Genomic DNA, 55,192 nt, shown 5'->3' with positions numbered 1-55,192 from the left:
TTTCGCACCGCCGTTCTCGCCGCTGCCGTGGCCATCCCCGCAGGCGCGGCTGTTGCCGCCATGCCGATGGGCGACATGCCCATGACCGCCGAGCAGCAGTGGGCGCAGACCGAGGAAGGTCGCATCATGACCCGGCCTATCGCGGGAATCGCGAATTCCCAGTGGTTCGATTATCAGGGGAACGTCCTTGAATCGAAGAAGGAGCTTTCAAGTGACCTCAAGCGCGCGACCGATTTGGAAGACGCCCGCGATGCCTACGGTGAGTATGCGCACGAACTGAAGGACAATCGTCTCGACTACGCCAAATACATGTCGGAAAAGGGCCACACGGTGCCCCGCGTCTATCTCGAAAACTGAACCGACCTCTTTCCCCTCAAGAGATCTGGATAAAAGCGTCGTTGGTCTTTGGCCAGCGGCGCTTTTGCCTAGAGAGGCAAGCGTTCTTCGGCATGTCTTGAAAAGGTCATGGCGCTTTGGGAGAAAGCGCCATGCTGACCTCCTCGCGCCGCCGCTTCCTGTTCCTGTCCACGAGCGGCCTTGTTGCTGGTGGAGCCGCCCATGCGCAGGCCTCCTCGCCAGCCGCGCTGCTGGAGCCCTACTACCGCGACCTTGAACACGAGGTTGCGCTCCCCCGCGCGCCCGAGGGACCGCAGCTTGCCCCGGAGACCGAGATCACGCGCTTTGCGGTCGGCAGCTGCAACAACCAGGAAGGCGACCAGTCCTTCTGGCAGGGCATCGCCAGCCGCGACCCGCAGCTCTTCCTCTACATCGGCGACAACGTCTACGGCGATCCGGGCTGGGATGGGGGCGCGGATCTGGGATCGCTGCGCCGGGCCTACGAACGCCTGAATGGTCACCTGGAGTTTCAGGAATTCCGCAAGACCGTCCCCATGCATACGGTGTGGGACGATCACGACTACGGCTTCAACGATGGCGGCACCGTGTTCCCGTTCAAGCGCTGGTCCGAGCACATATACGAGACGTTCTGGAACGCGCCCGGAGACGTGCGTGGGCGTGAGGGCGTGTATCATGCGCGCACCTATGGGCCAGAAGGGCGCCGCGTGCAGATCATCCTTCTCGACACCCGCTTCCAGCGCTCCCCGCTCGTGCCGCCCCCGCCGGGCCAGACCCTGCCGGTAAATGGGCGCTATGTGCCGGATAGCAGCGCGGACGCACAGATGCTGGGCGCGGCGCAATGGGCCTGGCTCGTCGAGGAACTCGCAAAGCCTGCGGACCTGCGCGTGGTCGTCTCCTCAATCCAGGTGCTGTCCGATGCACATTTGTGGGAGGGCTGGGAGCTCATGCCGCGTGAGCGGGAACGTCTTTACGCCGCGTTGGCTGCGCGCAAGGGCGGCTGGCTCGTCCTCCTTTCGGGTGATCGGCATGTTGGCGGGATCTATCGCAAGGATGTGCCCGGTGCCGCCAAGGGCATTTGGGAGATGACCGCCTCCTCGCTCAACCGCCCCAACGCCAGCAATGCCGAAGCGACCGCGCGCGAGCCTGATGCGGATCGGCAGGGGATGTGTGTGGGCGATGCGAATTTCGGCGAAGTCGCCGTGGACTGGGATGCGCGCGAAGTGACGCTGACGGTCTGTCGCACGGACGGGCAGCCGCTCGTCACGCGCAGCTTCGGGTTCGCGGCCTAAGCGGCGTTGTCGATGCCGAGATCAGCCAGCTTGCGGTAGAGGGTCGACCGGCCGATGCCCAGACGCCGGGCCACTTCGGTCATCCGGCCCCGGTAGAGCCCGATGGCAAGACGGATGACGTCGGCCTCGATGTCCTCAAGGCGGCGCAGGTTGCCATCGGGCGTGTAAAGCATCACGCCCGCACTCTCCTGCAGCGGATTGCCCGCCACGTTGGAGGGGCCGGGGCCGAGGATGGCGAGAAGCTGCGGGAAGTCCGCGGAGGTAAGTGCATCGCCGTCACAAAAAACCGACGCGCGGAACAGCGCGGCCTGAAGCTGGCGCACGTTCTCAGGCCAATCGTAGGCGGCCAGAAGCGAGAGCGCGCCATCGGTGATACCCAGTTCGCGCAGGCCCGGCTGTTCGCCGATACGCGCGAGGAAATAGCGGGTGAGGGCCGGGATGTCACCGGAACGCTCGCGCAAGGGCGGCAGCGTGACTTTGGTGTGGCCCAGCGCTTCGGCAAGCTCGGGAAGGAAATTCCCGGTCGCGGCAAGGTCGGCCAGGGGCAGGTTGCTCGACGAGATCAGGCGCACGTCGACGCGGAAGGAATGGCGCGCGCCGATGGGGCGCACGTCCCCCCTGCGGATCGATTCCAGCAGGCGTTCCTGCACCGACATTGGCAGGCAATCGACTTCGTCGAGGGCAAGGGTCGCGCCGTCGGCGTGCTGGAGCGCTCCGACCTGGCGCTCGAAGGCACCGGGAAAGGCGCCTTTTTCGTGACCGAACAGGACGGATTCGATGGAGTTGGCCGGAATGCCGCTGATGTTGATGAGGCGCAGCGGCATCTTCGCGCGCGATGAAGCCGCGTGCATGGCGCGTACCAGCATTTCCTTGCCAGTGCCGCTCTCCCCCTCGATCAGCACGGGATGCTGGCCGCGCGCCGCCTTGGCGGCAACGGCCAGCGCCTTGCGGAAATTGGGCGCGGCCCCGATCATCGATTCGAAGTCGGGCCGCGAGGGCATCTTCTCGGTGAGCGGAGCGAGCTCGTCGCGCGCAGCCTCGCGCGTGGTGGCCGAGCGCAGTGCGTGCATCAGCCGCTCGGGCGCGACCGGCTTTACCAGATAATCGCTGGCGCCCGCCCGCATAGCCTCGACCGCGAGCAGCGGCGAGGTGCTGGCGGTGATCATCAGGATCGGCAGGGCCGGGCGGCGCGACTTGAGTTCGCTGATGAGCGCGCAGGCATCATCGCCAGGCACCCACTGGTCCAGGATGATCGCGGAGAGCTGCATGCCCTGGCGCGTCCCAAGCATGGCGATGGCGGTTTCGGCGTCCTGCGCGGTGACGGTGCGCCATCCTTCACGCGCCGCCAGCGCTGAAATGAGACGGCTCTGGGCCGGCTCGTCGTCGATCAGCATCAGCAGGCGTTGCTCGTATTCGGCCATGGTGCGCGTCAGGGTCCTCACATGTACCGGTTTGATACAGCACCTTATGTGCGGGAGGTAAAGGCGGGATTAAGCCTGTGCTTCGCGACAAGTAGCGTTGCGTTCGTCTTTAGGCTAATAGACCCGGCGTGCGGTGGACCCGATAACACTCGGGCGCCGCGCAACGGGAACACTTCGACTGCCCCCGCGATATTGTACCTGGCGCAGGGCGGGGAAGGTTGAGGGAACAGGACCGGCGCCCTAGGCTGGCGGTGGTCCGAATGAACAGGGGAAGGACGCAAGACATGGCTTCGGGGCACGATATCAAGACTTCGCAGGCAACCTACAACGGGTTCATCAAGGCCGCGACCTGGGGCACGGGGTTCTGTATCCTGGTGACTGCGTTCGTGGTGGGGCTTATCGCCTCCTGACCTGACACCAGGTCCACACCATTCGATAGAACAGGGGCTCGAACATGGGTACGGGCAGGAAGATCGCCGTTCTACGCGAACGCGCGAGCGGGGAGGCGCGCGTCTCGGCGACGCCCGAGACGGTGAAGAAACTGATCGCGCTGGGCGCCGCGCTCCATGTCGAGAGCAGGGCGGGCCTGTCGGCTTCGATCCTGGATGAGGCTTACCGCGAGGCGGGGGCCAATGTGGGCCAAGCGGCGGCGGTCGTGGCCGGGGCGGACATCGTGTTGGGTGTGCAGGGGCCCGATATCGCGCTCCTGTCCGGCGTGGCGCCGGGCGCCTGGGTGGTCGCCGGGCTCGATCCCTTTGGCCAGCGTGCCAGAGTCGATGCTTATGCCAGTGCCGGGCTTGAAGCGCTGGCGATGGAATTCATGCCGCGCATAACCCGTGCCCAGTCGATGGATATTCTCTCCAGTCAGTCCAACCTCGCCGGATACAAGGCGGTGATCCTGGCGGCCGATACCTATGGCCGCGCCTTTCCGATGATGATGACGGCGGCGGGTACGATCAGTGCAGTCAAGTGCTTCGTGATGGGCGTGGGCGTGGCGGGCCTTCAGGCAATTGCCACCGCGCGACGTCTGGGCGCACAGGTCTCGGCGACTGACGTGCGCTCAGCGACCAAGGAGCAGATCCTCTCGCTCGGCGCCAAGCCTATCTTCGTGGAGAATGTCGCCGGGATCGATGGCGAAGGCGCGGGCGGCTACGCCACCGAGATGGGCGAGGAATACCAGAAGGCGCAAGGCGAACTGGTGTCGAACCATATCGCCAAGCAGGACATCGTCATCACCACCGCGCTTATTCCGGGTCGCCCCGCGCCGCGGCTCATCACCGATGCACAGATTGCCTCGATGAAGCCGGGCAGCGTGATCTTCGACCTGGCCGCCCCGCAAGGCGGCAATGTGGAAGGAACCGTCGCTGATGAGGTGGTGGAGAAGCACGGGGTGAAGATCATCGGCCTGTCGAATACGCCGGCGCACCTGCCTGCCGACGCCTCGGCGCTGTTTGCGCGCAATCTGTTCAATTTCCTCTCCGCCTTCTGGGACAAGGAGGCAGGCGGGCCCGTGCTCGACGCGGAGATCGGCGACGCCATTCGCCTGACGCAGGGTGGCAGGATCGTTCACGAACGGCTGCTCGGCTGACAGGGAGGAGGAGAAGACCCATGGATTTCATCAGTATCCTCTCGATCTTCGTGCTGGCCTGCTTCGTGGGCTATTACGTTGTCTGGTCGGTGACGCCGGCGCTGCACACTCCGCTGATGGCGGTGACCAACGCGATTTCCTCGGTCATCATCGTGGGCGCACTCGTCGCCAGTGCTGCAGCTGGGGTACCGGGTGCAAAGTACCTTGGCCTCGCCGCCGTGGTGCTCGCCAGCATTAACATTTTCGGTGGCTTCGCCGTCACGGCGCGCATGCTCGCGATGTACAAGAAGAGGGAGAAGAAGTGATGCGACTTCCTCTTCTCTCAGCCGTGGCAACCATGCCGGTGAACGAGACCGTGCAGGAGATCGAGATTGTTGAGGGCCACGCGGTGAACCCCTGGGTGGCACTTGCCTATCTCATTGCGGGCGTGTGCTTCATTCTTGCGCTGCGGGGCCTTTCGCATCCCACCACCAGCCGCCAGGGCAACCGCTACGGCATGGTCGGCATGGGCATCGCGGTCGTGACCACACTGGTCACGCACGAGATCGCCAGCCTGCCCGAGATCGGCGCCGCCATTGCTCTTGGCGGGATCATCGGCTTCGTGATCGCGCGACGCATTGCTATGACCGCGATGCCCCAGCTTGTGGCGGCCTTTCACAGCCTGGTCGGGCTCGCTGCCGTGCTGGTGGGCTTGGCGGCCTGGCTCAATCCCGGCGCCTTTGAAATCCTCGATGCGACGGGCCAGATCATGGTCGCCAGCCGTATCGAGATGGGCCTTGGCATTGCCATCGGTGCGATCACCTTTTCGGGTTCGATCATCGCCTTCCTGAAGCTCAACGGGAACATGTCGGGTTCGCCGATCCTGCTGCCTGGACGCCATCTCCTCAACCTGGCCGTGCTTGTCGCGATCCTGGGCCTCGTGGCAACCTACGCGCTGAGCGGGGCAGGCGGTCCGGGCGAGGGGCTGCTGATCGTGTGGATCACGCTGCTCGCCTTCGTGATCGGCTTCCTGCTCATCATCCCGATCGGCGGGGCGGACATGCCGGTGGTCGTCTCGATGCTCAATTCCTATTCGGGTTGGGCCGCTGCGGCGATGGGCTTTACGCTCCACAATACCGCGATGATCATCACCGGCGCGCTGGTCGGCTCCTCGGGCGCGATCCTTTCCTATATCATGTGCAAGGCGATGAACCGCTCGTTCGTTTCGGTCATCGCAGGCGGCTTCGGGGCGGATGCAACAGGTTCGGCAGGCGAGGGTGGAATCGGCGAACCGCGTCCCTGGAAACGCGGTTCCGCCGAAGATGCGGCCTTCCTGATGAAGGAGGCGGAGAACGTCATCATCATTCCGGGCTATGGCATGGCGGTCGCGCAGGCGCAGCACGCGCTGCGAGAGATGACCGATATGCTGAAGGACCACGGCGTCTCGGTGAAGTTCGCGATCCACCCCGTGGCGGGACGCATGCCCGGGCACATGAACGTGCTCCTCGCCGAAGCCAACGTGCCCTACGACGATGTCTTCGAACTGGAGGACATCAATTCCGAATTCGCGCAGGCTGACGTCGCCTTCATCATCGGTGCGAATGACGTCGTGAACCCGGCCGCGCGAACCGACAAGTCTTCGCCCATCTACGGCATGCCCGTGTTCGACGTGGAGAAGGCCAAGACGATCTTCTTCATCAAGCGCTCGATGGGCGGGCAGGGCTATGCAGGCGTCGACAACGAGGTGTTCTATATGGACCAGACCATGATGCTCCTGGCCGACGCGAAGAAGATGGTCGAGGAAATCGTCAAGACTCTCGATTAACCCCTTGGAAAAATGGGTGACACCCCCGACCTTGCGGGCATGACTTCCTTGATCCGACTGGCCGTGCTGGCCGCTGTCCTGTTTGCTGCCTGGACCTTTGGTGTCCCCGCCTATGCCCAGTGGCGTATCGACGGCGCTCTGCGCGATGCCGGTGTGCGCGATACGGTCGCCACGTGCATCGCAGGCCGCATGGCCACGGACCTCTCGCCCATGCAGCTTTGGTCGCTGCGCAGCCTGGAAGGCGAGAAGACGACGATGCGCGATTGGCTGGACGCGGTCGGCCGGATCGAGGATTCCCAGGTGCTGCGCGTCGCGGGCCAAAGCGCGGCCTTGTGTTCGAGTGGGCTCGCCCGCTAGGATCTTGGAAGGATCGCTCAACGCCGAATGCGGGAAAGAATTTCAGCCTGATGCTTGCACCTTACGCTTCCGATCCGGCCCGTTCGCGTGGCCGGGAATTCCCCATGGAAAACGGCCTCGCACGGGGCGAGCGCAGCCCCTACCAGCGCGACCGCGACCGTATCATCCACTCAATCGCGTTCCGCCGCCTGCGTTATAAGACGCAGGTTTTCGTTGCGCCCGATGGCGACCATTACCGCGTGCGCCTGACCCACAGCCTCGAAGTCGCACAGATTGCCCGCGTGATCGCGCGTATTCTGGGCCTAGATGAGGACCTCACCGAGGGACTCGCGCTGGCCCACGACATCGGCCATCCGCCGTTCGGCCATGCTGGGGAAGAAGCGCTCGACGCTGCGCTTCACAAGGCGGGCGGCTTCGATCACAACGCCAACACGCTGCGAACGCTGATGCGGATCGACAGCCCCTATCCGCACCACGACGGGCTCAACCTGACCTGGGAGACGCTGGAGGGCCTGGCCAAACACAACGGGCCCGTCGCCAGCCCGACCTGGGCGTTGCGAGAGCTTAACGCGGCCTACGACCTGGAGCTGAGCACCCACGCTTCGCTCGAAGCGCAGGTGGCCGCGCTTTCGGACGATATCGCCTACGATAACCATGATATCGACGATGGCTTGCGGGCGGGCTTCCTCGACCTCGACGAATTGCTCGCACATCCCTTCATCGCGGCCAACTGGGCCGAGGTGGAGCGGCGTTATCCCGATATTCCGCGTGAGCGCCAGCTGGCTGAACTGCTGCGTAGTCAGATCGGCACGATGGTCAACGACCTTGTCGCGGAATCGCAAAAGCGTCTTGTCGGTGTCGAAAGCGTTGAGGAAGTTCGCGCCGCAGGGCGTCCCCTGATCGCGTTTTCCGCCGAGATGGAAGAGGGCGAGCGCGCCTTCAAGCGCTTTATGTACGAGAAGCTCTATTACCATCCCGAGCAGCTCGAGACGGCGAAGCGCGCCCGGGCGGTCCTTGCCGAACTTTATGCTGCCTATTCGCAGGAACCCGTGCTCATGGACGAGAGCTGGATCGACACGCTCCCGCGCACGGAGCCCGAACGCAGCCGGCATATCGCGGATTACATCGCAGGCATGACCGACCGCTTCGCGATCACCTGCCATGAGAACATCTATGGCCGTACGCCGGCAGGCCTGCGCAATGTCTGACAAGGGTCGCGCGGCGGGCCCGGTCCGCCGCATCTGCCTGGTCGGGGCAAGCGGTCTTGTCGGGCAGGCCGTGCTGGCCGCGTCCGTGGGGCGCGAGGACGTGCGGATCATCGCCGTGGCCCGCAGCGAGATACCCACGCCGGAGGGCGCGCGCATGGACGTCCTGACCGGATCTGTGGAAAGCTGGCCCGAGCTGATTGCCGCCGCGCGCGCCGACGTGCTCGTCTGCGCGCTGGGAACGACCATCGCCAAGGCCGGATCGAAGGAGGCATTCCGTGCGGTCGACCGGGATCTCGTGGTCGATTGCGCGGAGGCCGCACGCAGCGCCGGGATCGCGCACATGATTGTCGTCTCTTCGGCGGGCGCGGAGTGTGGAAGCCACAACTTCTACCTCTCGGTCAAGGGCGAGATGGAAGAAGCATTGGGCAAGATGGGCTTGCGCCGTCTCGATATTCTGCGCCCCGGATTGCTGCGCGGACATCGTGCAGAACGGCGGCGGCTGGAGGGGTTTGTGCAGGTGCTCGCCCCGCTCGCCGACAGCCTCGCCCTCCATGGGCGGTGGCGCCGGTTTCGCTCGATCCGCGCGCACGAACTGGCACGGGTGATCGTCGGTGTAGCGATGGAAAAGGCGCAGGGGCGCTTTGTTGCCGAGCACGACAATTTCCGTAGGGTATTACAAAAAATACCTGTTTAATTGGGCAAGGCGGTCATGCCCGATTGACTTGGGCCCTCGTCTGAACCAATCGTGAGGCGATCGCTGGCAGCGCGGGAGAGACCTGCGTGATTCGCAATTGCTTATAGCCATTGCGGATTACGAATAGGCGCCGAAGGAGCAACCGCCCCGGAAACTCTCAGGCAAAAGGACCGCGCCTGCTGATAGCGATACTCTGGAAAGTGTCGGGCCCGAAAGGGTCGGGCCGCCGACGGTGTAACCTTGACGATTGGTCCTTTTACGGGCCGCTTCGAAGAGGGAAAACTCTCAGGTTTCCGTGACAGAGGGGGCACCGAACTGGTGTGACCTGACTGTTGCGGAGCTATGTCTTGAGCGAAATTTCCGATTTTGAAAATGACCCCGACCTGGAGCCCATCGAGCCGGCCATCCTGCCGCTTGATGCCTGGCACCGGGACAAGGGCGCGCGGATGGTCGAATTTGCCGGCTACCCCATGCCCATCCAATACGAGGGTATCCTGGCCGAGCACCTGTGGACGCGCGAAAGCGCGGGGCTGTTCGATGTCAGCCATATGGGCCAGCTGTACATCGCACCGGCCGAAGGTGCCGAGATCGACGTGGAGGCCGCGCTGGAAGGCGCGCTTCCCATCGATCTGGCGACGCTGAAGACTGGCTCTGTCCGCTATTCGCTGCTGCTCGACGAAGAGGGCGGCATCCTTGATGACCTCATGGTGACGCGCTGGAACAGCGGGTTCTACCTCGTCGTCAACGGGGCGACTAAGTGGGACGACATCGGTACCTTGCGCGAATACCTGTCCGACGAGGTGAACATCAACCACCTCGACGAGAATGCCCTTCTGGCGCTGCAGGGCCCCAAGGCGGTCGATGCGCTGGCGCGCCACGCCAAGGGCGAGACGCCGCTCACCGAGCTGAAGTTCATGAAGGGCGCTGCCTACACGCTGGATGGCGTTGATGCCTGGATCAGCCGTTCGGGCTACACTGGCGAGGACGGCTTCGAGATCGCGATCCCGGGCGAAGAAGCGGCCAAGGTCGCCGACCTTCTCTGCGGGGAACCTGAGGTCAAGCCGATCGGCCTTGGCGCACGCGACTCCCTGCGTCTTGAAGCGGGTCTTCCGCTTTACGGCCACGACATGACGCCCGAGCACGGCGCAGTGGAGGCCGGTCTCATCTTTGGCGTCAACAAGCGCCGCCGCAGCGAAGGGGGCTTCCCCGGTGCCGCGCGCGTCCAGAAAGACCTGGCCGAAGGCACGGACCGCCGCCGCATCGGGCTCAAGCTCGATGGCCGCATGGCCGCGCGCGAGGGTGCCAAGGTGATGTCGGGCGACTGCGAAGTCGGGTTCGTTACGTCGGGCGGGTTCGCCCCGACCCTCCAGCACCCCATTGCGATGGCCTATGTCGACACCGCCCTCGCGGCAAACGGCACGGCCCTGCAGATCGAAATGCGTGGCAAGCGGCTCGATGCCACTGTCGTCGCGATGCCGTTTGTCCCCAACCGTTACGTCCGCTGAGGAGCTTGCACCCATGTCTGTTTACTATTCCGAAGATCACGAGTGGATCGAAGTCGAGGGCGACCTTGGCACCGTTGGCATCACCGACTACGCGCAGGGTCAGCTGGGAGACATCACCTTTGTCGACCTGCCCGAAGAAGGCGCGACGGTGGCCAAGGGCGATTCGATTGCTGTCGTCGATTCCGTGAAGGCGGCAAGCGATGTCTACACCCCGGTTTCGGGTGAGATCGCCGAGACCAACGACGCGCTCGCCGACGAGCCCGAACTCGTCAACTCCGATCCCGAAGTCGGCGGCTGGCTGTTCCGCGTCAAGCTGGCCGACGCCAGTGAGCTCGAAGAGCTCATGGACGAGGCCGCGTACAAGAAGTTCGTCGCGGGTCTCTGATGCCGGTGGCCTCCCGCTCGCCCGAGGGGGAGGCCCCGGGACCGCAGCTTTCGGACGGGGCTGCGGCCCCTTTCTGTGCGCCTCCGGCATGGTCCGGGCGTGCGCCTCCCTCTCATTCAGGAATGCAAGCCTGATGCGCTATCTCCCCCTTACGCCTGCCGACAGGTCCAGCATGCTGGAGACCGTCGGGGCCTCGTCGGTTGACGAGCTTTTCCGTGACGTGCCCGAAGCGGCGCGCCTCTCCGGCCCGATCGAGGGCCTGCCCATGCACGCCAGCGAAATGGCTGTCGAACGCCACCTCGGCAAACTTGCCGCGAAGAACCTCGATGCGGGCTCGGCCCCGTTCTTCCTGGGGGCGGGCGCCTATCGCCACCACGTGCCGGCCTCGGTTGACCACCTCATCCAGCGCGGCGAATTCCTCACCGCCTACACCCCCTACCAGCCCGAAATCGCGCAAGGCACGCTGCAGGTTCTCTTCGAGTTCCAGACGCAGGTCGCGCGCATGTTCGGCACCGACGTCGCCAACGCCTCGATGTACGACGGCTCGACCGCGTGCTGGGAAGCGATCCTCATGGCCGCGCGCGTCACCCGCAAGGGCAAGGCCGTGCTTTCGGGCGGTCTGCATCCGCACTACGGCGAAGTCGTGCGCACGATGGCCAAGTTCACCAAGGACGAGATCGTCAGCCTCGCGCCCGAACTGACCGCCGAAACCGACGACGCCGCGGTGATCGCGGCCATCGACGAGACCACCTCCAGTGTCGTCGTCCAGTACCCGGACATCATGGGCCGTATCCCCGATCTGGAAGCCATCGCCGAGGCCGCGCACGCCGCCAAGGCGCTGCTGATCGTGGTCGTGACCGAGCCGGTGGCGCTTGGCCTTCTCGAAGCGCCGGGCAATCTCGGCGCGGATGTCGTCGTGGGCGAAGGCCAGTCGCTGGGCGTTGGCCTTCAGTTCGGCGGCCCCTACCTCGGTCTTTTCGGTTGCCGCGAGAAGTTCGTGCGCCAGATGCCCGGTCGCCTGTGCGGCGAGACGGTCGATGCCGAGGGCAAGCGCGGCTTCGTGCTCACCCTGTCGACCCGCGAGCAGCACATTCGCCGTGAGAAGGCTACAAGCAATATCTGCACAAATTCCGGGCTTTGTGCGCTGGCCTTCAGCATTCACATGAGCCTCTTGGGCGGGGAAGGCCTGGAGCAGCTGGCCGCGATCAACCACGATCGCACGCAGGCCCTGGTCGAGCGGCTCACCCAGATCCCAGGCGTGTCGCTGCTGAGCGATGCCTACTTCAACGAAGTCACGCTGGTCCTGCCGCGTGATGCCCGCGACGTGGTACGCGAGCTGGCCGACAAGGGCATTCTGGGCGGTGTTTCGCTGGGCCGTCTGTTCCCCGAACAGGCCGAGCTGCACAAGGGTCTGCTGGTCACCGCGACCGAGACGGTCACCCTGGACGATATCGAGGAATTTGCCACCGGCCTTGCGGCGGTGCTGGAAGGAGTTGCGGCATGAGCGGTGTGAACACGGCTGGCTGGCGTCCCAGCATGAACGAAGTTGCCCTTGGCGACATGGCGCCCGCGACGCAGAGCGGCGACCGCGCGCTCATGCTGGAAGAAGCGCTGATCTTCGAACTGGGCTGCGAAGGGCAGACCGGCGTCGACATCGAGGCCCCGAGCAAGGCGGTGTCGCCTGCGCTTTCGAAGTTCCGCCGCAAGGCTGCGCCCGCGCTGCCCGGCCTGTCCGAGCCCGAGACGGTGCGCCACTACACGCGCCTCTCGCGCCAGAACTACGGCATCGACCTTGGCCCGTTCCCGCTCGGCTCGTGCACGATGAAGCACAACCCGCGCCTGAACGAGAAGATGGCGCGTCTGCCTGGCTTCGCCGATGTCCATCCGCTCCAGCCGCAAAAGACGGTCGAGGGCGCGCTTGAGGTCATCGAGCAGCTGGCCGACTGGCTGATGAAGCTGACCGGCATGGCGTCGGTCGCGATGAGCCCCAAGGCTGGCGCACACGGCGAACTTTGCGGCCTCTTGTGCATCCGCGCCGCGCTCGATGCGCGTGGGGAGAGCCGTGAGATCGTTCTTGTTCCCGAAAGCGCGCACGGCACCAACCCGGCGACGGCCGCGTTTGCCGGCTTCAAGGTTCAGGCCATTCCGGCAACGCCCGAGGGCCGCGTCGATCTGGAAGCGCTCAAGGAAAAGCTGGGCCCAGACGTTGCGGGCGTCATGATCACCAACCCCAACACCTGCGGCCTGTTCGAGCCCGACCTCAAGGAAATTGCGGACGCGGTCCACGCTGTGGGCGGCTACGTCTACTGTGACGGCGCAAACTTCAACGCCATCGTCGGGCGCGTGCGTCCGGGCGATCTTGGTGTCGATGCCATGCACATCAACCTGCACAAGACCTTCTCCACGCCGCACGGCGGCGGCGGTCCGGGTGCCGGTCCGGTGGTGCTGTCCGAAGCGCTCGCCCCTTATGCGCCGCTTCCCTTCGTGACGCGCGGCGAAGAGGGCGAGGTCCACCTTGTCGAGGAAGAGAACCGCGGGGAAGGGCACGAACGCGCCTTTGGCCGCATGGTTGCCTTCCACGGCCAGATGGGCATGTTCACCCGCGCTTTGGCCTATATCCTTAGCCACGGCGCGGATGGTCTGAAGCAGGTTTCGGAAGATGCCGTGCTGAACGCCAACTACATCCTGCGCAGCCTCGAGGACGTGCTGGAGGCGCCGTTCGGCAAGAGCGGCCCGTGCATGCACGAAGCGCTCTTCAGTGATGCGGGCCTGCCCGATGGCATCTCCACGCTCGACATCGCGAAGGGCCTGATCGACGAGGGCTTCCACCCGATGACGGTCTACTTCCCGCTGGTGGTGAAGGGCGCAATGCTGATCGAGCCGACCGAGACCGAGAGCAAGCAAGGCCTCGACCGCTTCATCGCCTCAATGCGCAACCTTGCCCAGCGCGCGCAGGAGCAGGACGAGAGCCTGCACACCGCGCCGCACTTCGCGCCGCGCCGCCGTCTCGACGAGACTCGCGCTGCGCGCAAGCCCGTGCTCGTCTGGAAGGGCGACGAAGAGGCCTGATCCACCAGTTTCAGCGCACGCGAATGCGGCCGCAGTCCTTTCCCGGATTGCGGCCGTTCTCGTTTGTAGCGCTGGTGAAACGCGGCGGTGCGATCAATTGATGGCGCGCTCGCCCGCCTGCCCTACCGATTCCACGTCGCGGCCAAGGCCTTTGACGGTGTTGCAGGCGCCAAGGCTGGCCAGAAGGCCGAGGGTGGCAAGAAGAGTAAGCGGTTTGCCGATCATTGCGGTTGATCTTTTCGTGGTGGATGGAGCGATGTTCTTAGGCGAAGCATCGCTATCCTGCCAAGATCAACCTTCCCCGTCCGGCTGGGGCACGGCACCGGACCGCGCAGGCGCTTCTGTTGGAGGAGAGGGGCGCCAGCACGGTCCGGATCGTGTCGTGGGGCTCAGTTGATGGCGTCGTCGCCTGCCTGGCCGACCGATTCAATGTCTTCGCCCGCGCCCTTGACGGTGTTGCACGCGCTCGCACCCAGGACGAGGCCGCTGGCAAGGAGGGCAAAAGTGAACTTCTTGATCATGGTGTCTTTTCCTTTTCGTGCCGCGAGGCCGCAAGCGGCCGGGTCGCAGGGAAAAACACGCAAACCATGATCAGGTTCCGCTGCGTGGGACAGCTTCGCCCTCGGCGGCTTCTTCAAGAGCGCTGGCGTCGATCGCGGAGGCCGTGGAAACGCGGCGGAACAAGTAGTGTTCGCGCCAGGTGATGATGAGGCCTGCCGCTATGATGAGCGGGGCTCCCAGCCAGGTCGTATGCGGTGGCCAGCTGCCAAAGATGACGAGGCCATAGGTTGTCGCCCAGATGAGCGAGACATAATCGATGACAACCACGGTCGCGACCGAGGCGTAGCGCAGCGAGGCGGCGATGAAGAACTGGCCGAGGGTACCTGCCAACCCCAGCGCGATCAGGATGAGGTAGACCTGCGGTTCGTGCCAACGTCCGTAGAAGGGAAGGAACAGGCTGGCCCCCAACATCCCGAAAAGCGCAAACCAGAACACCATCGAGATCGGCGTGTCGGTGCGCGCAAGGTCGCGGATCTGGAAGCTGACGGTGGCAACTATAATCCCGGCGCCCAGTCCGGCTGCGACGCCCAGCACTGGCACATTGGCGATCTCACCCGGGCCCGCGATGACGAGGACGCCCGCAAACCCGGCGATCACCGCGGTCCAGCGCCAGCGTCCGACATGCTCGCGCAGGACAATCGCCGTGATGAGAACGGCGAAGAGCGGGGCGGTAAAGCCCAGCGTCGTGGCTACGGGCAGGGGGAGCAGGGTGGAGGCCGCGATGTTGCAGAACAGGCCCGCCGTCCCCACCGCCGCGCGACCCGCATGGGCCAGCGGACGGCGCGTGCCGAGTTTGCCGAACTGACCCGTGAAATAGAGCGCCCCTGCAATGAGTGGGACGCTGATCGCTTGACGCCAGAACATCAGCTCGGGCATCGAGACTCCGTAGGTCCCGGCAAGCTTGATCAGCATAAACATCGTTGCCAGCGCCAGCGTGGCGCCCAGACGCAGCGAGATCGCCAGCAGCGGATTGTGTGGGCGCTCGGCCGGAACGGGGCGTGTCTTGGCGCTGGGGGCGGGCATGTCTGGGGAAGAGGTCACGAAGGCGCTTTAACTCCTGCGCGCTTCGGGGCAAGAGCAGGGGCATGGAACCGACCGATCAGATCATGGTGACGTGCGGCGCCGTGCTCGCCATACTGGCACTGGTGGCAACATCGGCCGAGCGGCGACGCCTGCGGCGAACCGATCTCGACCGGGTCGGGTTCATGCCATGGAACGCGATCTTCCTTTTTGCGTTTCTGGGAGCTGTGCTGCTGATCGGTGTCGGCGGTCGTCACTGGCTGGGCATCTGACCTGGTGACGCCGCGATACAGGTCCAGACAGGGAGAAAGCTCCTTCGCCGGGGCGCTAACGGGGGACACGATCAAGATGACTATTGCACGAAGCCGGGCCGGGTGGCTCCGGACAGGCGCCGTCCTGCCGATGGGCGGTCTCGTTCTTGCTCTTTCGCAGGCCCCGGCCTGGGCCCAAGTTCAGGTTCAGGCGCCGAAAGAGCCGCGCTTGCTCGTTGCGCAGATGGCGCCCACCGCGGACGAGTCCACCGTCGAAATCGAGGTTGTCGCGCTCCCTGCCGCAGGTGTCCCCGTAGCCGTCCCCGATAATCTGGATGCGATACTGACGGTGGGTATGCAGCGCGTTCCCGCAACGATCAGGTGCGCTCCTGCGGCACGCGGCGAAGTGGCCCCGGCCAATCCCGCCACGCGCCAGTGCCAACTGCGCCTGCCCAACGCAGTCACGGCGAGCGAGGCGTCAGGTGAAACTACCGCGATCTCGCTCAGCCTGGATGAGGGCGTTGCCTCGCCGCACTATCTCGTACCCAGCCGCGCCAAGCGTCTCGCCGTTGCCGCCCCTGCGGTGGCACCGGCTGGCGAGGAGACTGCGATCGCGGTGGCCTCCGAGGCCAAGCAGGCTAAGACCGGCATCGTGCTCGCGCCCAGCGAGATGCCCTCGGCCAAGGGCGAGCGAGGCAATGCCTTCCTCGAAAACCTTTCTGCCTACAAGCCGATCTATGCCGCATATGGTCCGGGAACCAATAGCGAAGGGCGCATCCAGATCAGCTTCAAGTACCAACTGTTCGGCGATCCGGGCGATGTCGGCCTTGGTGCACCGTTAGCCAATGGCCTGCACTTTGCCTACACCCAGCGCATGTTCTGGGACTTGGGCGCGGATTCCTCGCCCTTCCGCAACATCGATTTCATGCCCGAGATCTTTTACCTGCAGCCCGCGGTCGAGGTCGGTGATGGGCTGTCGCTCGGCGGGCAATTGGGCCTTCGCCACGAATCCAACGGCCGCGACGGGGAAGCCTCGCGCAGTGCGAATACGGTCTACATCCAGCCGGTGGCCTCCGTGGAAGCGGGCGACTATACCGTGTCGTTCGGACCGCGCCTGTTCTTCTACGTGGGCGATCTTTCGGACAACCCCGATATCCGCCACTACCGTGGCTCGACCGGCCTCTTTGCCGAAATCGGAAAGGACGATGGTCTGCGTCTTACCACCACGAGCCGGATGAACTTCTCGTCGGGCAAGGCGGCGATCAACGGGGAGCTTTCCTACCCGATGGACAATATCATCGAGACCGGGCTCAACCTCTACCTCTTCGGCCAGGCCTTTACCGGGTACGGCGAGAACCTGCTCGACTACAACCGCAAGGTCACGCGCCTGCGTTTTGGTGTTTCCATCGTACGCTGATCTTCGTTGAAACGAAGAAGGCCCCGTCAGCCGAACGCTGATGGGGCCTTTCAGGTCACGAATTCGCGCTTAGAGGCAGGCTTCGAGGAAGGCCTGGTCAAAGCCGAACTGGCGTGCCTTCTCCAGCGTATAGGGGCGCAGGCCCGAGGCGCGGAATTCGCCAATGATCTTGCCGTCGTCGGTTTCGTCCAGATACTCGAACTTGAACAGTTCCTGGGTGACGATGACGTCACCTTCCATGCCGATCACCTCGGTGATGTTGGTGGTGCGGCGCGAACCGTCGCGCAGGCGCTTGACCTGCACGATGATGTCGACGGATTCGGCGATCTGGCGGCTGATCGCCTCCTTGGGGATCTTGATGTCGCCCATCAGGATCATGTTTTCCATGCGCCCCAGACACTCACGCGGGGAGTTGGCGTGGAGGGTGCACATCGAGCCATCGTGGCCGGTGTTCATGGCGGCGAGAAGGTCGAAACATTCCGCGCCGCGAATTTCGCCCAGGATGATGCGGTCCGGGCGCATGCGCAGGGCGTTCTTGACGAGGTCCCCGATAGTGATGGCGCCCTGGCCCTCAAGGTTCGGCGGACGGGTTTCAAGCGGCAGCCAGTGCGGCTGCTGGAGGCGAAGTTCGGCGGCGTCCTCGATGGTCAGCACGCGCTCGCCCGGATCGATCATCTTGGACAGGGCATTGAGCATGGTCGTCTTGCCCGAGCCGGTACCGCCCGAGATGACAACGTTCATGCGGCATGCACCTGCAATCTTGAGCGCCGTTGCCATCTTGTCCGACATCGAGCCGAAGTCGCGCAGCATGTCGATCGTGATCGGCTTCTCAGAAAACTTACGGATCGAGATCGCGGTGCCGCGCAAGCTGAGCGGCGGGACGATCACGTTGACGCGGCTGCCGTCCTTGAGGCGCGCGTCGGCGAGCGGAGTAGTCTGGTCGACGCGGCGGCCGACCTGGTTGACGATACGCTGGGCGATCTGGAAGAGGTGCTGTTCATCGCGGAACTTGGTTCCTGCCAGCTGCAGCTTGCCCTTCTTCTCGATGTAGGTCTGGTTGGGGCCGTTGACCATGATGTCCGAGACGTCGGGGTCGTTGAGGAGCTCCTCCAGTGGACCGAAGCCGAGCAACTCGTCGATCAGCACCTTTTCCAGCGCAAACTGCTCGCGCCGGTTGAAGGTGATCTTCAGTTCGGCGAGCACCTCGACGATGATCGGTCGGAATTCCTCGGAGAGTTCGTCCTTGGTAAGGGTCGCGGCCGCCTCGGGATCGACACGTTCGAGAAGGCGGGGGAGGACCTGCTCCTTGATCTTGTGGATCGAGGCCTCGAAGCTGTCCTGCTCCTGGTTTTCGTGAACCGCATTGGCGCGGTCGGCAAGACGCGACATCGCGTCTTCGCGCGAATTGGGATTGCTGGGCGCCTTGTCGGCCGCAGGGGAGGACGGGGCATCGTTGCCCGGGACGGGCGCAGAACCGGGAGCCGGGGCCTGCTGATCTTTGGCGCCTGCTCCGCCCTTCAGGGGTTTGGCCACCCCGAAAGCTGGACGCGTACCCTGTCCGATCCCACTGCGTCGCCCGAATGCCGTCATCGTATCGTCAACCCTAGTATCCACGGCCCGGTCTGACGCCGGGCAAATTTCCATGTTTCAGGTGGGAGATTAAGGTTGAAACTTTGATAACTCCCTAATGTGTCGAGGGAAGGGAGGGGCTGGCAAGGCGCGCGTCGATACCTAGATTGGGGGCATGGACGACGCGGAGAATACCTGCTGGCTGTGCCTGCGCGAACTGGGGCGAAAGGTGGAATGGCACCACCCCGTTCCCAAGAGCCGGGGAGGGCGCGCGACGCGGCCCGTCCATCCGATCTGCCACCGCACGCTGCACGTGACTTTCAGCAACGCTGAGCTGGAACGGATCGGAGAGGACGTCGAAGCGTTGCGCGGCCAGACCGAGATCGCACGCTTCCTTGCCTGGATTTCTAACAAGCCTTGCGATTTTCACGCACCCACACGCCGTAAGAAATGACCTAGTGGGAGGCGCGCTATGGGGAGCGTAGAAAAACAGATCCGAGGGCTATCGCCCTGGGGCTCACAGACTGTCTAACTCACCTGTCACCAGCGTGGTTGGCGCCCAGAGTGGGAGGTCGCCCATTTCGGGGGCAAGGGGCGATGGTCCCTTGCGAAATTCCTGCCTTTGCACTTGTTGCGAAAAAGGGCGCCGCCGGAAGTCCGGGGCGCCCTTTTTCGCGTAAGATGGCGAGGTGATCGCTGAGGATCAGTTCTCGACGTGTTCGGCCAGAACGGTCAGGCCCTTGTCGCCGACTTCGGCAAAGCCGCCCGAGATCACGATCTCTTCGGGAATGCCGTTCTCGGTCTTGTAGACCTTGATCGCGCCATCGGCGACGGTCGACATGAAAGGGGCGTGACCGGCAAGAACACCGAACTGACCTTCGGTGCCGGGGACGACGACCATGTGGACGTCCTCCGAGCGAACCAGCTTCGCCGGCGTCACGAGTTCGAAATGCAGTGCCATGTTGCGTTTCCTTGCGCTTGGAAGAGGGCCCGAGGGGCGGGAATGACCCTGTCGGGCATGCCTTCAGGAGGAGGCTGGACCCGGCACCTGAACCTTGCGGGACGGTGCCGGGCTCCGAGCGAATTCCTTAGGCGTCTTCTGCCAGCTTCTTCGCCTTGGCAACCGCTTCCTCGATGCCGCCAACCATGTAGAAGGCCGCTTCGGGAAGATGGTCGTATTCGCCTTCGACGACGGCCTTGAACGACTTCACGGTGTCTTCGAGCTGGACGAACTTGCCCGAGATGCCGGTGAAGACCTCCGCGACGTGGAACGGCTGCGAGAGGAAGCGCTGGATCTTACGGGCGCGGGCGACCGTCAGCTTGTCCTCTTCCGAGAGCTCGTCCATGCCGAGAATGGCGATGATGTCCTGCAGCGACTTGTACTTCTGCAGGATTTCCTGGACAGCGCGGGCGGTCTCGTAGTGCTCGTTGCCGACAACGCGCGGTTCGAGAACGCGGCTGGTCGAGTCGAGCGGGTCAACGGCCGGGTAGATGCCCAGCTCCGAGATCGCACGGTTCAGCGTGGTCGTCGCGTCAAGGTGGGCGAACGAGGTAGCCGGAGCCGGGTCGGTAAGGTCGTCTGCAGGTACGTAGATGGCCTGGACCGAGGTGATCGAGCCCTTGGTTGTCGAGGTGATGCGCTCCTGCAGCTGGCCCATGTCGGTCGACAGGGTCGGCTGGTAGCCCACGGCCGAAGGAATACGGCCCAGCAGAGCCGACACTTCGGCGCCAGCCTGGGTGAAGCGGAAGATGTTGTCGACGAAGAAGAGAACGTCCTGGCCTTCCTGGTCGCGGAAGTACTCGGCCATGGTCAGGCCTGAGAGCGCTACGCGGGCACGGGCGCCCGGGGGCTCGTTCATCTGACCGAAGACGAGGGCAACCTTCGAACCATCGGAGATGGCGTTGCCTTCGGCGTCCTTGGCGATAACGCCGGCGTCGAGGAACTCGTGGTAGAGATCGTTACCCTCACGGGTACGCTCACCCACACCGGCGAACACGGACACGCCGCCGTGGCCCTTCGCGATGTTGTTGATGAGTTCCTGGATGAGCACGGTCTTGCCGACGCCTGCGCCGCCGAACAGGCCGATCTTGCCGCCCTTCGCATACGGGGCAAGAAGGTCGATGACCTTGATGCCCGTCACGAGGATGGCCGCTTCGGTCGACTGCTCGATGAACGGCGGGGCTTCCGCGTGAATTGCGGAATGCATGTCCGAGCCGATCGGGCCACGTTCGTCGATGGGGTCGCCCACGACGTTCATGATGCGGCCGAGCGTCTTGGGGCCGACCGGCACCGAGATTTGCTTGCCGGTCGAGGTCACGTTCTGGCCGCGGGTGAGGCCGTCGGTGCCGTCCATGGCGATGGTGCGCACGGTGTTCTCACCGAGGTGCTGCGCGACTTCGAGAACCAGCTTCTGGCCGTTGTTCTCGGTCTCAAGCGCGGTGAGGATGGGGGGCAGTTCGCCTTCGAAGATGACGTCGACGACGGCGCCGATGACCTGGCTGATCTTGCCAGCGGTAGTCTGGTTAAGCACGGGTGCAGTGGCCATTTGAGGTTTCCTTGCCTGCGATGTCTTAGAGCGCTTCCGCGCCCGCGATAATTTCAACGAGTTCGGTGGTAATCGCGGCCTGGCGGCTGCGGTTGTACTGGATGGTCAGCTTCTGGATCAGGTCGCCTGCGTTGCGCGTGGCGTTGTCCATGGCCGTCATCGACGCACCCTGTTCGGATGCGGCGTTCTCCAGCAGGGCACCGAAGAGCTGGGTCTTGAGGTAACGCGGCAGCAGCGCGGCGAGGATTTCTTCCTCTTCCGGCTCATACTCGGTCACCGCGTCCTGGCCGGCCGTCGCAGCGGCGGCCGTGGGCGTGGGAACGGGAATGATCTGCTGACCGGTCGGCTCCTGAACCAGCGCCGAGCGGAACTTCGCGAAGAACAGATGCGCGACGTCGAACTTGCCCTTTTCGTAAAGGGCAACCAGCTCGTCTGCGATCTTCTCGGCTTCGTTGAAGCCGGGATTGCGCACGTCAGTCGTGTCGAACATGTGCTCGATCTGCTTGGGGAATTCGCGCTTGATCACCGCGCGGCCCTTGCGGCCCACAAGGTAGAACAGAACGGTCTTGCCTTCCGCTTCAAGCTTGCGGGCCTTCTGGACCGCCGCCTTCACGATGTTCGAGTTGAACGCGCCGCACAGACCCTTGTCCGAGTTGGCGACGACAAGGAGATGAACCTGGTCGCTGCCGGTCCCAGCCAGGAGCTTGGGGCTGTTCTCGCTGATCGTGACCTTGCTCGCGAGCGAGCCCATCACCTCGGCGAGGCGTGCGGCATAGGGGCGCGCTTGTTCGGCGGCTTCCTGTGCCTTGCGCAGCTTGGCCGCGGCGACCATCTGCTTGGCCTTCGTGATCTTCTGGGTCGACTTGACCGAGTTGATCCGGCCCTTGAGTTCCTTGAGCGATGCCACTCAATTTTCTCCATTCGTCATCCCGGACAGAGCCGGGATCGTGTGCGGCAGGACTTGCGTCGTGCCGGGTGCGGCCCCGGCTTTCACCGGGGCGACGCAGGGCTTACGCGAAGGTCTTGGCGAACTTGTCGAGCGCGGCGACGGTCTTGTCCTTCACCTCACCCTCGAACTTCTTGCTCTCGCGGATCTCGGTGAGAACCTCGGCGTGTTCCGAACGCATGAAGCTGAGCATCTCGGCTTCGTAGCGCACGACATCGCCAACCGCGACGGTGTCGAGGTAGCCGTTGGTGCCCGCGAAGATCGACACGGTCTGCTCTTCGAACGGAAGCGGTGAGAACTGGGGCTGCTTGAGCAGCTCGGTCAGGCGCGCACCGCGGTTGAGGAGCTTCTGGGTCGAGGCGTCGAGGTCCGAACCGAACTGCGCGAAGGCCGCCATTTCGCGGTACTGCGCGAGCTCGAGCTTGATCGAGCCAGCCACCTTCTTCATCGCCTTGGTCTGGGCCGAACCGCCGACGCGGCTGACCGACAGACCAACGTTGATGGCCGGACGCACGCCCTGGTAGAACAGTCCGGTCTCAAGGAAGATCTGGCCGTCGGTGATCGAGATCACGTTGGTCGGAATGTAGGCCGAGACGTCGCCCGCCTGGGTTTCGATGATCGGCAGCGCGGTCAGCGAGCCGGCACCCATCTCGTCGCTCATCTTCGCAGCGCGCTCGAGGAGACGGCTGTGGAGGTAGAATACGTCGCCCGGATACGCTTCGCGGCCCGGGGGACGGCGAAGGAGCAGCGACATCTGACGGTAGGCAACGGCCTGCTTGGAAAGGTCATCGTACACGATCACGGCGTGCATGCCGTTGTCGCGGAAGAACTCACCCATCGCGGCGCCGGTGTAGGGCGCGAGGTACTGCAGCGGCGCGGGCTCCGAAGCAGTCGCGGCGATGACGATGGAGTATTCCATCGCGCCGTTCTCTTCGAGCTGACGCACGATCTGCGCGACGGTCGAACGCTTCTGGCCGACGGCGACGTAGATGCAGTAGAGCTTCTTGTTCTCGTCGTCGCTCTGGTTCGGACCCTTCTGGTTGATGAAGGTGTCGATAGCGACAGCGGTCTTGCCGGTCTGGCGGTCACCGATGATCAGCTCGCGCTGGCCACGGCCGACGGGAACGAGGGCGTCGATAGCCTTGAGGCCGGTCTGCACGGGTTCGTGGACCGACTTGCGCGGGATGATGCCCGGTGCCTTCGATTCCACGCGACGGCGTTCGGTGTACATGATCGGGCCCTTGCCATCGATCGGGTTGCCGAGCGCGTCGACGACGCGGCCGAGCAGGCCCTTGCCGGTCGGCACATCGACGATGGTGCCGGTGCGCTTGACGGTGTCGCCTTCCTTGATCTCGGCGTCCGAGCCGAAGATCACGACGCCGACGTTGTCGGCTTCGAGGTTGAGCGCCATGCCCTGCACGCCGTTGGCGAATTCGACCATTTCACCAGCCTGGCACTGGTCGAGGCCATGAATGCGGGCAATACCGTCACCGACGGAGAGCACCTTGCCCACTTCCGAAACCTGGGCTTCGGTGCCGAAGTTGGCAATCTGGTCCTTGATGACCTTCGAGATTTCTGCTGCGCGGATATCCATTCTAATGCCTTTCTTCAGCCCTTCATGGCCTGGGCGAGCGAATTGAGACGGGTGCGGATCGAGCTGTCAATACGCTTCGAACCGATCGTGACGACAAGGCCGCCAAGAAGGTCCGGGTCGACGCTCGTCTTGATTTTTACGTTGCGGCCTTCGCGCGCTTCCAGCTTCTGGCGAAGCTGCTCGACCTGCAGGTCGTCGAGCGCATGGGCCGACGTGACTTCGGCCGTTGCCTCGCCGCGCTGCGCAGCGGCAATCGCGCTGAAGGCCCGGATGATTTCGGGCAGGGCCGAGAGGCGACGGTTGTCCGCCAGCACGCCCAGGAAGTTCTTGCTCACCGGGGACAGGCCCAGGATGTCGGCCACGGCGTCCATCGCCTTGGCGGCATCCTTGCGGCTGACTTCGGGATTCCGAATCAGGCCGGCGAGGTCCTCGTTCTCGGCAATCGCCTGAGCGGTCTTGTCGAGGTCGCTTTCGACTGTCGTTACGGTGCCGTTCTCGCTGGCAAGTTCGAACAGCGCCGAAGCGTACCGTCCTTGCAAGCTGGCCTTGATTCCGCCGGAGTTCTCCACGCGTGTCCTATCCTTACATCGGGTGGGCTGAGGCACTGGATGGGGAACCTGTTGTGCATGTCCCCCCGGCCTGCAGACGGGGCGCGCATAGCGACGATATTGCGACTATGCAAGGCACCCCGGCACTCGAGGTCACGTTGGTGTGGGAACTCAACCGCAGTCGGGGCAAAAAGGTAGCGTTCACAGTAGTCGGGGCAGTCGTAGGCAGGGGCGATAGGCAATTTCCTTTGCGAATGCGGCCAGTGCTCTGGAAATTCTAGGGAAATACACGAATGTTCGTGCCAATTCGTATTCAGGGTTTCTGAATTTGGTCGCCGGTATGGTGGGGCTTGCATGCGTCAAGTAGCAAATTGGTGCGCGCAGCGCGCAACTTTGCACATAGCAACATTATCCTTTCGCCTGGGGGGGCGGACGAGGTTGCTTGATGAATCGACTGAATGCCAGATGAACGGGCTGTCGAGGTGTGCATGGGGCGGTGTTCTGTGGTTCAATCGGGCTTCAAATTCGGGAGCTGTCCGTTCGTCGGAGAGTTGCCCTGCCGCTCAGACGAAGCTGTAGGGGTCGACGTCGACATGGACGCGCACACCCTTGGGAAAATCGAGCTGTCCGAGCCAGGCCCGCACGATCTTCTGGAGCTGGGCCGAGCGGCGCGCGTTGATGAGAAGGCGGAAGCGGTGGCGCCCGCGTAGGAGGGAGAGCGGCGCGGGCGCGGGCCCGAGGACCAGCATGTCGGGGAGGTCAGGCGCGGTGCCGCCTATGGCGCGGGCCGCATCGCGGGCCTCGGCCATGTCCTCTGAGGAGACGATGATCGCAGCCCAGCGGCCGAAGGGGGGAGCGCCCGCGTCGCGGCGCGCCTCGGTCTCGGCGTCGTAGAATGCGTCGCGGTCGCCCGCGGCGAGGGCCGCGATCACGGGGGCTTCGGGGTGGCGCGTCTGGATGAGGACTTCGCCCGGCTTCTCGCCGCGTCCGGCACGCCCTGCGACCTGCGCCACCTGCTGGTAGGTGCGTTCGGCGGCGCGCAGGTCTCCGCCTTCCAGGCCAAGGTCCGCATCGATCACGCCAACCAGCGTCAGATCCGGGAAGTGGTAGCCCTTGGTCACGAGTTGGGTGCCGACTATCACGTCGATGGCCTTGTTCTCGGCCTTGGCGACGAACTGCGCGATGGCTTCGGGCGTATTCATCGTGTCCGAGGTGATGAGTGCGACGCGCGCTTCGGGGAAGATTTCGGCGACCTCGTCGGCAATGCGTTCGACACCGGGACCGCAGGCAACGAGGCAATCCTTGGCACTGCATTCCGGGCAGACGTCGGGAACGGGCTCTTCGTGGCCGCAATGGTGGCAGGCTAGGCGCTGGCTGAAGCGGTGCTCGACCAGCCAGGCGGTGCAGTGGCTGCACTGGAAGCGGTGGCCGCAGTTGCGACACAAAGTGAGGGGGGCATAGCCGCGCCGGTTGAGGAACAGGAGCGATTGTTCGCCCCGCTCCAGCCGGACTTGCATCTGCGCCACGAGGGGCCTGGCAATCCACCTGCCCTTGTCGGGCACGTCCTTGCGCAGGTCGAGAATCTGGATGTCGGGCAGTTGCGCGCCGCCGAAGCGGGCCGGGAGTTCGATCCTGGTGTAGATGCCAGCTTCGGCCAGTTGCATCGATTCCAGGGCCGGGGTCGCGCTCGCGAGGATGATCGGCGCCTTCTCGTAGCGGGCACGGATGACGGCGACGTCGCGCGCGTTGTAGCGCACGCCCTCGTCCTGCTTGAAGGAGACTTCGTGCGCCTCGTCGACGATGATGAGGCCAAGACGCGCATAGGGCAGGAACAGTGCTGAGCGGGCGCCCACGATGACCTGCGCGCCGCCATTGGTCGCGCCCTTGACGATGGCGCGATAGGCGCGGCGGCGTTCGCTGGCCTTCAAGGAGGAGTGCCACTGGATCGGGGCAACGCCAAAGCGCTCTTCGAAGCGGCGCAGGAAGTTCTCGGTCAGCGCGATCTCGGGGAGAAGGACAAGCACCTGCTTGCCGCCCTCGATCGCCGCGGCGACAGCTTCGAAATAGGTCTCGGTCTTGCCCGAGCCGGTGACCCCGTCGAGGAGGAAGGGAGCAAATTCTTCGGCCTTCACCGCGTCCACGAACGTGTCCGCAGCCTTGCGCTGGTCTTCGCTGAGCGTCGGCGCATTGTGCTGCGGGTTGGCGGGCGGGTAGGGCTTGTCGAGATCGACTGTGATGGGCTCGAGCAGGCCCGCCCCGACCATGCCGCGCAGAACCCCTTCGGACACCGAGGCGAGTTCGGCGAGTTCGCGGATCGAGGCTTGCTCGCCGTGCAGTGCATCCATTGCCGCGGCGCGCTGGGGGGTGAGGCGCTTGGGTTCCTCGCCCGTCAGGCGGTACTCGGTGGTCGTGCCGCCCCCGCGCAGTGCGGCCATTGAGCCTAGCGCCATGCGCGCGACTGCGGAAAGCGGCGCGCAGTAATAGTCCGCCGTCCACTCGATCAGGCGGCGCAGTTCAGCCTTGAGCGGAGGAACGGGCAGGATTTCGAGGATTGGGCGCAGCTTGGCCTCGGGCACGTCCTGGGCTTCCAGTCGCTCGGGCTCCCAGGCAATGCCAAGAATCTGACGCGGCCCCAGCGGTGCGATCACGATGGCGCCGGGGGCGACCTGCATCCCCTCGGGCACGCGGTAATCGAGAACGCCAAGCGCGGCATTGAAAACTAGGAGTCGAACACGGAGCATCGCCTGTGCATATAGGCACTTGAAGTGAGGCTCGGAAAGGAGTGGGTGATGCGTAGTTGGGGAATGCAGTCCAAGGGCACGGCGGTATGCGGTGCGGCGAAACGCCTGAACCGGCGTGGTGTGCTGGTGGGCGCCGCTGCTGTGGCCGCGCTGTCTGTGCTGGGTGGCGGGCTGCTGGGCAGTCAGAGCGCGCGGGCGGCTGTCGGTCCTGATCAGCAGGCCGATGTCGTGCGACATCTGCTGGCCGCGGCGGCCAGGGAAGCCATCGCTATCCTCACGAAGTCGGAGGGTTTCTGGAACAGCTCGGTCGCCCGGGTTGGCCTGCCTGCAATATTCAAGTCGCAGCCGAGCCTCAGCGAAACACAGAAGAGCGCGCTCATGTACGAGCAGAACCGCCTCGCCGAGGAGGCCGTTCGCGAGGCGGCGCCGCGTGCGCATGCGCCCATCGCGAAGCTGGAGGTTCCTGACACGGACGAAATTCTCGGTGGCTCGTTCACGGCCGCCACGTCCTACCTGCGCGCCCAGATCGGGATGGGACTGATCGAGGCGATGACGCCCATTCTTCTTGAAATTCTGAAAAAGCACGACGATTCGTACACGGTGAAAGTCGTGAACTCGTTGCCGGAGGTCACTGTTGCGCAAGCGGCCGCAGCCATGGCCGTGGAGGCCGACAACGCGATCTGGTATGAAGTCGGCGTCCAGGAGGCGAGCCTGCGCCGCGATCCCGAGCCGAGTGGCGATCCTCTGCTCATATCGGCCTTCGGCGACGCGTGACCGCGGCTTGCGGTGCGGAAGGGTGCGCCGCCAGGTGACCGGGAAGGTCGCTGGCGGGTGCCTTCCGCCGCGCGGATCGGGAGAGTCTGGTCCGATGCGAAAGCTACGCCTATAGGGGCGCCAGATTCGCATCCGGCCCGCACCGGGGCCGTTCCCAGCTCCAACACAGTTCAGGAACCCGCCATGAAGTTCTTCGTCGACACCGCCGAAATCGCCGACATCAAGGAAATGGCCGACACCGGCCTTCTTGATGGCGTAACCACCAACCCCTCGCTGATTGCCAAGTCGGGCCGTGATTTCATGGAAGTCACCAAGGAGATCTGCGAGCTCGTCGATGGTCCGGTCAGTGCCGAAGTCGTCGCGCTCGACCACGCAGGTATGATGCGCGAGGCCGAAATCCTGCGCAAGATCGCCGACAACGTGTGCATCAAGGTGCCGCTCACCGTCGATGGTCTCAAGACCTGTAAGGCGCTTAGCAGCGAAGGCACCATGGTCAACGTCACGCTGTGCTTTTCGGCCAACCAAGCGCTGCTCGCCGCCAAGGCCGGCGCTTCGTTCATCTCGCCCTTCATCGGCCGTCACGATGACAACGGCTTCGATGGCATCCAGCTGATCGAAGACATCCGCCTCATTTATGACAACTACGCCTTCGAGACCGAGATCCTCGCCGCCTCGATCCGTCACCCGATCCACCTGCTGCAGTGCGCCAAGATCGGTGCGGACGTCGCGACCATGCCGCCGTCGGTCATCAAGAACCTGTTCAAGCATGTTCTGACCGAAAGGGGTATCGAAGGCTTTCTCGCCGACTGGGCGAAGACCGGTCAATCGATCTGATGGTTTGACTTGATGATTACTTCTGGCGAAGGTCAGGTGTGATGTGAATGCGCCGCTGCACGTAATTTAATAAGGTGCAGCGGCGTTTTTCATTTCAGGGAATATTTTGGTTGGTATGTGGGTGTGTTGCTTTTGCAACACGCGCGTGCGCCCCGGAATCGTTAAAATTTTGAATTCGGGCACTTTTGGTTTTTGCCTGCCGAATGGCTCCATTCCTGAACGGGTTTCTCCTCAGTATGCCCGATTCCTGCGGCCTCAAGCTGTGGTATCCTGACCGCACACCCTTGGTTGATTCGCATTAATCAAGGGGCGGGACGGCGGGATGTGCCGTCAGGTGAGGAGAGTTCAATGGCGCGAACAATCGAGGCCTACGTTGATGACCGTGGGCATCTTCATACTTCTCCATCGACGGCTGTTGTCGCCGATATTGCCGCCATCCTTGGTCGCGTGGGCGACGAGGGCGGGCTGACCAGCGGCGTGGCCGCCTTGATTCTGGAAAAGCGCGAGGCCATCGAAAAGGCCTTTGCCGATTTCGACAAGCTCACGGCTAATGGTGGCGAAGTGATCGACGCGAGCGATCGTCTGCGCTGGAAAGCGTCGGGCGACAAGACACTCTGAGGCGAAGTTTTCGCCGCGCGGTCTGAAGCTCCCGACGTTCGGTTCGGGCGGGGCGGTTGGCCGCGAGCCGGGACGCTTCGCGCGTTCCCGGCTCTAGCGGCCGTGTCCGGAGGGATTTCCGGCTTCGTTTCATGGCTCTCGATCTCAGCCTGTTCCATAAGCCAAGTCGTTGGCATGGCGAACCTGTTTGAGGCTCGTGGCCGTATGCGCTAGCTGTCATCGCCATGTCCGACGAATCTCCAGCCGACCGCTTCAAGTCCGCCCTTGCCGTAGCCTCGCGCGCCATCGCGCAGGATAACGAGATCGAGGTAAACTGGACTGCCGATACCGCCGGTTCTTCGGGCAGTCTTTTCCGCATTCCGATGCCCGGCCGGCAGGTGCCGCGCGATGCTGCGATGAAGGCGCGCGGCGAAGCAGATCGCCTTTCGCTGCGCCTGCGCTACCACAACCCCAAGTCCCACATGCGTGAGGCACCGAGCGAACCCATCGCCCGAGCCTGCTACGATGCGGTTGAAGCGGTGCGCTACGAAGCCATCGGCAGTAACGCCTATGAGGGCATGCGCGCCAACCTCGACAGCGCGCTCGCGGCACGCATCGCCACCGATCCCATCGCCCGCGCCGAGGCGCCCGATGAAGTGCCGATTGCCTCGGCGCTATCGCTGCTGCTGCGCGAGCGCCTGACCGGCCAGGACATTCCTGAGGTCGCACGTCCCGGTGTCGAGATGGTGCGGACCTGGATCGAAAGCCGTGCCGCTTCCGATTTCGAGGCGCTTGCCAACTCGGTGGAGGACCAGCGGGCGTTCCAGTCGCTTTCGCTCGACATGCTGCAGCATCTGGAACTGACGCGCATGGAGCCCACCGATATGCCGCCCGAGGACGACGACGACCTCGATGGCGACGAGGAGACCGAAGAGCAGCAGGACGGCGAGGACGCAGGGCAGGAGCCGCAGCCCTCCGAAATGTCGGCCGAACCCCAGATGGGGGAGAACGAGGGGGAGAGCGACGCCGAGGGCGATGCCTCGGACGACATGGAAGAAGGCCAGGAAGGCGACGAGGGCGAGGAGGGCATGATGCCTGTGCGCCCCAACCGCCAGTGGACCGATATTCCCGCCGATTTCGATTACGAGGTATTCACCGAGGCCTTTGATGAGGTCGTGAGTGCGGTGGACCTGTGCGACGACGATGAACTCACCCGCCTGCGCGCCTATCTCGACGCGCAGCTGAAGGGCCTTCAAGGCGTCGTCACGCGGCTTGCCAACCGCATGCAGCGCCGCTTGATGGCGCAGCAAAATCGCTCTTGGGATTTTGACCAGGAAGAGGGCATGCTCGACGCCGCGCGCCTCGCCCGCGTCGTCGTCTCGCCCGGCTCCTCGCTTTCCTACAAGGTCGAGCGCGACGTCGAATTCAAGGACACTGTCGTTACCCTGCTCCTCGACAATTCGGGTTCGATGCGCGGGCGTCCAATCTCGATTGCCGCGATCAGCGCGGACGTCATGGCCCGTACGCTCGAACGCTGTGGGGTCAAGGTCGAGATCCTGGGCTTCACCACCCGTGCCTGGAAGGGAGGGCAGAGCCGCGAGCACTGGCTTGCCCACGGCAAGCCCGCGCACCCGGGGCGCCTCAATGACCTTCGGCACATCGTCTACAAGAAGGCCGACGAGCCCTGGCGCCGCGCACGCAAGAACCTGGGCCTGATGATGCGCGAGGGGCTGCTCAAGGAAAATATCGACGGCGAAGCGCTGCTCTGGGCGCACGAGCGCCTGCTTGCCCGGCCGGAGGACCGCCGCATCCTGATGGTCATCTCCGATGGCGCGCCGGTCGACGATTCCACCCTGTCGGTCAATTCCGCGGGATATCTGGAGGCGCATTTGCGCCGGGTAATCGAGTGGATAGAAGGCAAGTCGCCGGTGCAACTGGTCGCCATCGGCATCGGGCACGACGTGACCCGCTACTATCGCCGCGCGGTCACGATCATGGACGCCGAGCAGCTTGGCGGCACCATGATCGAGCAGTTGGCCGGCCTGTTCGAGGAAGAAAAGAAAGCATGAATGTTACCGAGGCTGTCGCCAGCCGCCGCTCGATCCGCGCCTACACGGACGAAAAGGTGTCGTTCGACGTCCTGACCCGTGTTCTCGACAAGGCGCGCATGGCGCCCTCGGGCTGCAACTTCCAGCCCTGGGAAGCCACTGTTCTGACCGGTGAGCCGCTCAAGGCTCTGCAGGCCAAGCTCTTGCCTGCTGAGCGCCAGGACCCGATCGAATACAGCTACTCCGAGCCGCAGAAGTCTGAGCGTTACCTCTCCCGCCTCCAGGAGCTGGGCGCGCAGATGTACGGAGCGATGGGCGTCGCGCGGGACGACAAGGAAAGCCGCAACCGTTTCGTCGAGGCCAACAAGGTTTCGTTCGGCGCGCCGGTCCTGATGCTCATCTACATGGAGCGTCTGCACGCTGCGCCGCAGTGGTCGGACGTGGGCATGTGGTTGCAGACCATCATGCTGCTGCTGCGCGAGGAGGGGCTCGATTCCTGTCCGCAGGAATGGATGAGCGACTTCGGCCGCCTCATCAAGGACCACATCGGGGTGAGCGACGAGACCCATATCCTCTTCTGCGGCCTTGCCATCGGTTACGGCGACCGTTCCGATCCGGTCAACCAGTTCGAGCGGACCCGTACGCCGCTTGAGGATCAGATCCGCTTCGCGGGCTTCTGATCCCGGCCTGCGAGAGCCTGCGCGCATGACTTCTACCTTTCTGTGGGTGCCTTTCACCCTGGCGGCCGCGCTCGCGCAGGTCTTTCGCAACGCCTTCCAGTCCCGCCTGACGGGACGGATCGGCACGGCCGGAGGCACGCAGGTGCGCTTCGTCTTCGGCCTGCCGTTCGCGGTGCTGTTCCTGGCCGCCCTTGTCGGAATTACCGGACAGGGCCTGCCCGCCATACCGCCCGCCTCGTGGGGCTGGGCGGCGCTGGGCGGGGTTACCCAGATTGCTGCGACCGCATTGATGCTGGTCGTCATGTCCCGTCGGGATTTTGGCGTGGCCTACGCCTACATCAAGACCGAACCTGCAACCGTGGCGATCCTCGGGCTCGTGCTCATCGGCGACCGCCTGCCTGCGCTTGGCTGGCTTGCGGTGCTGGTGGTGACCATCGGTGTCGTGCTCGCCTCGCTCAAGCCCGGCGATGGGGCAGAGGATCTGGCCGACTGGAAGTCGCTTGCCGTGGGCGTCAGCAGCGGCGCTCTGTTTGGCCTCACCGCCATCTGCTTTCGCGCTTCGATCGAGGCGGTGGGTGAGGGCACTTTCCTCGTGCGCAGCTTGCTCATGCTCGTGACTTCACTAGTGATCCAGAGCGGGGTAATGGCGCTGTGGTTCGTCTTTCGCGACGCCAAGGCCTTCACCCACTCCTTGCGCGAATGGCGCCTCAGCGTGCCTGCGGGCGCGCTGGGCGCACTGGCGTCTGCGGGCTGGTTCATCGCCTTCTCGCTGACGATGGCAGCCAACGTGCGCACGCTGGCGCTGATCGAGATGCCGATCGTGGCGCTGGTCTCGCGCTATATGTCGGGGCGCTGGCTCACCAGCCGTGAATGGACAGGCTTCGCACTCATAACACTGGGCGTCTGCGTGTTGATGATTGCCCACGCCTGACGGCATTGCGCATGGCCCGCAAGGCAACCTGAGCAACGGCTGTGCGGGCCTGCATTTTTGACATTGCAAACTTTGTAAATCGGGACATAAGCAAGGTTAACCCGGATATCGGTCCGGAGATTCTTGGGAGAGCGGCACATGCGCAAGGATGTGCTTGTGTGCCTTGGCGTGGGTGTGTTGGCGCCGTTGCCATGTCTGGCGGAAGAAGCCCTTCCGGTGCCGCCTTCCGCGCCTGCCGCGTCGGGATGTCAGCACGCCATTCCTGCCTTGACCCCGATCGTGATCGAGACGCTGATCGATCTTGGAAGCGCTGTGAGCCAGTCGCTCGACACATTCCCGATCCGCCTTGCCGAACCCATCGTCGTCGATGGGCGCGAGGTGCTGCCCGCGGGCAGCGCGGGCGAAGGCGAAGTGGTCCATGCGAAGAAGGCCGGTGGCAGCGGGACTCCGGGTGAACTTGTCCTGGCGGCGCGCTGGCTGGAGGCGTGCGGAACACGGCTTCGGCTGCGTTCGATGCATGTCGCGCTTGCCGGGCAGGGTGCGGTTGGAACCGTGAACGCGATCAACGCGGGGGCGGCGCTGGCGCCAGTTCCGATCGGGCTCGTAGGCTTTGCGATACGCGGCCGCAATGTGCTTTATCCCGCAGGGACCCGGGCCACGGCGAAGATTGCGGTGCGGTTCAAGCCGCCCGCGCCGGTCCCCGAAACGGAAGACCTTTTGCCGACATCCAATCCGGATGCGGCCGTTTACGAAGGCTAAACACCAATGAAAAATGAGGCAAAATGGTCGGTCCTGGCCGGGCTCGGGCTTGCGCTGTCCACACAACCCGCGCTGGCTGCCAGCGAAGCGGATCCTGTTGCAATCCCGGCGCCGCCAGCCGGCAAGGGGCAGATTGTCTTCTACCGCACTGGCACGATCATGGGAGCGGCCATGGGCTGTTCGGTCAACGAGAACGGCACGAGGATCAGCTCGCTGGGGGCAGGGCGCTACTTCATCCTCGTTACCGAGCCGGGGCGTCACGAATACACCGTGAAAAGCGAGGCCAAGGACATGCTCGCACTTGAGGTCGAACCCGACGAAACCCAGTACGCGATGTGCCGGATCAAAATGGGCTTCATGGCGGGGCGCCCGGATCTGAGACCCTCGACCGAGGCCGAGTTCGTGAAGTCCGGGACCGATCGTCTCGTTGATGCCGACGACATGGGTCCTGGCCCCGGAGCCCTTCGTCCCGATGAGGTCGAACTTGCCCTTTCAGGCGCGGCGGGCGCGGCGATCAAAGATGACGCGCCGATTGCGGACAAGCCCGCTGACGCGGAAGAAGGCGCTCCGGCCGCCTGAGCGAGCGTGTGCGGACGGGAGGGGGTACGCTTCCTCCCGATCCGTGCCCCGAGGCGCCTTGACCTTTGGCGCGGCCTGCCTAATGCCGCGGGCATGACCGATCTTCCAGAGCTGACGCTGTTCAACAGCCTGACCCGCCAGATGGCACCCTTCCAGCCCGTCCACGAGGGCGAGGCGCGGGTCTACACTTGCGGGCCGACGGTCTACAACTACCCCCACATCGGCAACATGCGCGCCTATGTCTTTGCTGACATCCTGGGCCGGACGCTGAGCCATCGGGGCCTGAAGCTTACCCACGTTATCAACATCACCGATGTCGGCCACCTGACCGACGATGGCGACGATGGCGAGGACAAGATGGAGAAGATGGCCGCGCAAAAGGCGCAGTCGATCTGGGACATCGCGCAACACTACACGCAGGCGTACTGGAACGACATCAAGGCGCTTAACATCCGCCAGCCCGCGCACTGGTCGATCGCGACCGACTACGTCGAGCAGATGATCGACTTCGCCAAGGAAATCGCGCCCAGACACTGCTACGAGCTTGAAAGCGGTCTCTACTTCGATGTCTCCACGGTAGCCGACTACGGGCGCCTTGCCCGTGCGGTCACCGAGGAAGGCGAGGGCCGTATCGAGGCGGTCGAGGGCAAGCGTAACGCCGCCGACTTCGCGATCTGGCGCAAAACCCCGGCGGGCGAGAAGCGCCAGATGGAATGGGATTCGCCCTGGGGACCAGGCGCGCCGGGCTGGCACCTCGAATGCTCGGTGATGTCGGGCAAGCTGCTGGGCTTTCCCTTCGACATCCACACCGGCGGTATCGACCACCGCGAGATCCACCACCCTAACGAGATCGCCCAGAATCAGGCGTTCTGCTGTGCAGGCGGCCTCGACGTACCCGGAAATTCGGGCGCGAAGGTGTGGATGCACAACAACTTCCTCGTCGAGCGTTCGGGCAAGATGAGCAAGTCCTCGGGCGAATTCCTGCGTCTGCAGCTGCTCATCGACAAGGGATACCACCCGCTTGGCTACCGCATGATGTGCCTTCAGGCGCATTACCGCTCGGAGCTGGAGTTTTCGTGGGATGGGCTCGCCGCCGCGCTCACCCGACTGAAGCGCATGATCATGGCGGCAGAGCGCCTGAAGGACGTCGATGCGGGGGAGCCCGCACACCCCAAGCTCGCTCCGATGATCGCGACTTTCGAGAAGGCGCTGGCCGAGGACCTCAATACTCCCATCGCGCTTACCGCGCTGGAGGACGTCTTGGCCGCCAAGAAGGTCGATCCGGCCGCCAAGCGCGCCGTGGTCGAGATGATGGATGCGGTCTTTGGCCTTGGCCTTTTCGAAACCAGCAGGGCGGACCTGCGCTTGCGGCCACTGAGGGCCGAAATCTGCGTAGAGGAGATCGAGGAGACGCTGGTGCGGCGCAAGGAGGCCCGCGCGAACAAGGATTTTGCGACCTCTGATGCCCTGCGCGACGAACTGGCGGGCAAGGGCGTCGAGGTCATGGATGGTGACCCGCTCGGCTGGGAATGGAAGCTCGGCTGATTTCGGGCTGGATAGGCGACGAGAAGAAAAGGATAAATCCGAGTGCTATCGCCCTCGGGCTGCCCATACCGCCGACCTCACCTTTCGCGCCCTCCGTCGGTGGAGATTGGTGAGGACGCCCGTTTGGGGGGCAATACTTGCGTAAATCCAGCCTCTTCCTCTATTGGTTCCATGGTCTTGGCGCACGGCGCGTGCAAAAAAGGTGATTGAACCTGAACGCCATTCCGTCCGTTATCTCTTGAAACGCCGTTTGATTTCCGATGCTTTCGAGGGATAGCTTGTGACCCGCGCTCTTGTTCATGCCAATTTTCGCCGCTTTCTCGACGGACAGATACCGGAAGGTATCGAGCCGGTCTGGTACGAGAGCGATGAGGAATTCGCCGCAAACCTCAGCGATGTGGAGGTAGTCTGGCCCGATTACCTCATTCGCGATTCAGCCGATGCCATGCTGGGCAAGGTGCTGGAAGGCGCCAACGTCCTGCAATGGTGCAGCGTCATGTCCTCGGGTGTCGACTGGCTGCCGCTGGCCTCGTTTCGGGCGAATGGCATCATGCTCACCAATGGCGCCGGGCTGCACGCGCACAGCGTAGCCGAGTTCGCGCTCCTGGGCATGCTCTCGTACAACAAGAAATGGGGGCAGATACGCGATAGCCAGGCGCGCCATGAATGGCTGGAGGAGGCGCCGGGCACGGGCGAACTTCTTGACGCACGCGTACTGGTGATCGGTGCGGGCGAGATCGGCCAACGTATCCGCATGCTGCTCGAAGCTTTCGACGCGCAGGTCACGATGGCCCGCCGCACACCGCAGGGCCGCGATCTGGGCCAGGACGAATGGCGCGCGCGGTTGGGCGAGTTCGACTGGGTGGTGCTGGTCGTGCCCTCGACGCCAGAGACGATCGGCATGTTCGGTAAGGACGAACTGTCCGCGATGAAAAAGGGCGCTGCGCTTGTGAATGTGGCACGCGGGGAAGTGCTGGATCAGGACGCTTTGCTTGAGGCGCTGCGTTCGGGCCACCTGGGCGGCGCCTATCTCGACGTGACCGACCCGGAACCCCTGCCGGCTGATCATCCGCTCTGGGACTGTCCAAATGTGGAAATCTCGATGCACTGCTCCGGGCTTGCCCAGAGCAGTCTGCTGCGTCGGGCTGCTGCGCGATTTCTGGAAAATCTGCGTCGGTTTCAGGCGGGCGAGGAGTTCGTCCACCGGGTCGATTTCGACCGAGGCTATTGAAGCCGGAACGGAACTTTGCGCCGGGCCGTTGGTAGGACAAGGTGCCCGTTTGCAAGGTCGCGCCCATCCGGGCAACCTGCGGTGGCTGATTAGTCGGATCGAGAAGGAGGACCCTTAAATGGCGGAAGCGGATACGACCAAGGCTTCGGACCTGTTTGTGCAGTGTCTGGAAAACGAAGGGGTCGAATACGTCTTCGGCGTACCGGGCGAGGAGAACCTCGATTTTCTCGATTCGCTTTCGCGTTCGGGTTCGATCCGGCTGATTCTCACACGCCACGAACAGGGCGCCGGTTTCATGGCGGCAACCTACGGGCGTCATACCGGAAAGGCGGGCGTGTGCCTTTCCACGCTGGGGCCGGGTGCCACCAATCTGGTCACTGCGGCGGCCTATGCGCAGCTGGGCGGCATGCCAATGGTGATGATCACCGGCCAGAAGCCGATCAAGAAGTCCAAGCAGGGGCGCTTTCAGATTCTAGATGTGGTTGCACTCATGCACCCGATCACCAAGTACGCGCACCAGATGGCCTCGGCGGACAATATCCCGAGCCGCGTGCGCGAGGCGTTTCGCCTCGCTGAAGAGGAAAAGCCCGGGGCCTGCCATATCGAGCTGCCTGAGGATATCGCGGATGAGCGTACGCTCTCGCGCCCCGTCGCTGGGTCGGTAGTACGGCGGCCCTCGGCGGACGTGAAATCGATCCGTCAGGCCTGCGAGGCGCTGGAAGCTGCGCGCAAGCCGCTTCTCGTCATCGGCGCAGGCGCCAACCGCAAGATGACCAGCAACATGCTGAGTGAGTTCGTCGAGAAGACGGGCATTCCCTTCCTTACGACGCAACTGGGCAAGGGTGTGATCGACGAGCGCCATCCCAAGTTCCTGGGCTGCGCAGCACTTTCGGCGGGTGACTTCGTCCACCGCGCGATCGAGGATGCGGACTGCATCGTCAACATCGGCCACGACGTGATCGAAAAGCCGCCGTTCTTTATGCACAACGATGCCGCGTGCCAAGAACGCAAGGTTATCCATGTCTCCACACAGACGGCCGAAGTCGACCCTGTCTATTTCCCGCATATCGAGGTGATCGGCGATATCGCCAACGCCATGTGGCAGATCAAGGAGGCTATCAAGCCGTCCTCGAAGTGGGATTTTTCGGCGATGCTGCGCTACCGCGAGGCCGAAGTCGAGCATACCGCCGGGCTGGCGTCGGACGCGCGCTTCCCGGTCTTTCCGCCGCATCTCGTGCAAGAAGTGCGAGATGTCATGCCCGAGGACGGCATCGTGTGTCTCGACAACGGCATCTACAAGATCTGGTTCGCGCGCGGCTACACCGCTTACCAGCCCAACACGGTGCTGCTCGACAACGCGCTCGCCTCGATGGGGGCAGGGCTGCCTTCGGCCATGGCCAGCGCTATGGTTTACCCCGAGCGCAAGGTCATGGCCGTGTGCGGGGACGGCGGGTTCATGATGAACAGCCAGGAACTCGAGACGGCGGTACGTCTCAAGCTCAACCTGACCGTGCTGGTGTTGAACGACAATGCCTATGGCATGATTCGCTGGAAGCAGGCGAACATGGGCTTTGCCGATTTCGGACTCACCTATGGCAATCCCGACTTCGTCCAGTACGCGCAGAGCTACGGGGCCAACGGATACCGGGCCGAAAGTGCGCGGCACTTGCGCGAATTGCTGGAGCATTGTCGGGACATGCCGGGTGTCCACCTGATCGACTGTCCGGTAGATTACTCAGAGAACGACCATATCCTGAATACCGAGATCAAGGATCTTTCCCGGGCACTCTGAGGGCGCTGGGAGCTAGATGTCGTCGAGGAGGAGGATTTCGATTTCCACCGAAAGGCGGGGCGGTGCGCCGTTGACGTGATCGCTCCCGCGCAGAGCCGCATCGGCGACGAGGTGGCCAGGGATCACGAACTCGTGGTCGGCAAGGGCTTCGATGAACTGCTCCCCGGCCTCGATCGCCTCGTTCCCCTGGAACGTCAGCGCAACTGTATGGCGTGCACCGGCGAAGGTTGCGCTCGACCAGGGGCGTTCGGAGTGGCGCAGGAATTCGGCACGGGGCCCTGCCAGTTGCAGGATCTGGGTGACTATCTGCAGCCAGGGGCCGCGCTGCGGGCGGGGGCGTGGGGCGGGCGTGTCGTGCCCTTTGGTTTCGGCGTGGAGAGTAAGATCAACGTGCATGGGCGGTCTCCCCGTTGGCGGCGCGGTAGCCGGACATGAACCCTTCGACTCTGTGCGTCATGGCTGCGCGCGGTTCGCGTCCGTTGCGCAGGTCTTCCACGAAGCGGGGGTCGCGGGCGACGAGCCTGCCGAAGCGGGTGCGGGACATCTTGGTCGCGCTCAGGAAGCGCTCGATCTCGCGAATCAACATGAGGCGGATTTTCCTTTCCTTCATTGGTTGAGCCAATGTTCATCTTATGTTCCAATTCAAATCCTACTTGTCTAGGAAATTTCCTTCGTGTACGGATTACATTATGGTAAGCGATCCTATCCGAAGCCGCCTGTTGGAGCTCGCCGATGCGCGCGGCGTAAGTCTTTCCGCGCTTTCGCGAATGCTTGGCAAGAACCCCAGCTATCTCCAGCAATTCGTGCGCAAGGGCAGTCCGAAGAAGCTCGAGGAGACAGATCGTGGTGCTTTGGCCCGGTTCCTCCGGGTGGCCGAGGAAGAGCTCGGCAAGCCAGAGGATATTTCCTCCGGTTTTGGAGGAGATTCGTCGCAGTGGGTGGAAATCCCCCGTCTCGTGCTTGGAGCATCGGCGGGGGCAGGATCTCTCGATTCGCAGGATGCCGCGTTCGATTCGGTCCGTTTTTCCATGCGTTGGCTGCGCGCGATGGGCTTGAAGCCCGGGAAGCTAGCGATGATTGCAGTCCTTGGCGATTCGATGGAGCCGACTTTGCGCGACGGCGACGAGATCCTGGTCGATCAGGGGCAGGGAGGCTTGCGCGATGGCATCCACGTCGTGCGTGTGGACGGAACTCTTCTCGTAAAGCGCGTCGAGACCGGCCGGCCGGGCGTTGTTGCCCTGCGCAGCGATAACCCGGCCTATGGGGTGATCGAGTGTCGTCCAGAAGATGTCGCGGTTATCGGGCGCGTGGTCTGGAAGGGCGGGCGTATCTAGGCTTGGGTGGTGTCCGCGCAGGCGCGCGGGAGATCAGGTGGTTGCATTCGGCGCGGGTCGGAGTCATGTCCCGGAGAATGACCGAAGCAAGCCAGCCCATGCGTGTGGGCATCATCCCTGTCACTCCGCTCCAGCAGAACTGCTCGCTCGTGTGGTGCACCAAGACCATGCACGGCGCGCTGGTCGATCCGGGTGGTGACCTGCTCAAGCTCAAGCAGGCGCTGGAGCAAACGGGCGTCACGCTCGAAAAGATCCTTATTACCCATGGCCACCTCGATCACTGCGGGCAGGCTGGCGTTCTCGCCAAGGAAATGGGCGTGCCCATTGAAGGGCCGCACGAGGAGGATCGCTTCTGGATCGCGCAGCTCGACGATGACGGGCCGCGCTGGAACATGGAAGCGCACACGTTCGAGCCTGATCGCTGGCTTGAGCATGGCGACACGGTGACCGTGGGTGAACTCGTTCTGGATGTCGTGCATTGTCCGGGGCACACGCCAGGGCACGTGGTATTCCACCATGCGCCAAGCCATTTTGCGATGGTCGGCGATGTCCTTTTCCAGAACGGGATCGGCCGCTGGGACTTTCCGCGTGGCAACCTGGAGGATCTCGTCAATTCGATCACGCAGCGTCTGTGGCCTCTCGGTGATGAGGTGACGTTCGTTCCCGGGCATGGTCCGGTCAGCACCTTTGGTGACGAGCGCCGGACGAACCCTTACGTCAGCGACAAAGCGCTCGAACGCGGGCTGCCGATGAGCTGAGATCGGCGCCGGGTCAGAACAAGCCCAGTGCAATCAGCACGGCGACAACGGCCAGGCCCAGTGTGACAAGGAGGCCTGGGGCAAACCCGCCGGCGCGCAGTGCGTTGATATCGGTGCGGTCCATGCCAAGCCCGCGGCCTACGCGTGCCGTCATGAAGAGCGCTCCGGCAAGCGGCAACCATACGCCGCCTCTGCCGGAAATCTCAATGGCGCCTGTCAGGATCAGCAGAAAGGGCGTGTTCTCGATTAAGTTCGCCTGGGCGCGCATGCGCTGCATCAGGCGCGGATTGTCGCCGTCTCCGTGGAGGATCTTTTCCTGCCCGCGGATCTTGCTCGATACGAGCGCCAAGCCAGAGGTTGATCAGTACTGCAGTAGCTGCAAGGCACAGTGTTGTAGGCAGGATCATGGTGTCTTGCTCTCTCCTGAAGCCGGTTAGTTTGTGATGGGGTGAGGAACGGCTTGCAACTCTCCAGAAATCGGGTATAGGCCCGCCTTCGCAAGCCGCCGGTCCGAGTACGGGCCCTGGCGGCCTTTTTTACATTAACGCATTTCCAGGAACAGGTGCCGAGATGGCCGTCCCCAAGAGAAAAACGACCCCGTCCCGCCGGGGCATGCGCCGCAGCCACGACGCTCTCAAGGCAGAAGCCTTTCACGAGTGCCCGAACTGTGGTGAGCTGAAGCGCCCGCACAACCTCTGCAACGCTTGTGGCCACTACAATGGCCGTGAAATCGTCGCGGTCGAAGTCTAAGACCTCGCACGAAGTTCGGAGATTGCCCATGAGTTTGCCGCGTATCGCCATCGATGCGATGGGCGGCGACGAGGGGGTGCGCGTCATGATCGAGGGCGCTGCACTTGCGCGCCGTCGTCATGATCAGTTCCAGTTCCTGCTCGTCGGCGACGAAGAGCGGATCAAGAATGCGCTTAAGGATCATCCGAACCTGCGCGCCTCGTCCGAGATCATCCATACCGATGGTGTGATCAGTGGCGAGGATAAGCCGAGCCAGGCCCTGCGTCGTTCCAAGGGGACGTCGATGGGGCGTGCCATTGAGGCGGTTAAGACAGGCGATGCTGGCGCCGCCGTAAGCGGTGGCAATACCGGCGCGCTTATGGCTATTTCCAAGTTGACCCTGCGCACCATGCCAGGGATCGACCGGCCTGCGCTTGCCGCGCTCTTGCCCACGCTCGGCGACAACGACCTGATCATGCTTGATCTGGGCGCAAACACCGAGTGTGACAGCCGCAACCTGGTCCAGTTCGCGATCATGGGGGCTGCTTATGCACGCGTAGTGTCGGGTCGCGCCGAGCCCCGCGTGCGTTTGCTCAACATAGGCACCGAAGAGATCAAGGGCACCGAGCTACTGCGTGATGCCTCCGCGATCCTGCGCGAAGCGGCCAAGGAGCTGTCGATCTCCTTCGACGGGTTCACCGAGGCCGACAAGATGGCGCATGGCAACGTCGATGTCGTGGTGACTGATGGCTTCTCGGGCAACATCGCCCTCAAGGCGGTAGAAGGTACGGCGCGTTTCGTCGCAGACCTCCTGCGCCGCAGTTTTTCCAGTTCGCTACGCTCGAAGATCGGTTTCCTGATCTCGCGCCCTGCCACCGAACTGCTCAAGCACCATCTTGACCCCAACAATCATAACGGCGCGGTCTTCCTGGGTCTGAACGGCATTGTCGTGAAGAGCCATGGGGGCGCCAGCGCCGCAGGTGTCGCAAATGCGGTCGCCGTGACCGCCCGCCTTCTGGAGGAACGAGTGACCGAGCGTATCAGCGCCGACCTGGCCCGCGTAGGCGATTCATCGCTGTGGATGCCGGGCGCCCAGGAAGAGCGCGCCTGATGCGCCGTTCGGTCCTGCTCGGTACCGGTTCGGCTCTCCCCGAAAAGGTCGTCTCCAACAGCGAACTCGCCCAACGTGTCGATACCAGCGATGAATGGATCGTCGAGCGTACCGGGATCACACAGCGCTATATCGCAGGCCCCGACGAAACGACGTCGAGCCTTGCCACCATGGCGGCGCTGAAGGCGATCGAGGCCTCGGGCATCGAAGCTGCCAGCATCGATCTCATCGTGCTCGCGACGGCCACCCCCGACCAGACGTTTCCTGCAACGGCGACCACGGTCCAGCACAACCTGGGCTGCGGCGGGTGCATTGCCTTCGACGTGGCGGCGGTCTGTTCGGGCTTCCTTTATGCCCTGGGTGTGGCCGACTCGATGCTGCATTCGGGTATGGCCCAACGCGCGCTTGTGATCGGAGCCGAGACCTTCAGTCGGATTCTTGATTGGGAGGACCGTACCACCTGCGTCCTCTTTGGAGATGGGGCGGGTGCGATTGTGCTCGAGGCACAGGAGCAGGCCGAGGGCGAAACGCCCCGTGGTATTCTTGCGACCAAGCTGCACGCCGATGGTGCCCACAACCAGTTACTCTATGTCGATGGCGGTCCCTCGACTACCGGAACCGTGGGCAAGCTGCGGATGAAGGGCCGTGAGGTCTTCCGTCATGCCGTGGTGAACCTGGCTCAAGTGCTTCACGAAGTGCTCGAGGCAGAAGGTCTGACAACGGCGGACATCGATTGGTTGGTGCCGCATCAGGCCAATGCCCGCATCCTGGATGGCACCGCCAAGAAGCTCTCACTCTCGCCCGAGAAGGTCGTCAAGACCGTGGGTGAGCATGCGAACACCTCGGCGGCCTCGGTTCCTCTGGCGCTCGACCAGGCCGTCCGCGATGGCCGGATCACACAGGGCGACCTTGTCGTTCTTGAAGCCATGGGCGGTGGTTTCACTTGGGGCGCGAGCCTTTTGCGGGTTTGAATTCGATAAAACGCATTTTGGATGCGTTCCTTATTCGACGCAGCATTGCAATTTTCGTTGATTTTCATATCATCCCCTCAGGATAAGCGTTTGAAGGGGATGCAGGCTTGATGCGGTCAGTGGATACATTGACGCGAGCAGAACTCGCGGACGCGATTCATCGTCAACTCGGACTTTCGAGGGCGGAGTCGCTCTCCATGGTGGAATCTATCCTCCAGCACATGGTGACGGCCCTCGGTGACGGTGAGAACGTGAAGATCTCCGGTTTCGGAACATTCCTTCTGCGCGATAAGGGTGAGCGCATGGGGCGTAATCCCAAGACCGGGGTGGAGGTGCCGATTACGCCGCGGCGTGTCCTCACCTTCCGGGCCAGCCAGATGCTGAAGGACCGCATTGCCGGGGCCTGAGGCCAGACGGAGTGCGGATTCTGAAGACTTCTTCCAACAATTTGAAGGCAATGCACGAGGCGCCAGGCTCCCATAAGCAGCCCGGCGCGCTGCGTACGATCGGCGAAGTCAGCGCCTTGCTGGGCCTGCGCCAGCATGTCCTGCGCTATTGGGAGACCCAGTTCCCGATGCTGCAGCCGGTCAAGCGCAGTGGTTCGCGGCGCTACTACCGTCCCGAGGATATCGCGCTGCTGCGCCGTATCGACGATCTGGTTCATCGTGAAGGGTATACATTGCGCGGTGCTAGTCAGCTTCTGGAGCAGGAGGCGTCTGGGGGGGGGGCACCGCGGGCGTCGAACTTGTTGGGATACTCCGATCTGAATTCAGGCGAATCAATGCGGAAAACCCTTAGTAAAATTCGTGAAAAGCTCAGATTAGCACTTGAGGCTGGTTAATAATCTGTAAGGTGGATTGGTGAGCAGAGGCGAGGAATTTTCCTGAGATCGGGAGAAAAAATACCCCGGTGCTTTTCGTTCATATGGATCACATTGCCCCTTGGTGGCTTGGACAAGTTTGAGCCAGTATCTGGGTGTTGCCAGATGGATCATTCCGAGGAAGCTGTTGGCCAGTTGATCGTATCGGGTGGCGAAGGCCCGGTTGACCTGGAGGTAGCCGAACATGCGCCCGATCTGTTTGCGCTATTTGTAGAGTGCTCGATCATGTTCGATCTTCACGCGGCGGTTTGAGCGGCCAGGGATAACTGCCTTGATCTTCCGTTCAGCGAGTTCGGCCCGGATCGCGCCTGCATCTTAGCCCTTGTTGGCGACCAGCGCATCGGGTGCGCGTTCGGGTAGGCCGATGAGGTCACCATACGCCTTGCAGTCGGCTGACTCACCGATCGGCAGGTGGAAGGAGAGCGGTGGTCCGAGGGCATCAGCCAAGCAGTTAAGCTTACTGGTGAACGCGCCCCGCAAGCGGCCAAGAGCGCGTCGATGAGTCCCTCTTTTCCGCCCGCTGCCGAGATGTGGGCGCAGACGGTGGTGTGCTGTCGATGCTGTAGTGGCCGCTGTCTGCCATGATCCCGGCCAACGTCACGGCAACGGGCTCCCAGCCCCCGACCTCACTCCACCGCCGAAACCGCCGATAGATGGTGTTCCAACTAGCATATTTCGGCGGGACGTCGCGCCACGGAGCGCCGCAGCGCAGCCGCCAGAGGATGCCGTTGATGATTGAACGGTTCTGCCCGGGCAGCCTGCCGCGACCTCGGTTCTCAGGCTCGATCGGCAGCAAGTCGTTCAGAACGCGCCACTCCGCCTCGGTGAGATCGCCGCTGCTCAAGCCTGCCTCCAAAAAGCAGCCTTGAATCAAGCGTCCTGCGCTACGTCAATCGTATTCACTGTTATAACGCCGGATCGATGAAAAACCGGATCAGTAGGCGATAAGCTGCTTATATGGGAACGCTGAAACTCGAAGATCGCACGGTGAAATATCAGTGGGCGACTGATGTGGAATTCGACAGCATACGTCTGAAGGTGCTCTTAGCCGACGGGGATACGTTCTTCGACATCAGCATACCGGATGACGGTCACATCACCATCAACACCTTCGGCAGGGAAGTTGCCGCAGACCTAATCGACGCTGCGCTCCAAATCCCCCTCCAACCGCTATAAGTTCAGGGCCGCCCCGAATTTGTCCACGCCGCCTAGTGCTGCCGACACTTGGTGACAAAAGGGCTACGCATCGCTTCCGCTGCCGGGCCATCCTGCGCTTCCACTTCGCCTTCGTTGCGCTTTCACTGGCCTGATATTCGGGCGCCAGAGCGAACGTGTTGCGCGCGTAAAATTGGCGATCGCCGCGAGCGGCAAAGGCTTTGAACAGCCCGTAGGTGCGCCACGATACAAAGACGGTCCAAGCGCTACCAACAATGCCGGCGATGACCCATGTTCACGTCGCAGCCGTAGTGCCCACATGGGGCTGGATCGTCCCGGCCAGCACGAACGGCAGTAATGCGAAAACCGGCGTAACCGGCCGAACTCGCCTGCCCAGATCTCGTGGTCCACGAAGCGGCGCAACTGCAGATATGTGCTTGTTTTGGGTCTCATAGGGGCAATCTGCCACATTTGGCGGATTGCCGCCATCAGACGGTATCTCTGGGCAACGGTCATGCGGTGCCGCCTGGAAAGATCTGGGCTGCGCCGGTCCGGCTTGCGGCGCTTCGCGTGATTGTGGAACGAGTGCGTCCGGGAGCGTACGACTAGAAGGGGCGGCCTATCTGGGAAAGTGACGCCTGGTCAGCCTCCGAGGTGAAATCAATCACGCGCGTCTTCTCCAGGCAAAGATTCGGTCGTCGACTTGATGCTTGTCCGCATAAGCTGGTCGATAACGTCCTTGCCCGGGGCGACGTGCCACCACGCGTTTGTCCGTAGCTCTTGGTTTCCGAACCTGCCGCCTAGAAGTTGGCGTTCGGGCCCAGGTCGGGATCGAGGTCGCGCGGGCGCTGCAGGTGCACGAGTTTGGCGCACCCCAAGTCGACCTTGTCCCAGCTATCGATGTCGAGCTGGAGGACAGCGAACGCGGCGGTCGGCAGCTTTTCCTCGACGATGTCGCGCAGCGGGCTGTTTCCATTGTCGGGCACGAGGTCGAAGATGAGGTCTTCGAGGCCCGGATTGTGGCCGACCATCATGATCGAGTCAGGATCGCCCTCCTGTTCCCGCAGCACGTCGATGAGCGTGGCGGAACTGGCGAGGTAGATGCGCCGGTCCCAGGTGATCGATGGGGCCGCGCCAGCCGCTTCGCTGGCGAGGTCGAGCGTCTGGGTGACGCGAACCGCAGGCGAGGCGAGAATACGGCTCCAGTTCTGGGCGTGGTCACGGATGTGCAGGCCCATGATGGCCGCGCCCTTGCGGCCTCGCGCGTTCAGGGGGCGGTCGAAGTCGCGGAGGCGCGCATCGTTCCAGTCCGACTTGGCGTGGCGAAAAATTCCAAGGGTCTTCATGGGCTCTGCCGCTTCCTAAAACATCTGCCTGCGCGCCAGGCGGGCGTGGTGCCGGTTTTTCAACTGCGATCCGCCGGATCGGCCCGGTTCGCGATCGGATTCCCTGAAGCATGACCGGCAACGCGCTGTAAAGCCTCGTCGAGCGAAATTCGCGCGATGGGGGTGCCTTCGGGGAAGGCGTCGAGCAGGCGTGAGGGGAAGGCCGAGGACAGCACGATGAAATGCCCGCGATCCTCCTTGCTGCGGATAAGACGGCCGAAGGCCTGCGCGAGGCGGGCTCGAATGATGCTGTCGTCATAGGCCGAGCCGCCTCCCGCCATGCGCCGCGCGCGGTGCAGGATCGTGGGCCGGGGCCAGGGCACCTGCTCCATAATGACGGTGCGAAGCGAGTGGCCAGGAACGTCCACACCGTCGCGCAGCGCGTCGGTGCCAAGTAACGAGGCGCCCGGATCATCACGGAAGATGTCAACCAGTGTGCCGGTGTCGATGGGATCGACGTGCTGGGCGTAGACGGGGAGGCCACCGCGAGCCAGCCGGTCTGCGATACGCCCATGAACGGCGCGAAGACGACGGATCGCTGTGAACAGACCGAGCACGCCGCCGCCCGATGCCTCGATCAGGCGGCCGTAGGCCGCGGCGAGTGCGGCAATGTCGCCACGCGGGACATCGCGCACGATCAGGACTTCGGCCTGCGCGGCGTAGTCGAACGGGCTCGGGCTGAGCGAAAGGCGTGGGCTCACCTCGATATGCGGTGCGCCCGAGCGGGTGATGGCGCGCTCCCAGCTGTCGCCGTCGCGCAAGGTGGCCGAAGTCATGATGACCCCGTGCGCGGGTTCGAGCACGACCTTCGCGAAGGGTTTCATCGGATCGAGCCAGTGGCGGTGGATGCCGATGTCGAACTCGCGCGCTTCGGAGCGGGCAAGGGCGAGCCAGTCAACATATTCGGGGTCGGCCGGACCGCCGAGGCGTTCGAGCAGGTTTTCCCAGGCGACCAGCAGGTCGATGCGCCAGGTCAGCGAATGGCGTGCACCTTCGATACGCGCGCGGCCCTGGCCGTCGAGCCAGTCCGGCCCGTCTTCGAGCAAGGCCTGGAGGCGAAGGCCAAGCTGGATCAACGGAAGGCGTAGTTCCGAAAGGGCGAGGCGTGCGGCCTGGGATGCCTCGACGAAAGCCCCCTCCAGCCCGGCCGCTTCGGTCTCGAGACCATAGCCGGCTTCCTGTCCGCCGCTTTCATCGCGCGCATAAACGGTGGCGCGCACGGCTGCGAGCAATTCTTCGAGCGGACCGGACGGCTCGCCGTCGTTGATGCGCTGCAGCCAACCGTCGGAAGGCAGGGCTTCGGCGGCGGAAAGGGCGGTCAGGATTGCCTTGTCGCCTTCATCGTCGTAGCTTGCAACGTCGGCGAGCCGCGCTGCGAGGCCGCGGCGGCGTCCGCGCGACTTCTTCTCCGGGCCGATTACCCAGCGCCGCAGTTCGATCATCTCGGTGCCCGAAAGCTCGGCAGCGAAGGTCGAATCGGCCGCGTCGAAGACATGATGGCCTTCGTCGAACACAATGCGGGTCGGGCGCGAGGCGACGTCGCGGCCGCGAACCGCGTTAATCATCACCAGCGCGTGGTTGCCGATGACGAGGTCCGCATTGATGCTGGCGCGCGCGGCGCGCTCGATGAAGCATTTGCGGTAGTGCGGACAGCCAGCATAGACGCATTCGCCGCGCTGGTCGGTCAGCGCCGCGATGCCGCGCTTGCGGAACAGAGTGCCGAGCCACCCGGGCAGATCCCCGCCGATCATGTCGCCGTCCTGGGTATAGGCGGCCCAGCGGCCGACCAGTTGGGCGAGGATGGCGGCCCGTCCGGCGAAGCCGCCCTGAAGGGCATCTTCAAGGTTCAGGAGGCACAGGTAATTCTCGCGTCCCTTGCGCACTACGACCGGTTGCGAACCATCGGGCCGCGTCTCGGGCCAGGCGCGGCGGCTTTCCTTGCGCAACTGGCGCTGTAGCGCCTTGGTGTAAGTTGAGACCCAGACCGTGCCGCCGCTGGCTTCGCTCCAGACGGAGGCTGGGGAGAGATAGCCCAGCGTCTTGCCCACGCCTGTGCCTGCCTGGGCCAGAACGACATGGGGAAGGCCAGCTCGGCTGCGCGGAGCAAAGGCGTGCGCGGCCTCGACGGCGAAAGCCTTTTGGCCTGCGCGCTCCTCTGCGCCCTGTCCGATGAGATGGGCCAGGCGGTCGAGAACGGCCCCATCCGGAATGTTGAGCTGGCGCGGCTGGGGCGGCTCGGGCGACTCTTCCCACTCCGGCAAGCGTGTGAAGATCCAGCGCTCGGCCTTCTGCGGCTTGGCGAGGCGCGGGGCGAGCAGTGTGGCCCAGGGCCAGCGCATCTTCACCAGCGATTGCAGCGAGGTCCAGGCTCCCTCACGCTCGGCCCAGTCGGGCTGCTCGCAGGTTTCCAGGAGACGCATCGCGGCGTGCTGGAGAAGTTCGGGCACTTCACTGTCGGCTTCAGGACGCGGCAGGCCCAGCGCATCGGCGAGCCCCTTGGGCGTGGGCACGACAAAGCGGGCAGGGTGCATAAACGCGTAGAGTTCGAGCAGGTCAAGCCCGGCAAGATCAGGATAGCCCAGGCGCGTCGCGAGCAGTGGGGCGTTTAGGATCAGGTGCGGGGCATCCGCGACCGCGGTGACGGCCTGTCCCTTGGAGAGGGCGCGCGCGTCTCCTTGTCCGTCGTGAAGCCAGCAGCCGCTGTGGCTGGCGTGAAGAGCAGGTAGTCGGGACGCGGACATGGTTCAGGTCTTAAGCGCAGCTAGAACGGAAGGGAATGCGCGGTGTGCATCTATCCGCACCTCAATGGGCGGGGCGCAGCGAACGGGGGCTCATTCGGGCCGGTTCACATCCCCAGAGTGGAGGGATCGAGCAGCGTGCCTTGCTCGTCCATTCCAGCCATAAGGTTGCGCAAGTTCCGCTAGCTGTTGGCATGCGCGGCGCTTTCGAGGAGCTCTGTCGAGAGCCAGTCTGTCATGGAAATGCCCGCAGGCGATGACCGCCTCGATCTCGCGGCTGCAACGGATTGTTTCGGAAGGGGCGCAGGGGGAGAGGATGATGTCCGCATGGGAGCCTTGCGAGAAGCAACCGCTTGCCTGTTTCGTGTCCAGGACCTTGGCGGTGTTGGTGGTGCTTGCGCGCAGGGCCCGGACAGGCGCCATGCCGCCACGCACCATCAGGGCAAGTTCGTCGTGCAAGGACGGGCTGGGAATGTTCGTGAGGATACCGGCATCGCTGCCGCTCATCAGGGTGACGCCAGCTTCGTCGAGCATTGCGGTGAAGCGACCGAGCCACAGGTCCTTGGCGGGGTGCTCGGTTGGCTCCTGCCTGGACCACAGCGAAATGTGCTCCACTTCTGTCTGCTGGGCGACCGGGTTGAGGGTGTCGGTCCCGGCGCGCGCGGCGTATGCGCCTTTCGTGCGGGCCACCATGCAGAGATTGTGGTGCGCAAGAAGCGTTGGCGTGATCGGCGTGCCACTCTGCGCGATCCGCAGGGCAAGGGTCCTGGGCGCCCTGTCATTCTGCCGGTCCGGCAAGGCCATGCCCCGGGATCGATTCGACATGTTCGATAATCTCGAGCGCGGCATCGAGGATTTCCTCGAAGGCGATTGAGGAGGGAATGTCGCGGCGCAGGCCGGAGCCGCAGCCGAGAGTGCCAGCGCCACGACGCCAGTGAGAAGGTGCCGAACGCGAAAGGCCGGCATGAATCCCCTCCATGCCGGCCAGTCAGCGGATTATCGCGCCCGGTTCAAGTCGCCAGAGTGATCCGGCTTGAACGGGCGTAACTCGAATTGTCAGGTTTCGTTGGCGGCCAGAGGCGCATTCTCGACCGCAAGCGCTTCCTTGAAGGTGTGCGTGACGTAAGGGAAGGGGATCTCGATCTCGGCGTCGTCAAGCGCCTTCTTGATCGCCATGATCACGTGGCTTTTGGTCAGGCGCTTGTCCTGCTCGCCGGTGTTGCTCCACCACAGCACCAGGAAGTCGACCGAGCTTGCGCCAAATTCCTGCGCGAAGACAAGGACGCCCTTGTCCTTGTCGACTTCAGCAATGCCTTCCACGGCCTTGCGGATGGTCGTTTCGGCGGTTTCAAGGTCGGTGTCGTAGGATACGCCCACGACCACCTGCTCTCGGCGTACGGCCTGGTCATTGAAGATGTCGACCGCGTTCTTGAACAGCATCGAGTTGGGCACGACGGTCAGTTCGCCCGAGAATTGGCGGATGTAGGTTTCACGCAGGGTGATGCGCTCGACCGAACCCATGATGCCGTTGCACGAAATCGAATCGCCGATGTTCATCTTTTCGCGCAGCATGATGAGCACGCCAGCGAGGAAGTTCTCGAAGATGTCCTGGAAGGCAAAGCCGATAGCCAGAGCACCGACACCCAGTCCAGCGACGGCACCTGCCGGAGTGAAGCTCGGGATTGCGACGGTCAGCGCGATCAGGATGCCCAGGATCCAGACCGCAAGCTTGGTCACTGTTTCCAAAAGCTGCTGCAGATCGGTGCGCAGGCCTGCGCGCTTGGTGACCCGGCCGATGATGCGCACGAACACGCCAACCATGATCCAGGTGAGTATGACGATGCCAAGGGCGATGGCGAGCGAGGGCAGGAGTTGGAAGAAGCCCATGGCCATGCTCTCCAATTCCTTGGTCAGGGTCTCGATATAATTCACGAAGATTTTTCCGTCCTTCCGGTGCGTTTTGCACCTAACTGTTGAGGACCGCCGGGGGTTCCTGTTTCGGTTTGCGCGCAGACGGAGTGCCGAAGGCGCTTGCGAAATCGCGCGCAATCGCAGATGAGCGCGCGCATGACTGAAAATGCCCTGATCGAAGCCGCCCGTGTGTCCAAGGCCTGGCCCTTCCAGGAGGCCCAGAAACTGCTCAAGCGCTATCCCAATGGCAAGAGCGGTGCTGACGGTTCTCCAGAGCCTATCCTGTTCGAGACGGGATATGGCCCCTCGGGGCTGCCGCATATCGGGACGTTCCAGGAAGTCCTGCGCACCACACTCGTGCGCCGCGCCTACGAGGCGCTGGTCGGCGCGAAGCCGGAGGACGGCGTAACCCGACTGGTCGCTTTCTCGGACGACATGGATGGTCTGCGCAAGGTTCCGGACAATATCCCGCGGGCCGAACTGCTTGCCGCGAACCTGGGCAAGCCGCTCAGCCGCATTCCTGATCCTTTCGGCAAGTTCGAAAGTTTTGCGCACCATAACAACGCGATGCTGCGCGAATTCCTCGACCGCTTCGGGTTCGACTATGAGTTCGTCTCGGCGAGCGAGCGCTACAATGCGGGCCGTTTCGACCACGCGTTGAGCGGTGTCCTCACCCACTACGATGCGATTATGGGCGTCATGCTGCCCACGCTGCGCGAAGAGCGTCGCAAGACCTATTCGCCCGTGCTCCCGGTCTCGCCGACAACGGGCGTCGTTCTGCAGGTTCCGGTTGAAGTGCTGGATCCCGCGACCGGCATGATCCGCTTCACCGACGAGGACGGCTCCACGGTCGAGCAGAGCGTGTTCGGCGGCCAGGCCAAGCTGCAGTGGAAGGTCGACTGGGCCATGCGCTGGGTGGACCTTGGTGTCGACTACGAGATGTGCGGCAAGGACCTGACCGATTCGGTCACGCAGTCAGGCAAGATCGCCAAGATCCTCGGCCGTCGCCGTCCCGAAGGGCTGATCTATGAGCTGTTCCTCGATGAGAACGGGGAGAAGATCTCCAAGTCAAAGGGCAATGGTCTCACCATCGAGCAGTGGCTGACCTACGGCACCGAGGAGTCGCTCGGCTTCTATCTGTTCCGTGAACCCAAGAGCGCCAAGCAGCTGCACATCGGCGTGATCCCCAAGGCCGTGGACGAATACTGGCAGTTCTATGGCAACCTGTTCAAGCAGGCGCTCGACAAGCAACTGGGCAACCCGGTGTGGCACCTCCTGCGCACGAACGGCCAGAAGCAGAACGATGTGCCGGTGCCGCCGGTAACCTTTGCGCTGCTCCTGAACCTTGTCGGTGTGCTAGGCGCCAACGCCACGCGTGAGCAGGTCTGGTCCTACCTGGCGAACTATGTCGAAAACGCCGAACCTACCGAGCACCCCGCGCTGGACGCGATGGTGAGCTGCGCGCTCGCCTACAACCGTGACTACATCGCGCCGACCCTGCAGCGCCGCAAGCCCGAGGGCGGTGAAGTGGCCGCTCTTGCCGAGCTCGATGCGCAGCTTGCCAAGGTCGAGGCCAATGTTTCGGCGGAGGACCTGCAGAACATCGTCTACGAGATCGGCAAGGACGAGCAGTACGGCTTTGAGAGCCTGCGTGACTGGTTCAAGGCGCAGTACGAGACGCTGCTAGGCTCCAGCCAGGGGCCGCGCATGGGCAGCTTCATCGCGCTCTACGGTGTGCCTGAGACGCGCAAGCTCATCGCCGAAGCGCTGGCCTGAGGCTGCGCAAACCCAAACTAGCGGGCGTGCTGCGCAACAGAGGTCCCCTCTGGCGCGGCAACCCATCCCTCGACCTGTTCCTTTAGCAGGCAGAGCGGCACGCGTCCGAGACTAGAACGGTCTCGTGCAAGTCACGGATAACAAAGCGCGAGCCGAGGCGTTGTTCGGCGTCTCGGCGCAGCTTCTGGATGGTGAGCGCGCCGATTTTATAGGACAGGGCCCGGGCCGGAATCGCGATGTAGCGGTCGACTTCGGCCTCGGCCTCGGCATCGCTGCAACCCATGCCGGAATGGTCAAGCATGTAGTCGATGGCCTGCGCGCGTGACCAATGACGTGCGTCAAGGCCGGTGTCGAGGACGAGGCCCATCGCGCGCAGCATCTCATCGTCGAGCGTTCCCCAATGCTGAAGCGGGTCGTCGTAGAGGCCCATGTCGTAGACCAGGGTCTCGGCGTAAAGCACCCAGCCTTCCACGAACGCAGTGGTCTGCGAATTGCGCTGGAAGGTGGGCTGGGCGGAGTTCTCGCGTGCAAGGCTGATCTGCAGGTGATGGCCGGGCATGGCTTCGTGCTGGTAAAGTGTCGTCACGCTCGAGACGAAGTAATTTTCCAGGTTTTAAGTGTTGTAGAAGAAGGTCGCCGGGATGCGGCCCGCGCCTTCCACATAGAATCCTCCAGCTTCGTAGCGGGCGATGGCGGTGTCGATGATCGTGGGAAAAGCGGCGTAGAGTCGCAGGACCTCACGGTAATCTTCTTCGTTATCGTAGGAAAAGGCCCGCCGGGCGCGATGAGCGAGGGAAAATCAAGCTGAAGTCCCGCAAAATGGTGGAACGGGAATGCCCCTTCGAGGCTCCGCATTTCCGGCCGTAGTGCCGCAACGTGCTCAGCCATGCGCTCTTGGAAGAGGGCGTGGGAAAAGCGCAGGTCGCCCGCTAGCGCGCATCGGCATTGTCAGGAACTAGAGCGCGGCAAGCGGATCGAGGGCCGCCTCGCGAGCCTCCTGGTTCGCAAAAAGGCCTGCGCAGGGCGCGAGAATCCTGCCGCCTGTCAGTCTGCTCGGCCTCGGTTGTCACAGGGCAGGGCGGCGGGGTGCGGCGATCACACCAAGGATCACAAGGCTAGCGGCCGGCGCGCGCCGCCACCGCCGCTTTAGAAGTGTGGGAGGTGAGCCCGCGCGGCCTATTGCCAGGTGTGGGAGCGAAACCATTTCGTGACGATGTACTTGGTGCCCCGCACAACCGGCCGGGCGGCGTGGAGGGTATAGGGGTTGGGTCGCCCGTCGGGCAAGGCGTTGTTCCACAGGAGAAGGCCGCCCAGTCTTGGTCGAATACGCAGCGAAAGGCGCGTGAACTCGGTCGCGCCGCCTTCATCGACGGCGTTGAGATAGATCATCGCGGTCCAGCTGCGTTGGCGTCCGCAGTTTTTCTCGCGCTGCCAGTATTCGGCGCTGGTGTCGAACCAGTCGCAATGTTCGGCGAAGAACTGGCCGCACTCGTAGCGCTGCCCCTGCGCAGCTTCGCTGCGCTGGCCCGAAAGTCCGGTCAGGGCGCACAGCCGCGCGTCGAGGCGGCGTACGACTGAATCCTCGGGATCTATGTCGCTTGAGCAGCTCGTGCGGATCTGTGTGTTGTCGGAATCGTCGACCAGGGCGGAGGGCTGCGCTTCGGCATCGATCAGATCGATCAGATGGCGGCAGCAGTCCGCGTCGAGGAAATTGTCGAGCGTGTAGATCTCGGCGCGTTCGTCGGGGAGGCGGCGTACGGCGGGTGCGGCGTCGAGCCGGTTGCGCACCCGGGTGCCGATGCGG

At 63.5% G+C, this 55,192-nt stretch carries 60 protein-coding genes and 2 riboswitches (2 of these 62 running past the window's edge); of the genes, 37 read left to right on the top strand and 23 right to left on the bottom strand.

Translation table 11 applies throughout. The features are described from left to right. Together FMM79_RS13095 and FMM79_RS13090 are read left to right on the top strand one after the other, a co-directional pair. On the top strand, positions 1-357 hold the 3' portion of the coding sequence (locus FMM79_RS13095) for a hypothetical protein (protein ID WP_148627898.1). The gene continues 18 nt to the left of window position 1, outside the view; only the last 357 of its 375 coding nucleotides appear in the window; the start codon falls outside the window, past its left edge; the stop codon is at positions 355-357. A gap of 131 nt (positions 358-488) precedes the next feature. Then, the gene (locus FMM79_RS13090) at positions 489-1,646 is read left to right on the top strand and encodes an alkaline phosphatase D family protein (RefSeq protein ID WP_148627897.1); all 1,158 of its coding nucleotides are present in this window, start codon (positions 489-491) and stop codon (positions 1,644-1,646) included. On the opposite strand, the gene FMM79_RS13085 is transcribed toward FMM79_RS13090, so the two are convergent. Next, a complete protein-coding gene (locus FMM79_RS13085; RefSeq protein WP_148627896.1) occupies positions 1,643-3,067 on the bottom strand; it encodes a sigma-54 dependent transcriptional regulator in 1,425 nt (474 codons plus the stop codon). The genes FMM79_RS13090 and FMM79_RS13085 overlap by 4 nt on opposite strands. 284 nt (positions 3,068-3,351) lie before the next feature. Here FMM79_RS13085 and FMM79_RS13080 point away from each other — a divergent pair, with 284 nt between their 5' ends. From FMM79_RS13080 to gcvPB, 11 genes are all read left to right on the top strand, one after another. Beyond that, positions 3,352-3,477: an aa3-type cytochrome c oxidase subunit IV gene (locus FMM79_RS13080; RefSeq protein ID WP_084592220.1), complete on the top strand. Its 126-nt coding sequence runs from the start codon at positions 3,352-3,354 to the stop codon at positions 3,475-3,477. Between the two features lie 44 nt (positions 3,478-3,521). Then, entirely contained in the window at positions 3,522-4,655 is a 1,134-nt protein-coding gene (locus FMM79_RS13075; RefSeq protein ID WP_148627895.1) for an NAD(P) transhydrogenase subunit alpha, read from the top strand. Positions 4,656-4,675: 20 nt separating this feature from the next. Then, on the top strand, positions 4,676-4,960 hold the full coding sequence (locus FMM79_RS13070) for an NAD(P) transhydrogenase subunit alpha (RefSeq protein WP_148627894.1): 285 nt from the start codon (positions 4,676-4,678) through the stop codon (positions 4,958-4,960). A gap of 32 nt (positions 4,961-4,992) precedes the next feature. Further along, on the top strand, positions 4,993-6,459 hold the full coding sequence (locus FMM79_RS13065; protein WP_148628122.1) for an NAD(P)(+) transhydrogenase (Re/Si-specific) subunit beta: 1,467 nt from the start codon (positions 4,993-4,995) through the stop codon (positions 6,457-6,459). A gap of 12 nt (positions 6,460-6,471) precedes the next feature. Further along, positions 6,472-6,816, top strand: a complete 345-nt coding sequence (locus FMM79_RS13060; protein WP_148627893.1) for a hypothetical protein — start codon at positions 6,472-6,474, stop codon at positions 6,814-6,816. Positions 6,817-6,863: 47 nt separating this feature from the next. Next, the gene (locus FMM79_RS13055) at positions 6,864-8,024 is read left to right on the top strand and encodes a deoxyguanosinetriphosphate triphosphohydrolase (protein WP_148628121.1); all 1,161 of its coding nucleotides are present in this window, start codon (positions 6,864-6,866) and stop codon (positions 8,022-8,024) included. Next, the gene (locus FMM79_RS13050) at positions 8,017-8,718 is read left to right on the top strand and encodes an NAD(P)H-binding protein (protein WP_148627892.1); all 702 of its coding nucleotides are present in this window, start codon (positions 8,017-8,019) and stop codon (positions 8,716-8,718) included. The genes FMM79_RS13055 and FMM79_RS13050 overlap by 8 nt, the downstream gene beginning before the upstream one ends. Positions 8,719-8,780: 62 nt before the next feature. Beyond that, positions 8,781-8,901, top strand: a riboswitch (glycine riboswitch). Then, positions 8,902-9,030, top strand: a riboswitch (glycine riboswitch). It begins immediately after the preceding riboswitch. A 44-nt stretch (positions 9,031-9,074) separates the two neighbouring features. Continuing rightward, positions 9,075-10,223: a glycine cleavage system aminomethyltransferase GcvT gene (gene gcvT, locus FMM79_RS13045; protein WP_148628120.1), complete on the top strand. Its 1,149-nt coding sequence runs from the start codon at positions 9,075-9,077 to the stop codon at positions 10,221-10,223. A gap of 13 nt (positions 10,224-10,236) precedes the next feature. Next, positions 10,237-10,608 (top strand): glycine cleavage system protein GcvH, encoded by a 372-nt coding sequence (gene gcvH, locus FMM79_RS13040; protein WP_039393152.1) that lies wholly within the window; start codon positions 10,237-10,239, stop codon positions 10,606-10,608. 133 nt (positions 10,609-10,741) lie between these two features. Then, on the top strand, positions 10,742-12,112 hold the full coding sequence (gene gcvPA, locus FMM79_RS13035) for an aminomethyl-transferring glycine dehydrogenase subunit GcvPA (RefSeq protein ID WP_148627891.1): 1,371 nt from the start codon (positions 10,742-10,744) through the stop codon (positions 12,110-12,112). Beyond that, entirely contained in the window at positions 12,109-13,677 is a 1,569-nt protein-coding gene (gene gcvPB / locus FMM79_RS13030; RefSeq protein ID WP_148627890.1) for an aminomethyl-transferring glycine dehydrogenase subunit GcvPB, read from the top strand. Before gcvPA ends, gcvPB begins: the two co-directional genes overlap by 4 nt. 93 nt (positions 13,678-13,770) lie before the next feature. Here the strand turns inward: gcvPB and FMM79_RS13025 are convergent, their stop codons facing one another. From FMM79_RS13025 to FMM79_RS13015, 3 genes are all read right to left on the bottom strand, one after another. Further along, entirely contained in the window at positions 13,771-13,902 is a 132-nt protein-coding gene (locus FMM79_RS13025; RefSeq protein ID WP_148627889.1) for an entericidin A/B family lipoprotein, read from the bottom strand. Positions 13,903-14,066: 164 nt separating this feature from the next. Then, positions 14,067-14,198 carry an entericidin A/B family lipoprotein gene (locus tag FMM79_RS13020; RefSeq protein ID WP_148627888.1) on the bottom strand — a complete coding sequence of 44 codons (132 nt, stop codon included), beginning with the start codon at positions 14,196-14,198 and terminating at the stop codon, positions 14,067-14,069. Between the two features lie 70 nt (positions 14,199-14,268). Next, positions 14,269-15,279 carry a DMT family transporter gene (locus FMM79_RS13015; protein ID WP_240339158.1) on the bottom strand — a complete coding sequence of 337 codons (1,011 nt, stop codon included), beginning with the start codon at positions 15,277-15,279 and terminating at the stop codon, positions 14,269-14,271. A gap of 44 nt (positions 15,280-15,323) precedes the next feature. On the opposite strand from FMM79_RS13015, the gene FMM79_RS13010 reads away from it, so the two are divergent. After that, positions 15,324-15,530, top strand: a complete 207-nt coding sequence (locus tag FMM79_RS13010; protein WP_148627887.1) for a hypothetical protein — start codon at positions 15,324-15,326, stop codon at positions 15,528-15,530. 76 nt (positions 15,531-15,606) lie between these two features. Further along, on the top strand, positions 15,607-16,926 hold the full coding sequence (locus tag FMM79_RS13005) for a phospholipase A (RefSeq protein WP_240339157.1): 1,320 nt from the start codon (positions 15,607-15,609) through the stop codon (positions 16,924-16,926). A gap of 69 nt (positions 16,927-16,995) precedes the next feature. On the opposite strand, the gene FMM79_RS13000 is transcribed toward FMM79_RS13005, so the two are convergent. Beyond that, entirely contained in the window at positions 16,996-18,516 is a 1,521-nt protein-coding gene (locus FMM79_RS13000; protein ID WP_148628117.1) for a CpaF family protein, read from the bottom strand. A 154-nt stretch (positions 18,517-18,670) separates the two neighbouring features. On the opposite strand from FMM79_RS13000, the gene FMM79_RS12995 reads away from it, so the two are divergent. Further along, positions 18,671-18,949 carry an HNH endonuclease gene (locus FMM79_RS12995; RefSeq protein ID WP_148627886.1) on the top strand — a complete coding sequence of 93 codons (279 nt, stop codon included), beginning with the start codon at positions 18,671-18,673 and terminating at the stop codon, positions 18,947-18,949. Positions 18,950-19,198: 249 nt separating this feature from the next. Here the strand turns inward: FMM79_RS12995 and FMM79_RS12990 are convergent, their stop codons facing one another. The 6 genes from FMM79_RS12990 to FMM79_RS12965 form a co-directional block, all read right to left on the bottom strand. Continuing rightward, a complete protein-coding gene (locus FMM79_RS12990; protein WP_148627885.1) occupies positions 19,199-19,456 on the bottom strand; it encodes an ATP synthase F1 subunit epsilon in 258 nt (85 codons plus the stop codon). A gap of 127 nt (positions 19,457-19,583) precedes the next feature. Further along, the gene (gene atpD / locus FMM79_RS12985) at positions 19,584-21,041 is read right to left on the bottom strand and encodes a F0F1 ATP synthase subunit beta (RefSeq protein ID WP_148627884.1); all 1,458 of its coding nucleotides are present in this window, start codon (positions 21,039-21,041) and stop codon (positions 19,584-19,586) included. Positions 21,042-21,066: 25 nt separating this feature from the next. After that, positions 21,067-21,948, bottom strand: coding sequence for a F0F1 ATP synthase subunit gamma (locus FMM79_RS12980; RefSeq protein ID WP_148627883.1), 882 nt, complete (start codon positions 21,946-21,948; stop codon positions 21,067-21,069). A 103-nt stretch (positions 21,949-22,051) separates the two neighbouring features. Beyond that, positions 22,052-23,581, bottom strand: coding sequence for a F0F1 ATP synthase subunit alpha (gene atpA, locus FMM79_RS12975; RefSeq protein WP_148627882.1), 1,530 nt, complete (start codon positions 23,579-23,581; stop codon positions 22,052-22,054). A 14-nt stretch (positions 23,582-23,595) separates the two neighbouring features. Further along, complete coding sequence (locus tag FMM79_RS12970; protein WP_148627881.1) at positions 23,596-24,150, bottom strand: F0F1 ATP synthase subunit delta; 555 nt, start codon at positions 24,148-24,150, stop codon at positions 23,596-23,598. 542 nt (positions 24,151-24,692) lie between these two features. After that, a complete protein-coding gene (locus tag FMM79_RS12965) occupies positions 24,693-26,870 on the bottom strand; it encodes a primosomal protein N' (RefSeq protein ID WP_148627880.1) in 2,178 nt (725 codons plus the stop codon). Between the two features lie 63 nt (positions 26,871-26,933). On the opposite strand from FMM79_RS12965, the gene FMM79_RS12960 reads away from it, so the two are divergent. The 11 genes from FMM79_RS12960 (at position 26,934) to FMM79_RS12910 (ending at position 38,640) form a co-directional block, all read left to right on the top strand. After that, positions 26,934-27,644 carry a DUF4197 family protein gene (locus FMM79_RS12960; protein WP_162528511.1) on the top strand — a complete coding sequence of 237 codons (711 nt, stop codon included), beginning with the start codon at positions 26,934-26,936 and terminating at the stop codon, positions 27,642-27,644. Positions 27,645-27,827: 183 nt separating this feature from the next. Further along, positions 27,828-28,478: a fructose-6-phosphate aldolase gene (gene fsa / locus FMM79_RS12955; protein WP_148627878.1), complete on the top strand. Its 651-nt coding sequence runs from the start codon at positions 27,828-27,830 to the stop codon at positions 28,476-28,478. 348 nt (positions 28,479-28,826) lie between these two features. Next, the gene (locus FMM79_RS12950; protein ID WP_148627877.1) at positions 28,827-29,096 is read left to right on the top strand and encodes a hypothetical protein; all 270 of its coding nucleotides are present in this window, start codon (positions 28,827-28,829) and stop codon (positions 29,094-29,096) included. 224 nt (positions 29,097-29,320) lie between these two features. Further along, positions 29,321-31,144 carry a cobaltochelatase subunit CobT gene (gene cobT / locus FMM79_RS12945; RefSeq protein WP_148627876.1) on the top strand — a complete coding sequence of 608 codons (1,824 nt, stop codon included), beginning with the start codon at positions 29,321-29,323 and terminating at the stop codon, positions 31,142-31,144. Next, positions 31,141-31,803 carry a nitroreductase gene (locus FMM79_RS12940; RefSeq protein ID WP_148627875.1) on the top strand — a complete coding sequence of 221 codons (663 nt, stop codon included), beginning with the start codon at positions 31,141-31,143 and terminating at the stop codon, positions 31,801-31,803. Before cobT ends, FMM79_RS12940 begins: the two co-directional genes overlap by 4 nt. 25 nt (positions 31,804-31,828) lie before the next feature. Further along, positions 31,829-32,734 carry an EamA/RhaT family transporter gene (locus FMM79_RS12935; protein WP_148627874.1) on the top strand — a complete coding sequence of 302 codons (906 nt, stop codon included), beginning with the start codon at positions 31,829-31,831 and terminating at the stop codon, positions 32,732-32,734. Between the two features lie 138 nt (positions 32,735-32,872). Then, positions 32,873-33,493: a hypothetical protein gene (locus FMM79_RS12930; RefSeq protein WP_148627873.1), complete on the top strand. Its 621-nt coding sequence runs from the start codon at positions 32,873-32,875 to the stop codon at positions 33,491-33,493. Between the two features lie 6 nt (positions 33,494-33,499). Next, positions 33,500-34,072 carry a DUF2846 domain-containing protein gene (locus FMM79_RS12925; protein ID WP_148627872.1) on the top strand — a complete coding sequence of 191 codons (573 nt, stop codon included), beginning with the start codon at positions 33,500-33,502 and terminating at the stop codon, positions 34,070-34,072. 93 nt (positions 34,073-34,165) lie between these two features. Further along, on the top strand, positions 34,166-35,617 hold the full coding sequence (gene cysS, locus FMM79_RS12920; protein WP_148627871.1) for a cysteine--tRNA ligase: 1,452 nt from the start codon (positions 34,166-34,168) through the stop codon (positions 35,615-35,617). A 280-nt stretch (positions 35,618-35,897) separates the two neighbouring features. Beyond that, positions 35,898-36,848, top strand: coding sequence for a D-2-hydroxyacid dehydrogenase (locus tag FMM79_RS12915; RefSeq protein WP_148627870.1), 951 nt, complete (start codon positions 35,898-35,900; stop codon positions 36,846-36,848). Positions 36,849-36,966: 118 nt separating this feature from the next. Continuing rightward, positions 36,967-38,640, top strand: coding sequence for an acetolactate synthase large subunit (locus FMM79_RS12910; protein ID WP_148627869.1), 1,674 nt, complete (start codon positions 36,967-36,969; stop codon positions 38,638-38,640). 12 nt (positions 38,641-38,652) lie between these two features. Here the strand turns inward: FMM79_RS12910 and FMM79_RS12905 are convergent, their stop codons facing one another. Together FMM79_RS12905 and FMM79_RS12900 are read right to left on the bottom strand one after the other, a co-directional pair. Then, the gene (locus FMM79_RS12905; RefSeq protein WP_240339156.1) at positions 38,653-39,036 is read right to left on the bottom strand and encodes a hypothetical protein; all 384 of its coding nucleotides are present in this window, start codon (positions 39,034-39,036) and stop codon (positions 38,653-38,655) included. After that, entirely contained in the window at positions 39,026-39,226 is a 201-nt protein-coding gene (locus FMM79_RS12900; protein ID WP_039393190.1) for a hypothetical protein, read from the bottom strand. Before FMM79_RS12900 ends, FMM79_RS12905 begins: the two co-directional genes overlap by 11 nt. A 103-nt stretch (positions 39,227-39,329) precedes the next feature. Here FMM79_RS12900 and FMM79_RS12895 point away from each other — a divergent pair, with 103 nt between their 5' ends. Together FMM79_RS12895 and FMM79_RS12890 are read left to right on the top strand one after the other, a co-directional pair. Beyond that, complete coding sequence (locus FMM79_RS12895) at positions 39,330-39,974, top strand: LexA family transcriptional regulator (RefSeq protein WP_148627868.1); 645 nt, start codon at positions 39,330-39,332, stop codon at positions 39,972-39,974. 77 nt (positions 39,975-40,051) lie between these two features. After that, entirely contained in the window at positions 40,052-40,732 is a 681-nt protein-coding gene (locus FMM79_RS12890) for an MBL fold metallo-hydrolase (RefSeq protein ID WP_148627867.1), read from the top strand. A 13-nt stretch (positions 40,733-40,745) separates the two neighbouring features. Here FMM79_RS12890 and FMM79_RS12885 read toward each other — a convergent pair whose 3' ends face one another. Beyond that, positions 40,746-41,081, bottom strand: a complete 336-nt coding sequence (locus FMM79_RS12885) for an MAPEG family protein (protein WP_240339155.1) — start codon at positions 41,079-41,081, stop codon at positions 40,746-40,748. Positions 41,082-41,302: 221 nt separating this feature from the next. Between FMM79_RS12885 and rpmF the strand changes: the two genes are divergently transcribed. The 6 genes from rpmF (at position 41,303) to FMM79_RS21250 (ending at position 44,675) form a co-directional block, all read left to right on the top strand. Then, on the top strand, positions 41,303-41,482 hold the full coding sequence (gene rpmF, locus FMM79_RS12880) for a 50S ribosomal protein L32 (protein ID WP_148627866.1): 180 nt from the start codon (positions 41,303-41,305) through the stop codon (positions 41,480-41,482). A 28-nt stretch (positions 41,483-41,510) separates the two neighbouring features. After that, positions 41,511-42,572, top strand: coding sequence for a phosphate acyltransferase PlsX (plsX, locus tag FMM79_RS12875; RefSeq protein ID WP_148627865.1), 1,062 nt, complete (start codon positions 41,511-41,513; stop codon positions 42,570-42,572). Further along, positions 42,569-43,543, top strand: a complete 975-nt coding sequence (locus tag FMM79_RS12870; RefSeq protein WP_148628115.1) for a beta-ketoacyl-ACP synthase III — start codon at positions 42,569-42,571, stop codon at positions 43,541-43,543. Before plsX ends, FMM79_RS12870 begins: the two co-directional genes overlap by 4 nt. Positions 43,544-43,653: 110 nt before the next feature. Further along, positions 43,654-43,950, top strand: coding sequence for an integration host factor subunit alpha (locus tag FMM79_RS12865; protein WP_148628114.1), 297 nt, complete (start codon positions 43,654-43,656; stop codon positions 43,948-43,950). 50 nt (positions 43,951-44,000) lie between these two features. Further along, positions 44,001-44,384 carry a MerR family transcriptional regulator gene (locus FMM79_RS12860; RefSeq protein ID WP_148628113.1) on the top strand — a complete coding sequence of 128 codons (384 nt, stop codon included), beginning with the start codon at positions 44,001-44,003 and terminating at the stop codon, positions 44,382-44,384. 144 nt (positions 44,385-44,528) lie between these two features. Continuing rightward, a complete protein-coding gene (locus FMM79_RS21250; protein WP_153269328.1) occupies positions 44,529-44,675 on the top strand; it encodes a hypothetical protein in 147 nt (48 codons plus the stop codon). A 63-nt stretch (positions 44,676-44,738) separates the two neighbouring features. On the opposite strand, the gene FMM79_RS22090 is transcribed toward FMM79_RS21250, so the two are convergent. Beyond that, positions 44,739-44,870 (bottom strand): hypothetical protein, encoded by a 132-nt coding sequence (locus tag FMM79_RS22090; RefSeq protein ID WP_256376801.1) that lies wholly within the window; start codon positions 44,868-44,870, stop codon positions 44,739-44,741. Positions 44,871-44,880: 10 nt separating this feature from the next. Continuing rightward, the gene (locus FMM79_RS12855) at positions 44,881-45,267 is read right to left on the bottom strand and encodes a transposase (protein ID WP_162528510.1); all 387 of its coding nucleotides are present in this window, start codon (positions 45,265-45,267) and stop codon (positions 44,881-44,883) included. A gap of 113 nt (positions 45,268-45,380) precedes the next feature. Here FMM79_RS12855 and FMM79_RS12850 point away from each other — a divergent pair, with 113 nt between their 5' ends. Next, positions 45,381-45,599 (top strand): hypothetical protein, encoded by a 219-nt coding sequence (locus FMM79_RS12850; RefSeq protein ID WP_148627863.1) that lies wholly within the window; start codon positions 45,381-45,383, stop codon positions 45,597-45,599. A gap of 779 nt (positions 45,600-46,378) precedes the next feature. Here FMM79_RS12850 and FMM79_RS12845 read toward each other — a convergent pair. The 5 genes from FMM79_RS12845 to FMM79_RS12830 all read right to left on the bottom strand — a co-directional run bounded on the left by FMM79_RS12845 (position 46,379) and on the right by FMM79_RS12830 (position 51,633). Beyond that, positions 46,379-46,924: a histidine phosphatase family protein gene (locus FMM79_RS12845; RefSeq protein ID WP_148627862.1), complete on the bottom strand. Its 546-nt coding sequence runs from the start codon at positions 46,922-46,924 to the stop codon at positions 46,379-46,381. Between the two features lie 59 nt (positions 46,925-46,983). Next, positions 46,984-49,704, bottom strand: a complete 2,721-nt coding sequence (locus FMM79_RS12840; RefSeq protein ID WP_148627861.1) for an ATP-dependent DNA helicase — start codon at positions 49,702-49,704, stop codon at positions 46,984-46,986. Between the two features lie 90 nt (positions 49,705-49,794). Beyond that, positions 49,795-50,505 carry an amidohydrolase family protein gene (locus FMM79_RS12835; protein WP_162528509.1) on the bottom strand — a complete coding sequence of 237 codons (711 nt, stop codon included), beginning with the start codon at positions 50,503-50,505 and terminating at the stop codon, positions 49,795-49,797. Further along, complete coding sequence (locus FMM79_RS21405; RefSeq protein WP_162528508.1) at positions 50,480-50,680, bottom strand: hypothetical protein; 201 nt, start codon at positions 50,678-50,680, stop codon at positions 50,480-50,482. The genes FMM79_RS12835 and FMM79_RS21405 overlap by 26 nt, the downstream gene beginning before the upstream one ends. A 77-nt stretch (positions 50,681-50,757) precedes the next feature. Further along, on the bottom strand, positions 50,758-51,633 hold the full coding sequence (locus FMM79_RS12830) for a mechanosensitive ion channel family protein (RefSeq protein ID WP_148627859.1): 876 nt from the start codon (positions 51,631-51,633) through the stop codon (positions 50,758-50,760). A 135-nt stretch (positions 51,634-51,768) separates the two neighbouring features. Between FMM79_RS12830 and FMM79_RS12825 the strand changes: the two genes are divergently transcribed. After that, on the top strand, positions 51,769-53,388 hold the full coding sequence (locus FMM79_RS12825) for a lysine--tRNA ligase (RefSeq protein WP_148627858.1): 1,620 nt from the start codon (positions 51,769-51,771) through the stop codon (positions 53,386-53,388). Between the two features lie 82 nt (positions 53,389-53,470). Here the strand turns inward: FMM79_RS12825 and FMM79_RS12820 are convergent, their stop codons facing one another. Both FMM79_RS12820 and FMM79_RS12815 read right to left on the bottom strand, forming a co-directional pair. Then, positions 53,471-53,974, bottom strand: a complete 504-nt coding sequence (locus tag FMM79_RS12820; RefSeq protein ID WP_240339154.1) for a DUF885 family protein — start codon at positions 53,972-53,974, stop codon at positions 53,471-53,473. A 590-nt stretch (positions 53,975-54,564) separates the two neighbouring features. Next, positions 54,565-55,192, bottom strand: the 3' portion of a protein-coding gene (locus FMM79_RS12815; protein ID WP_240339153.1) for a 2OG-Fe(II) oxygenase. It continues 20 nt past the right edge of the window; the window shows 628 of its 648 coding nt (coding positions 21-648); its start codon lies beyond the right edge, outside the window; the stop codon is at positions 54,565-54,567.

The sequence above is a fragment of the Novosphingobium sp. BW1 genome (assembly GCF_008107685.1).
Lineage (GTDB): Bacteria > Pseudomonadota > Alphaproteobacteria > Sphingomonadales > Sphingomonadaceae > Novosphingobium.
The sequence above is the reverse complement of the archived record's forward strand: the minus strand, read 5'-3'. Positions and strand labels throughout refer to the sequence as shown.

Bases quoted from the DNA above. Each gene is read 5' to 3' on its own strand.
- FMM79_RS13080 (WP_084592220.1), top strand. From the start codon at position 3,352: ATGGCTTCGGGGCACGATATCAAGACTTCGCAGGCAACCTACAACGGG.
- FMM79_RS13090 (WP_148627897.1), top strand. From the start codon at position 489: ATGCTGACCTCCTCGCGCCGCCGCTTCCTGTTCCTGTCCACGAGCGGC.
- FMM79_RS12930 (WP_148627873.1), top strand. From the start codon at position 32,873: ATGCGCAAGGATGTGCTTGTGTGCCTTGGCGTGGGTGTGTTGGCGCCG.
- fsa (WP_148627878.1), top strand. From the start codon at position 27,828: ATGAAGTTCTTCGTCGACACCGCCGAAATCGCCGACATCAAGGAAATG.
- FMM79_RS13005 (WP_240339157.1), top strand. From the start codon at position 15,607: ATGACTATTGCACGAAGCCGGGCCGGGTGGCTCCGGACAGGCGCCGTC.
- FMM79_RS21250 (WP_153269328.1), top strand. From the start codon at position 44,529: ATGGATCATTCCGAGGAAGCTGTTGGCCAGTTGATCGTATCGGGTGGC.
- FMM79_RS13070 (WP_148627894.1), top strand. From the start codon at position 4,676: ATGGATTTCATCAGTATCCTCTCGATCTTCGTGCTGGCCTGCTTCGTG.
- FMM79_RS12925 (WP_148627872.1), top strand. From the start codon at position 33,500: ATGAAAAATGAGGCAAAATGGTCGGTCCTGGCCGGGCTCGGGCTTGCG.
- FMM79_RS13000 (WP_148628117.1), bottom strand. From the start codon at position 18,516: ATGACGGCATTCGGGCGACGCAGTGGGATCGGACAGGGTACGCGTCCA.
- FMM79_RS12825 (WP_148627858.1), top strand. From the start codon at position 51,769: ATGACTGAAAATGCCCTGATCGAAGCCGCCCGTGTGTCCAAGGCCTGG.
- atpA (WP_148627882.1), bottom strand. From the start codon at position 23,581: ATGGATATCCGCGCAGCAGAAATCTCGAAGGTCATCAAGGACCAGATT.
- FMM79_RS12995 (WP_148627886.1), top strand. From the start codon at position 18,671: ATGGACGACGCGGAGAATACCTGCTGGCTGTGCCTGCGCGAACTGGGG.
- FMM79_RS13010 (WP_148627887.1), top strand. From the start codon at position 15,324: ATGGAACCGACCGATCAGATCATGGTGACGTGCGGCGCCGTGCTCGCC.
- FMM79_RS12890 (WP_148627867.1), top strand. From the start codon at position 40,052: ATGACCGAAGCAAGCCAGCCCATGCGTGTGGGCATCATCCCTGTCACT.
- FMM79_RS13085 (WP_148627896.1), bottom strand. From the start codon at position 3,067: ATGGCCGAATACGAGCAACGCCTGCTGATGCTGATCGACGACGAGCCG.
- rpmF (WP_148627866.1), top strand. From the start codon at position 41,303: ATGGCCGTCCCCAAGAGAAAAACGACCCCGTCCCGCCGGGGCATGCGC.
- atpD (WP_148627884.1), bottom strand. From the start codon at position 21,041: ATGGCCACTGCACCCGTGCTTAACCAGACTACCGCTGGCAAGATCAGC.
- FMM79_RS13050 (WP_148627892.1), top strand. From the start codon at position 8,017: ATGTCTGACAAGGGTCGCGCGGCGGGCCCGGTCCGCCGCATCTGCCTG.
- FMM79_RS12865 (WP_148628114.1), top strand. From the start codon at position 43,654: ATGCGGTCAGTGGATACATTGACGCGAGCAGAACTCGCGGACGCGATT.
- FMM79_RS12895 (WP_148627868.1), top strand. From the start codon at position 39,330: ATGGTAAGCGATCCTATCCGAAGCCGCCTGTTGGAGCTCGCCGATGCG.
- plsX (WP_148627865.1), top strand. From the start codon at position 41,511: ATGAGTTTGCCGCGTATCGCCATCGATGCGATGGGCGGCGACGAGGGG.
- cobT (WP_148627876.1), top strand. From the start codon at position 29,321: ATGTCCGACGAATCTCCAGCCGACCGCTTCAAGTCCGCCCTTGCCGTA.
- FMM79_RS12940 (WP_148627875.1), top strand. From the start codon at position 31,141: ATGAATGTTACCGAGGCTGTCGCCAGCCGCCGCTCGATCCGCGCCTAC.
- gcvH (WP_039393152.1), top strand. From the start codon at position 10,237: ATGTCTGTTTACTATTCCGAAGATCACGAGTGGATCGAAGTCGAGGGC.
- cysS (WP_148627871.1), top strand. From the start codon at position 34,166: ATGACCGATCTTCCAGAGCTGACGCTGTTCAACAGCCTGACCCGCCAG.
- FMM79_RS13075 (WP_148627895.1), top strand. From the start codon at position 3,522: ATGGGTACGGGCAGGAAGATCGCCGTTCTACGCGAACGCGCGAGCGGG.
- gcvPA (WP_148627891.1), top strand. From the start codon at position 10,742: ATGCGCTATCTCCCCCTTACGCCTGCCGACAGGTCCAGCATGCTGGAG.
- FMM79_RS13020 (WP_148627888.1), bottom strand. From the start codon at position 14,198: ATGATCAAGAAGTTCACTTTTGCCCTCCTTGCCAGCGGCCTCGTCCTG.
- FMM79_RS12835 (WP_162528509.1), bottom strand. From the start codon at position 50,505: ATGGCCTTGCCGGACCGGCAGAATGACAGGGCGCCCAGGACCCTTGCC.
- FMM79_RS12900 (WP_039393190.1), bottom strand. From the start codon at position 39,226: ATGTTGATTCGCGAGATCGAGCGCTTCCTGAGCGCGACCAAGATGTCC.
- FMM79_RS13060 (WP_148627893.1), top strand. From the start codon at position 6,472: ATGGGTGACACCCCCGACCTTGCGGGCATGACTTCCTTGATCCGACTG.
- FMM79_RS12850 (WP_148627863.1), top strand. From the start codon at position 45,381: ATGGGAACGCTGAAACTCGAAGATCGCACGGTGAAATATCAGTGGGCG.
- FMM79_RS12935 (WP_148627874.1), top strand. From the start codon at position 31,829: ATGACTTCTACCTTTCTGTGGGTGCCTTTCACCCTGGCGGCCGCGCTC.
- FMM79_RS12965 (WP_148627880.1), bottom strand. From the start codon at position 26,870: ATGCTCCGTGTTCGACTCCTAGTTTTCAATGCCGCGCTTGGCGTTCTC.
- FMM79_RS12960 (WP_162528511.1), top strand. From the start codon at position 26,934: ATGCAGTCCAAGGGCACGGCGGTATGCGGTGCGGCGAAACGCCTGAAC.
- FMM79_RS12840 (WP_148627861.1), bottom strand. From the start codon at position 49,704: ATGTCCGCGTCCCGACTACCTGCTCTTCACGCCAGCCACAGCGGCTGC.
- FMM79_RS13065 (WP_148628122.1), top strand. From the start codon at position 4,993: ATGCCGGTGAACGAGACCGTGCAGGAGATCGAGATTGTTGAGGGCCAC.
- FMM79_RS21405 (WP_162528508.1), bottom strand. From the start codon at position 50,680: ATGGAGGGGATTCATGCCGGCCTTTCGCGTTCGGCACCTTCTCACTGG.
- FMM79_RS12950 (WP_148627877.1), top strand. From the start codon at position 28,827: ATGGCGCGAACAATCGAGGCCTACGTTGATGACCGTGGGCATCTTCAT.
- FMM79_RS12845 (WP_148627862.1), bottom strand. From the start codon at position 46,924: ATGAAGACCCTTGGAATTTTTCGCCACGCCAAGTCGGACTGGAACGAT.
- FMM79_RS12910 (WP_148627869.1), top strand. From the start codon at position 36,967: ATGGCGGAAGCGGATACGACCAAGGCTTCGGACCTGTTTGTGCAGTGT.
- FMM79_RS13025 (WP_148627889.1), bottom strand. From the start codon at position 13,902: ATGATCGGCAAACCGCTTACTCTTCTTGCCACCCTCGGCCTTCTGGCC.
- FMM79_RS12860 (WP_148628113.1), top strand. From the start codon at position 44,001: ATGCACGAGGCGCCAGGCTCCCATAAGCAGCCCGGCGCGCTGCGTACG.
- FMM79_RS12905 (WP_240339156.1), bottom strand. From the start codon at position 39,036: ATGCACGTTGATCTTACTCTCCACGCCGAAACCAAAGGGCACGACACG.
- gcvPB (WP_148627890.1), top strand. From the start codon at position 12,109: ATGAGCGGTGTGAACACGGCTGGCTGGCGTCCCAGCATGAACGAAGTT.
- FMM79_RS12990 (WP_148627885.1), bottom strand. From the start codon at position 19,456: ATGGCACTGCATTTCGAACTCGTGACGCCGGCGAAGCTGGTTCGCTCG.